This is a genomic window from Cellulomonas sp. T2.31MG-18, assembly GCF_964266755.1.
Taxonomy (GTDB): domain Bacteria; phylum Actinomycetota; class Actinomycetes; order Actinomycetales; family Cellulomonadaceae; genus Cellulomonas.
This window is the reverse complement of the sequence record NZ_CAXWGW010000003.1, coordinates 56,412-114,082: the sequence shown is the minus strand read 5'-3', so window position 1 is coordinate 114,082 and position 57,671 is coordinate 56,412. Positions and strand designations below refer to the sequence as shown.

Genomic DNA, 57,671 nt, shown 5'->3' with positions numbered 1-57,671 from the left:
GCGGCACCCGCTACCGCGTCGCCGTCGGCCACCGCGACGGCGTGCAGCCGAACGCCCTGGTCGGGGCCCTGACGAACGAGGGCGGGCTGACCGGCAAGGACCTCGGCAAGATCGACATCTTCGGGTCGTTCTCGCTCGTGGACATCCCGGCCGGCCTCACCCCCGAGGTGGTGGAGCGGCTGAGCCGGACGCGGGTGGCCGGACGGCCGCTGCGCATCCGGCTGGACAGCGGACCGCGCGACAGCGGACCGCGGGCCCCGCACGGTCCGAGCCGTCCCGCCGGGCACGTGCACGCCGCCCGGCACTGACGGCGCGGGCGTCACCGTCGGACGACGGACGGCGCCCGGAGCACCACGACGAGGGCCCCGCGGCTGCTGCCGGCGGGGCCCTCGTCGTACCAGCCTGGCTGAGCCGCAGGAGCCTGCCGAGGCCCTCGGCCGCGTGCGTCAGGCCCGGACCAGGGCCGACTCGAGCGCCGCGGCGACCAGGGCGTCCACGTCCGCGGGGTCGGTGTCGAAGGCGCACATCAGGCGCACCTCCCCCGTCTCCGCCGCCCAGTCGTAGAAGTGGTACGTCTGCCGCAGGTCGGCCGCCATCGCCGCGGGCATGCGGACGAACACCGCGTTGCTCTGCGTCGGCTGCGTCGGCTCGATGCCCGGGACCTGCTCCAGGCCGACGCGCAGCCGGGCCGCCATCGCGTTGGCGTGCCGCGCCGAGCGCAGCCAGAGGTCGCCCTCGTACAGCGCGAGCAGCTGCGCGGAGACGAAGCGCATCTTCGAGGCGAGCTGCAGGTCGATCTTGCGCAGGTAGTCGATGCCCTCGACCGCCGACCTGTCGAGCACCACGATCGCCTCGCCGAGCACGGCACCGTTCTTGGTCCCGCCGAGGGAGACCACGTCCACGCCGACGTCGGTGGTCAGCGCACGCAGCGGCACGTCGAGGAACGCCGCGGCGTTCGACAGGCGGGAGCCGTCGAGGTGCACGCGAAGGCCCTGGCTGTGGGCGTGGTCGGTGATCGCGCGGATCTCCGCGGGCGTGTAGACGGTGCCGAGCTCCGTGGACTGGGTGATGGACACCACCCCGGGCTGGGCGCGGTGCGCCTCGCCCCGGCCGCCGAGCTGGGTGGCGACGAGCTCGGGGGCCAGCTTGCCGTCAGGGGTCTCGACCGGCAGCAGCTTCAGGCCGGCCACGCGCTCCGGGGCGGCGTTCTCGTCGGTGTTGACGTGCGCCGTCGCGGTGCAGATCACCGCGCCCCAGCGCGGCAGCATCGACTGGAGCGAGATCACGTTGGCACCGGTGCCGTTGAGCACCGGGTACACGTCGACGTCGGCCCCCAGCTGCTCCGACAGCACAGCACCCAGCCGTGCGGTGTACGGGTCGGCCCCGTACGCGGGGACGTGCCCGCCTGCGGCCTCGGCGATGGCAGCGAGCACCTCGGGGTGCGCGCCGGCGTAGTTGTCCGAGCCGAAGTCGTGGTGGGACGGGTCGTGGAGTGCAGTCACGACCACCAGTCTCGCGCACGCGTGCGACACGTCCGTGCGGCGAGGTCCGGCGGTGCGGGGTCGGCAGGTAGCCCGAGCGGGCGCGCACGACCTGCGTGATGATCGGGCCGAACGCCCGTCCATCCCGTCCGAGGAGGCCGCCCGTGACAGCGCCGGGGACGCCCGAACCGCAGACGCCGCAGCAGGCCGGCCGGCAGCAGCCGTCCGGCGGCGCGGGCCGGGACGACCCGCACGACGCCACCCGGCACGAGACCGAGGCGGAGCGCATGGACCGCAACTGGGACGAGCTGATGCAGGAGCTGCGCGTCACCCAGACCGGTGCGCAGATCCTGGTCGGCTTCCTGCTGACGGTGCCGTTCCAGCAGCGGTTCGCCCAGCTGGACCACTACCAGCGCAGCGTCTACCTGGTGCTGGTCGCGCTCGCGGTGCTGGCGACCGTGCTGATCGTCACGCCGGTCAGTCTGCACCGGCTGCTGTTCCGGCGGCGGATGAAGCGGGAGCTGGTCAAGGCGGCCAGCGTGTTCGCGCTCGCCGGGCTGTGCGTGCTCGCCGCCGTGCTGACGGGGGTGCCGCTGCTGCTGTTCGACATCGTCGTCTCACGGCCTGCGGGGTGGGTCGCCGCCGCCGTGGTGGCGGTGCTGCTGGCCGCCTGCTGGTGGACCGTCCCACGGCTGATGGGACGCGGCGCGCCACCGCCGCAGCCACCGCGCTGAGGGACGGGCTCAGCGCCCGGCGTCCGCCGCGGCCGCCCGGCAGGAGCTGCAGGTCCCGGTCAGCTCGATGACGTGGTCCACGTCGGTGAAGCCGTGCGCCGCACCGACCTGCTCGGCCCAGCTCTCCGCTGCCGGCCCGTCGATCTCCACGGTCCGGCCGCAGCTGCGGCAGACGAGGTGGTGGTGGTGGCTGCGCTCGGCGCAACGGCGGTAGACCGACTCCCCCTCGGCGGTGCGCATGGTGTCGACCTCGCCGGAGTCCGCGAGCGCCTGCACCGTGCGGTAGACGGTGGCGAGGCCGACCCCGGAGCCGCGGTGGCGCAGCAGGTCGTGCAGCTGCTGGGCGCTGCGGAACTCCTCGACGTCGTGCAGCAGGTCGAGGATCTCGGTCCGCTGCTTGGTGTGCCGTTGCGGCTCGGCCATCGGCGCGCTCCTGTTGAGAGTGATTCCCAGCAGTCTAGCGGGGTCGGTGCACCAGCTGGTCGACCGGCAGGGTGGTGATCACCCGGTCGGGGCCGATGCCGTGCTGCACGGCCCGTTCGCAGCCCGCGATCAGCCAGTCGAGCTGACCGGGCGCGTGCGAGTCGGTGTCGATGGTGAACACGCAGCCGGCGTCGACGGCGATCTGCAGCAGCTCGTGCGGCGGGTCGAGGCGGTCCGGACGGCAGTTGATCTCGACCGCGACGCCGTGCTCGGCGCACGCGTCGAACACGGCGTGGGCGTCGAACTCGCTCGGTGGCCGCGGGCGTCCGCCCGTCAGGCGGCGGCCGGTGCAGTGGCCCAGCACGTCGGTGTGGGGGTCCGCGACGGCCGCCAGCATCCGGCGCGTCATCGCGGCACGGTCCATCCGCAGCTTGGAGTGCACCGAGGCCACGACGACGTCCAGCCGCTGCAGCAGCGCCGGCTCCTGGTCCAGGGTGCCGTCCTCGAGGATGTCGACCTCGATGCCGGTGAGGACGCTGAACTGTGCGACGGCGCCGTTCAGCGCCTCGATCTCCTCGAGCTGGGCCGTCAACCTCGCCGGGGACAGGCCGTTGGCCACCGTGAGGCGCGGTGAGTGGTCCGTGATGGCGAGGTACTCGTGCCCGAGCGACGTCGCCGCCAGCACCATCTCCTGGATGGACGTGGTGCCGTCGCTGGCGTGCGAGTGGGCGTGCAGGTCACCCCGCAGCGCAGCGCGGAGCTCGGCGGCCGGGCCCACGGGTGCGGGGCTGGAGGCCAGCTCGGCCTCGAGCCGGTCGAGGTACTCGACGCGGGCACCACGCAGCACCTGGGTGACCACCTCCGCCGTCCGGGCCCCGACGCCGGGGAGGTCGTCGAGCGAGCCCGCGGCGGCGAGGGCCAGCACCTGGTCCGGCGGGGTGCGCTCGACGCTCCCGGCGGCGGCGCGGAACGCCTCCGAGCGGTAGGCGCTGGCCTGGTCGCGTTCGAGCAGGAAGGCGATGCGTCGCAGCGCTGCGACGGCCTCGTCGCGCCCTTGCTGCGCCGTACGTCCGGTCACGAGGCCTTGCGGCGGGTGCGGCGGGCCGGCGGCTTGTCCTCAGCCTTCGCGTCCGTCTTCTCGTCCTTCTCGTCGGTGGCCTTCGTGGTGCGCGTCCGTCGCGCCGCGGATGCGGGCGCCGAGCCCTCGCGCGCCTTCTCGACGCTGCGCTGCAGCGCGGCGAGCAGGTCGACCACCTCGCCGCCCTCGGTGCCCTCGGCAGCCGGCGGGGCGGGCGGGACGCGCGTCTCGCCGCTGGCGATCTTCTCCTCGATCAGGTCGTGCAGGGCGGCGCCGTACCGGTCGTGGTACTGCGACGGGTCGAAGTCGGCCGCCAGGGAGTCGACGAGCGTGGAGGCCATCGCGAGCTCCTGCGGCTTGACCTGGACGTCGGTCTCCAGGATCGGGAAGTCCGCCTCGCGCACCTCGTCGGGCCACAGCAGCGTCTGCATGCAGATGACGTCGCCGCGCACCCGCAGCACCGCCATCGACTCGCGCTGCCGCAGCGCCACCGTCACGACGGCCATGCGGTCGGCCTGCTCCAGCGCGCCGCGCAGCAGCGCGTAGGGCTTGACGGCCGTCTTCTCCGGCTCGAGGTAGTACGTCTTGCCGAGCAGGATCGGGTCCACCTGCTCCGCGGGGACGAACTCCAGCACCTCGATCTCGCGCGAGGTGGTCAGCGGCAGGGCGGCGAAGTCCTCGTCCTCGAGCACCACCAGCTTGCCGTCGTCGGTCTCGTAGCCCTTGGCGATGTCCGACCACTCGACGGTCTCCCCGTCGACGCTGCAGACCTTCTTGTACCGGATGCGGCCGCCGTCCTCCCGGTGCACCTGGTGCAGCGCCACCTCGTGCTCGCCGGTGGCCGCGTACAGCCGAACGGGCACGTTGACAAGGCCGAAGGCCACCGCGCCCTTCCAGATCGCTCGCACGTCGCCGCCTCGCCCTCGTCTCGCCGACAGCCCCGTGACCCCGGGCAGGGACGAGCGGCCGCGTGGCGCGGGGCCCGTTCCTGCAGGATGCCACGGACAGGCAAGGTTCGCCTCACCCCGCTGCCTCGGCCAGCGCACCGACGCCGGCGGGGAGCCGGTCACCCTCGGCGCCCGCCAGCCAGTCGAGCAGGCCGCACACCGCATCGGTGCAGCCGCCGCAACCCGTGGTGGCGCGCGTGGCGCGCGCGACGTCCGCCGGGGTGCGAGCCCCGTCGCCCCAGGCACGGACCAGCTCACCCTTGGTGACGCCGTTGCAGCGGCAGACGGTGGCGCGGTCGGGCATCAGGGTGACGGACGGCTCCGGCTCCGGACCGGCCCCCCGCACCGGTCGCAGCAGCAGGTGCGCCGGGTCCGCGGGGACGGGGGTGCGACGGGTGTACGCGGCGGTCAGGTCCGCCGCGACGGGCCCGGCGCCGACGCACGTGGCGCCGACCACCGCTCCCCCGGCGACCACGACCTCGACGTGCCGGCCGGTGCTCGGGTCGCTGAGGCGGACGGAGCGGTGCTTGCCGGCCGTGGTCGCGGCGCCCGTCAGGCCCATGGTGACCACCTCGAGCCCGTGCGCCTTGAGACGGACGACGTCGGTCGCCGCGCCCGCGTCGACCGTCCGGGGCCGTGGCACCGCTGCAGTCCCCCGTGCCAGCACCTCCGCGAGGCGCCGCGCCTGCTCCCACCCCTGTGCGACCAGACCGGACGAGCCCTCCGCCGGCTGCGCGCAGTCGCCGACCGCGTACACGTGCGGGTCCGACGTGGCGCCGTCGCCGTCGACGACGATGCCGCGCCCGACGGCGAGCCCTGCAGCCGCCGCGAGGCCGACCTCCGGCACGGTGCCGGTGGCGAGCACGAGCAGGTCGGCGGGGAGCTCGTCGCCGTCGGGGAACCGAAGACCACGCACCCGGCCGCCCCGCACGAGCACCGCGGCGGGGGGCCGGCCCGTGCGGACGGCGATCCCCAGCCGGCGCAGCCCGTGCTCGAGCGCCTCGGAGGCGGCCGCATCGAGCTGCCGGTCCATCAGGTGCGGTCCCGCATGCACCACAGCCGCGTCCATGCCGCGCTCGGTCAGCGCGCACGCGACCTCGAGGCCGAGCACTCCCCCGCCCAGGACGACGGCCCGCGCAGAGGTGGTGACGGCATCGGCGACGCTGCGCGCGTCCGCGAGGGTGCGCAGCGGGTGCACGCCGAGCGGGGACGGCTGCAGCCCGGCCAGCTCCGGGACCCGGGCACGTGCGCCGGTGGCCAGCACCATGGCGTCGTACGGCAGCACGGCGCCGTCGTCGCAGGTCACCGTCCGTGCAGCACGGTCGATCGCGACCGCGGCGACCCCGCGGCGCACGGCGACGCCTCCATCGGCTGCGGGCAGGGCGAGGGACTCCTCGTCCACCCGCCCGGCGACCAGCTCGCCGAGCAGCACCCTGTTGTACGGCTGGTGCGGCTCGGCACCGAGCACGGTCACGTCGGCGTCCGGGCACCGACGGACGAGCTCCTCGACCAGCCGGGACCCGACCATGCCGTAGCCCACGACGACCACCCGCATCAGCGGGCCCCTGCCGGCACGGCGACGACGGCCGCGACGCCGTCGCGGACGGGCGCGGGGCGCACGTCGACGGCGCAGACCTTGAACTCCGGCATGCCCGAGACCGGGTCGGTCGCGTCGACCGTCAGCCGGTTGGCGCTGCCCTGCCCGGACCAGTGGAACGGCACGAACACCACCTCCGGGCGGGTGCGTGGGGTGACGTGGGCGGTCAGCAGGGCGGTGCCCCGTGCCGAGCTCACCTCGACGAGGTCGCCGTCGTCGACACCGATCCGGTGCGCCAGCAGCGGGTGCAGCTCCACGTACGGCTCCGGCTGAGCGGCCTCCAGCGCGGGGACCCGGTGCGTCTGGGCGCCCGACTGGTAGTGCTGCAGCACCCGACCGGTCACGAGGTAGACCGGTGCGTCGGCGCGCAGGTCGTCGGCCGGACCGTGGTGGTCCACCGCGACCATGCGAGCGCGACCGTCCGCCGTGGGGAACCCGTCGGAGAACAACCGCGGGGTACCGGGGTGCGCCGGCGTCCCCTGCGGACCGGCCGGGCAGGGCCAGTGCAGCGCGTCGGCGTCGGCGTCCAGGCGGGCGTGGCTGAGGCCGCTGTAGTCGGCGACGCCCCCGGCGCTGGCCCGCGCGAGCTCGTCGAACACCTGGGCCGGGTCGGTCGGGAAGCCGTCGGGCACGCCGAGGCGGGCCGCCAGCTGGTGCAGCACCTCGAGCTCGGAGCGCACCCCGTCCGGCGCCTCGAGGGCGCGCCGGCGACGCAGCACCCGGCCCTCCAGCGACGTCGTGGTGCCCTCCTCCTCCGCCCACTGGGTCACGGGCAGCACCACGTCGGCCAGCAGCGCCGTCTCCGAGGGCACGACGTCGCACACGACCAGCAGGTCCAGCGCCTGCAGCCGCTCGCGCACACGGTCCGCGTCCGGTGCGCTGACCAGCAGGTTGCTGCCGTGCACCAACAGCACGCGCGGACCGCCGGGGCGCCCGCACCGGCGCAGCAGCTCGACCGCCGGCACCCCGGGCCCGGGCAGCTCGTCGGCGTCGACACCCCAGACCGCCGCGACGTGCGCACGTGCCGCGGGGTCGTCGATCCGTCGGTAGCCGGGCAGCTGGTCCGCCTTCTGACCGTGCTCGCGACCACCCTGGCCGTTGCCCTGACCGGTGACGGCGCCGTAGCCGCTGCTCGGACGACCGGGCAGGCCGAGCGCGAGCGCGAGGTTGATCGCCGCGGTCACGGTCGCGGTGCCCTGCGTGCTCTGCTCCACACCCCGTCCGGTGAGGACGACGAGGCCACGTCCCCCGTGCACCGGTGCGGCCGCGGCGAGCAGCCGTGCGGTCCGCCGCAGGTCGACCGCTGGCACGCCGCACACCTGCTCCGCCCGTTCCGGCCACCACAGCGCCACGCTGCGGCGCACCTCGTCCGCCCCCGTCACCCGCTGCTCCAGGTAGCCGGCGTCCACCAGCCCCTCGGCCCACAGCACGTGCAGCAGCGCGAGCAGCACCACGAGGTCGGTCCCCGGTACCGGTTGCAGGTGCACGCCCTGCCCGCCGTCGGTCAACGCCGCCGTGGCGGTGTGCCGCGGGTCCACCACGACGAGGCCGCCGGCGGCCCGGGCCGCCGCCAGGTGCGCCGTGGCGGGCGGCATCGTCTCGGCCAGGTTGCTGCCGAGCAGCAGCACCGCCTGCGCCTCGCCGACGTCGCTCAGCGGGAAGGGGAGCCCCCGGTCGACGCCGAGGGCACGGTTGGCGCCCGCAGCCGCGCTCGCCATGCAGAACCGGCCGTTGTAGTCGATATACGGGGTGCGCAGCACCACGCGGGCGAACTTGCCCAGCAGGTAGGCCTTCTCGTTGGTCAGCCCTCCCCCGCCGAACACCGCGACGGCGTCCCGGCCGTGCGCGTCCTGCAGGGCGCGCACACGGTCGGCGACGTGGTCGAGCGCCTGGTCCCACGTCACCGGGTGCTGCTTCCCGTCCGCGCCTCGCAGCAGCGGCGAGGTGAGCCGGTCCGGTGCCCGGAGCACCTCGGCACTGGTCCAGCCCTTCTGGCACAGGCCGCCACGGCTGGTCGGGAACGGGCGGCCGGCGACCGTGACCGGTGGTGCCGTGACGTCGGTCGCGGGGGTCAGCGTCATGGCGCACTGCAGCGCGCAGTACGGGCAGTGCGTGTCGACCGACGATCCGCGCACGGCTGTCGGCAGGGTGGCGGTCGCCGGGGTGGCCGTCGCGTCGCTGGCGGTCGACGTGGGCGGGCTGCCGCTCACTCAGATCACGGCCGAGCTCAGTGCGGCGCCCCGGCGGCGGTAGACCGCCCAGGTGGTGACGCCGAGCAGCGCGTACACCGCCACGAACGTCCACAGCGCCGGCTCGAGGCTGCCGGCGAGCGTGTGCGACAGGGCGAAGCCGCGCGGGATCAGGAAGCCGCCGAACGCGCCGACCGCCCCGGCGATGCCGATGCAGCCCGCTGCGGCCTTGCGGGCGACGGCCGTCTCGTCCGGCGTGGTCGCGCCGAACCGGAACACGGCCGGGATCATCCGGTACGTCGCGCCGTTCCCGGCGCCGCTGGCGACGAACAGCACCAGGAAGGAGCCGAGGAAGAGCGCGAAGTCCGTGGTGCGCAGCGCGACGACGGCCGTGGTCGTGGCGACCGCCATCACGGCGAACGAGCCGATCGTGGTGCGCGCACCGCCCCAGCGGTCCGCGAGCATCCCGCCCCACGGCCGCGCCACCGAGCCGACCAGGGCCCCGAGGAACGCGACGTTGGCGGTGACGTGCGGGAACGAGGACTGCAGCAGCGTCGGGAACACGCCGGCGTACCCGATGAACGACCCGAACGTGCCGATGTACAGCGCCGAGATGATCCACGTGTGCCGGTTGCGCACGGCCGCCCCGACCGTCCGCGGCGCGCCCTTGGCCGACGTCAGGTTGTCCATCGACCGCCAGGCCGCGAACGCCGCGAGCAGCACCAGGGGGACGAACATCAGGCCCGCTCGTTCCAGGCGCAGGCCGGCACCGGTGACGACCACCAGCGGGACGGCGAGCTGGACCGCCGCCGTGCCCAGGTTGCCGCCGGCAGCGTTGAGGCCGAGCGCCCTGCCCTTCTCCGCCTCCGGGTAGAAGAAGGAGATGTTGGACATCGAGGAGGCGAAGTTCCCACCGCCGAGACCGGCGAGCGCCGCGACCAGCAGCAGCGTGCCGAAGGAGGTGCCGGGCCGCTGCACGACGAACGCCAGCGCGGTGGCCGGCAGCAGGAGCAGGAGCGCGGAGACCACGGTCCAGTTGCGGCCGCCGAACAGGGGCACCGCGAAGGTGTACGGGATCCGCAGCGTGGCGCCGACCAGGCTCGGCAGCGCGATCAGCCAGAACTGCTGGTCGACCGTCAGGTGGAAGCCGGCAGCCGCCAGCTGCGGCACCACGATGCTCCACGAGGCCCACACGGAGAAGCCGAGGAACTCGGCGAAGATCGACGGGACCAGGTTGCGCCGGGCGATGCGCCGGCCGGTCGACCGCCAGAACTCCGGGTCCTCCGGATCCCACCGGTCGATCCAGCGACCGCGGGACGTCGGGGCCGCGTCCCGCGTCGGGACCTCGGTGGCGGTCAGGTGGTCGGGTGCTGCGAGGGTCTCGGGCGTCGTCATGTCGTCTCCTGCGTCGTCGGGGCCCGCTCGGTGCCGTGGACGCTAGGAACGCCGTGTTTCCGGCGCGGTGGCCGGGCTGTTACCTCCGCGGAAAGAAGAACGCACGGTCGCGTCGGCGCCGCCGTGAGAACTCGCGCCACCGGTCGGAGGCGTGCCGGCAGCGTCCGGCGGAGGTGCGGCCTGCCTCACAGCGGGCGCCGGGGCGGTGTGCGCGAAAGGTTCCACACGCGAAACGAGGTCGGCACGCCCGGCGAAACATGCCGTTCGTACGGTCGCAGCCCACAGCGGCCCCGCCCGGGCCGCCCGGAGACGGACCGAGGTGCACATGTCCCGCATCCCCAGCCAGCTCGTCGTGGTCGGTGGCGGCATGGTCGCCCAGCGCCTCGTCGAGGCGGTGCGTGCCCGTGACGAGGACCGCACCTGGCAGGTCACCGTGCTCGCCGAGGAGCCGCGAGCGCCGTACGACCGGGTGGCGCTGACGTCCTACTTCTCCGGACGCGACCCGGAGAGCCTCGCCCTCGGCGCACCGCAGCTGTGGGCCGACCCGCTGGTGACGCTGCTGCGCGGCACCACCGTGACGGAGGTCGACCGGGACGCCCGCACGGTGCGGACCGACGACGGCCGCGCGCTGCGCTACGACCACCTGGTGCTGGCGACCGGGTCACGGGCCGCCGTGCCGGCGATCCCCGGTGCGGACCTGCCCGGTGTGTTCGTCTACCGCACGCTCGACGACGTGGCCGCCCTGCGTGGCTGGGTCGAGCAGGAGGCCGCCCGGCGCGGGCGACCCGTACGGGGGGCCGTCATCGGCGGCGGCCTGCTGGGCCTGGAGGCTGCCGGCGCGCTGCAGGCGCTGGGGGCGCGGACCACCGTCGTCCAGTTCGGGACGCACCTGATGTCCGCGCAGATCGACCTGGGCGGCGGGCAGGTCCTGCGCCGGTTGATCGAGGCGCTCGGCGTGGAGGTGCGGGTGGACACCGCGACCTCCCGCATCCGGCCCGACGAGCGGGGCAACGCCGGCCGCCTGGAGTTCGCCGACGGCGGTCGGCTCGACGTGGACGTGGTCGTGCTGGCCACCGGCGTGACGCCGCGGGACGAGCTGGGACGCGCAGCCGGCCTTCCCGTCGGGGCCCGCGGGGGCGTGGTGGTCGATCAGGCGTGCCGCACGCAGGACCCGCACGTCTCGGCCGTCGGCGAGGTCGCGTGCATCGACGGCGCCTGCATCGGCCTGGTCGCCCCCGGGTACGCGATGGCCGAGGTGGTGGTCGACCGGCTGCTGGGCGGGTCGGCCGTGTTCCCCGGAGCCGACACGGCGACCAAGCTCAAGCTGTCCGGCGTGGACGTCGCGAGCTTCGGTGACGCGTTCGCCAGGACGCCCGGGGCGCTGGAGGTGGTGCACTCCGACCCCGCGACCGGCGTCTACAAGAAGCTCGTCGTGTCCGACGACGCGCGCACCCTCCTCGGCGGCGTGCTGGTGGGCGACGCGTCCGCCTACGCGAGCCTGCGCCCGATGGTCGGCCGCCCGCTCGGCGCCGACGCCTCCGCGTACCTGCTGCCCGCGGGCGGTTCGGCGCCCGTCGGCGGCGACCTGCCGGACGACGCCACGGTCTGCTCGTGCAACAACGTGTCCGCCGGCACGGTGCGCGCCGCGGTCACCGAGCACGGCTGCACGGACGTCGCCGGGGTCAAGGCCTGCACCCGCGCCGGCACCAGCTGCGGGTCGTGCGTGCCGCTGGTCAAGCGGCTGGTCGGCGAGCAGCTGACCAAGGCCGGCGTCGCCGTGAGCAACGGCCTGTGCGAGCACATGGCGCTGTCCCGCGCACAGCTGTTCGACGCGGTGCGCGTGACCGGCCTGCGCACGTTCAGCGAGATCATGCAGCGGCACGGCACTGCCGTCGCCGGGCGCGGCTGCGACATCTGCAAGCCGGTGGTCGCCTCGATCCTCGCGTCGCTGGACGACGGCCACGTGCTGGACGACGAGCGGGCCGCCCTGCAGGACACCAACGACCACGTGATGGCCAACCTGCAGAAGGACGGCTCGTACTCGGTGGTGCCGCGGATCCCGGGCGGCGAGGTCACCCCCGAGGGCCTGCTGGTGATCGGGCAGGTGGCCAAGGACTACGGGCTGTACACCAAGATCACCGGCGGGCAGCGGATCGACCTGTTCGGCGCCCGGCTCGAGCAGCTGCCGCAGATCTGGCGGCGGCTGGTCGACGCGGGCTTCGAGTCCGGGCACGCCTACGGCAAGTCGGTGCGCACGGTGAAGTCGTGCGTCGGGTCCACGTGGTGCCGCTACGGCGTGCAGGACGCCGTCTCCCTCGCGGTGCTGCTCGAGCTGCGGTACCGCGGGCTGCGCTCGCCGCACAAGCTCAAGCTCGGCGTCTCCGGCTGCGCCCGCGAGTGCGCCGAGGCCCGCGCGAAGGACGTCGGCGTCGTGGCCACCGATCGCGGCTGGAACCTCTACGTGGGCGGCAACGGCGGGTTCACGCCCCGGCACGCCCGGCTGCTGGCCGAGGACCTGGACACCGACACCCTGGTGCGCACCGTGGACCGGTTCCTCATGTACTACATCCGCACCGCCGACCGCCTGCAGCGCACGGCGCCGTGGATCGACGAGGTCGACGGCGGGCTGGACGGTGTGCGGTCGGTGGTGCTCGAGGACAGCCTGGGCATCGCGGCCGACCTGGACGAGGCGATGGCGCGGCACGTCGAGGTCTACGAGGACGAGTGGAGGGCGACGCTCGACGACCCGGAGAAGCTGCGTCGGTTCGCCTCGTTCGTCAACGCGCCGACGACGGCCGACCCCTCGCTGGCGTACGTCGCCGAGCGCGGCCAGCCGCGCCCCGCGACACCCGACGAACGGGCGGATCCCGCCGTGCTGATCGCCGGCACCACGCTTGCGGTGCGGTCATGAGCCGCCCCCAGCCCGGCTGGACGGTGGTGTGCCAGCTGACCGACCTGGTGCCCGAGCGCGGTGCCGCGGCCCTCGTCGAGGGGCAGCAGGTGGCCCTGTTCCGGGTGGGCGACCGCGAGGTGCTGGCGGTGCAGCAGCTGGACCCGTACAGCGGTGCGCACGTGATGTCCCGCGGCATCGTCGGCTCGCGGGCCGGAGCCGTCACCGTCGCCTCGCCGATGTACAAGCAGGTGTTCGACCTGCGCACCGGCGCGTGCCTCGACCCGGTGGGCAAGGAACCGCAGCACCTGCGCACCTGGCCGGTGCGGGTGGAGGGCGACGTGGTGCTTGTCGGCACGGCCGGCGCGCTGGTGGACGCCCTCGTCGCGCCCCTCGCCACGCCCGCCACCCTCGACGCGACGGAGGCGCCGTGACCACCCTGCTCGGCATCGACCTGACCGACCGTCCCGTGCTGGTGGTCGGCGGCGGCCCGGTGGCCGCACGCCGCCTCGCGCACCTGCGGGACGAGGGCGCGCGCATCACCGTGGTGGCACCGGCGGTGTGCGAGGACCTCGTCGCGCTCCTGGACGACGTCCGCTGGGAGGCGCGGGAGGTCCGCGAGCACGACCTCGACGGGATGTGGCTGGTGCACACAGCGACAGGTAGCCCGCTCGCCGACGCCGAGGTCGCCGGTTGGGCGGCAGCGCGCCGCATCTGGTGCGTGAACGCCGGCGACGCGGGCCGCGGCTCGGCGCGCACCCCCACGCTGACCGCCAGCGGTGACGTGCTGGTCGGAGTGGTTTCGACCGGGTCCCCCGACCCGGGTCGGACGGCCGCGGTGCGCGACGCCGTCGCCGCCCACCTGCGCACGGGCGCGGCAGACCTGCGGCGGCGCCGACGGCCGACCGGCACGGGGCGGGTGGTGCTCGTCGGTGGCGGACCTGGTGCGGTGGACCTGCTGACCCTGCGCGGCCGGCAGGCGCTCGCCGAGGCGGACGTGGTGGTCGCGGACCGGCTCGGACCCACGCCGGTGCTGGACGAGCTCGCCCCGGACGTCGAGGTGATCGACGTCGGCAAGACCCCCGGTCATCACGCCGTGCCGCAGCACGAGATCAACCGGATCCTGGTCGAGCAGGCGCAGCGCGGCCGGACGGTGGTGCGGCTCAAGGGTGGCGACCCGTTCGTGTTCGGCCGCGGCGGCGAGGAGGTGCTGGCGTGCCGCCAGGCCGGCGTGCCGGTCGAGGTGGTGCCGGGCGTCAGCAGCGCCCTGGCGACACCGGCCGCGGCGGGCATCCCGGTGACCCACCGCGGGACGACGGCGGCCTTCCACGTGGTGAACGGCCACGCGGGTCTCGACGAGGCTGCGCTGACCGTGCTGCGCGAGCGCTCGGCCACCCTGGTGGTGCTGATGGGCGTGTCGGTGCTGGCCGAGCTGGTCGCGACGGCCCTGGCCGCCGGCGTCGACCCCGGCACGCCGGTGGCGATCGTCGAGGAGGGCACCACGGCGCGGCAGCGGGTGACGCGGGACCGGCTCGACGCGATCGCCGGGCGGGCGCAGGCCGTCGGGGTGCGCGCGCCGGCCGTCATCGTCGTGGGCGCCGTCGCCGCACCCGGTCTGCTCGACGCCGGAGGTGCGCGCCACGCGGCCGTTCGCCGCGAACCCGGCTCCGACGAGACACTGGGCGCGTGACCGACCACCTCGACCCGACCCTGGCCGGGTGCACGATGCTGGTCACCGCCGACCGGCGGGCGGGTGAGCTGGGCGGCGCCTTGCAGCGCCGCGGGGCGACCGTCCGCTACGCCCCGGCGCTGAGCATGGTGCCCAACGACAGCGACGCGCTGCTCGTCGCCGCGACGCGTGAGCTGCTCGCGGCACCCCCGGACATCGCCGTGGTGACCACCGGCATCGGCTTCCGCGCCTGGGTCGAGGCCGCGGACGCGATCGGTCTGGCCGAGCCGCTGCTGGCGACGCTGCGCCGTGCCCGCCTCGTCGCGCGCGGGCCCAAGGCGCGCGGCGCGATCCAGGCCGCCGGCCTCCAGGCGGACTGGGTGGCGGAGTCGGAGACCTCGGCGGAGATCGCCGAGGTGCTGCTCGACGAGGGCGTCGCGGGGCTGCGGGTGGCGGTGCAGCACCACGGCTCCGGTGCCGACGGTCTGGACGAGGCGTTCACCGCCGCCGGTGCCCACGTGCAGAGCCTGGTCGTCTACCGCTGGGGCCCCCCGCCCGACCCGGCAGCGCTCGACGCCTCCGTCCGCGCCGCGGCTGCCGGGGAGCTCGACACGGTGGTGTTCACCTCCGCACCCGGGTGCGCGGCGTGGCTCGCCGCCGCCGACGCCGCCGGGGTGGACGCCGCGCTGCGCGGTCAGTTCGAGGCCGGAGCCCTGGTGGCCGCCGCCGTCGGCCCGATCACCGCGCGGCCGCTGCTCGACCGCGGTGTCGAGCCGCTGATCCCCTCCCGCGGGCGGCTCGGCGCGCTGGTGCGCACGATCGTGGACCACTACGGCGGCGTGCAGACGCTCGAGACGGCGGCCGGTCGCCTGCAGATGCGGCGGCGGGCGGCCGTGCTGGACGGCCGCGTCCTGCCCCTGTCCCCGACCGGCATCGAGCTGCTGCGGCTGCTCGCCGACGCCGGCGGCGACGTCGTCACACCGGCGCAGGTGCTCCAGTCGCTGCCCGGCGAGTCCACCGACGTGCACGCCGCGGAGGTGGCGATCGCCCGGCTGCGGCAGGCCGCCGGCAGCCGCGAGCTGGTGCGCACGGTGGTGAAGCGCGGCTACCGCCTCGCCGTGGTCGACGGGCAGGAGGACAGGTGACGGCCATCGCCGGCTCCGCCACACCGGCCGGCCCGGTCCTGGTCGGCTGCTCCCACGGCACCGACAGCGTCGCGGGACGGGCAGCGATCCGGTCGATCCTCGACGGAGTCCGTGCAGCCCGCCCCGGGCTCGACGTCCGCGAGGCGTTCGTCGACGTGCAGCAGCCCGAGGTGGCCGACGTCGTCGCCGCAGCGACGACCGCCGGTGGCGCGGCCGTGGTGGTCCCGCTGCTGATGTCGACCGGCTTCCACGCGCGGGTGGACATCGCCGCGGCGGTGGAGGGCCGGCGTGCGGCCGCCTCGCGCACCCTGGGGCCGGACGACCGCCTGGTGCAGATCCTCCTCGACCGCCTCCGCCAGGCAGGGGCCGGTGCCGGGGACGCGGTCGTGCTGGCCGCGGCCGGGTCCTCCGACCCCCTGGCGGCTGCCATGGTCGAGCAGACGGTCGAGGCGCTGCGCCGCGCCTGGCAGGACGGCCCGGTGACGGTCGGGTACGGCTCCGCCTCGCTGCCCCGGGTCGCCGACGCCGTCGAGCAGGCGCGCCGCGAGGGCGCGGCCCGCGTCGTGGCGGCCTCCTACCTGCTCGCCCCCGGCTTCTTCCACGACCGGGTGTCGGCCGCGGGTGCGGACGTCGTGACGGCCCCGCTCGCCCCGGACCCGCGTCTCGTCGAGATCGTGCTCGACCGGTACGCCGAGGCGAGCGCCCTGCTCCCTGACGGCTGAGGCCCCCGCACCGCCGTCACCAGGTACGTCGCACGCGCGGCGGGCAGGATGGACCCGTGCTGCAGCCCATGCTCGCCAGCCCGGCGCCGGGCCTCGCCGAGCTGCCGCGCGGCCCGCACTGGGCCTACGAGATCAAGTGGGACGGCGTCCGGGCGCTCGCCGACACCACCGGGGGCCGGCTGCGGCTGTGGAGCCGCAACGGCAACGACGTCACGGCCGCGTACCCGGAGCTCGGAGGCCTCGCGGTGCTGCCCGACGCGGTGGTCGACGGCGAGATCGTCGCCATGGCGGGCGGTGTGCCCTCGTTCGCCGCGCTCGCCGCGCGGATGCACGTGCGGGACACGGCACGAGCGGCTGCGCTGGCCCGGTCGCAACCCGTGACGTTCGTGGTGTTCGACGTGCTGACGTGGCAGGGCCGCGACGTCACCGGTCTGACGTACGACGAGCGCCGGGCCCTGCTGGACCTGCTGCCCCCCGTCGACCAGGTGCAGCCCTCGCCCGTCTACCCCGACGGCGACACGCTCTGGCAGGTGACCCGTGACCACGGCCTCGAAGGGGTCGTCGCCAAGCTCCGGACGTCCACGTACCAGCCGGGCCGGCGCTCCCGGGACTGGGTGAAGCTGCCGCACCGGCGCAACCGCACGGCCCTCGTCGGCGGGTGGCGCGAGGAGTCGGCCGGCACCGGCAGGCTCGGAGCGGTGCTGCTCGGGGCGCGCGACGACGACGGCGCGCTGCGGTACCTCGGACGGGCGGGCAGCGGGCTCGCCGGTCCGCTGGCGACGGCGGTGCGGGGTGCGCTGGCCGAGCACGCTCGCGCGACCTCGCCGTTCGACGACCCCGTGCCGGCGACGGACGCGCGCGGCACCCACTGGTGCGAACCGCTGGTGGTGGTCGACACCCTGTACCTGTCCCGCACCCCCGGCGGCCGGCTGCGCCAGCCCGTGGTCCGCGGGGTGCGCACCGACACCGGTCCGGACCCGTGGGAGCAGGAGTGAACGGCCAGGTGCTGGACGTGGACGGCACGCCGGTGCGCGTCACCCACCTGGACAAGGTGCTCTACCCCGCCACCGGGACCACGAAGGCGGCGGTGATCGACTACGTGGTGCAGGTGGCGCCCGCCCTGCTCGCACAGCTGCGCGACCGCCCGGTCACCCGGATGCGGTGGCCGGAAGGCACCGGTGCGGAGCGGTTCGTCGAGAAGAACGTGCCGCGCGGCGCGCCCGAGTGGCTGCGGCACCGCGTGCTGCCGGCGTCCCCGGGCGAGGTCGACGAGGGCACCCGGCTGGACCTGCCCTTCCTCGACGGGCTGCCCGGCCTGGTCTGGGCCGCCAACGGCGGTGCGCTGGAGCTGCACACCCCGCAGTGGCGGGTCGGGCCGCGGGGCGGTGTCCGACCGCCGGACCGCCTCGTCGTCGACCTCGACCCCGGACCACCGGCGGGGCTCGACGAGTGCGCGGCGGTGGCGCACCTGGTCGCCGAGCGGCTCGCGGCCGACGGGCTGACCGGCACCGTCCCGGTGACCTCCGGCAGCAAGGGCATGCAGCTGTACGCACCTCTGCCCGGTCGCCGGCCCGCGACGCAGGTGCGGGCGTACGCACGCGACCTCGCCAGCGCGGTGGCGGCCGAGCACCCGAACCTCGTGGTCGCCGTGATGCGCCGGTCGCTGCGACCCGGCAAGGTGCTGATCGACTGGTCCCAGAACCACCCGGCCAAGACGACGATCACGCCGTACTCGCTGCGCGGCCGCGAGGCGCCCACCGTCGCGGCGCCGCGCTGGTGAGACGAGATCGGGCCCGGTCTGACGCAGCTGCCGATGGACGAGGTGGTCCGCCGCCTGCGGGACGACGGCGACCCGTTCGCCTGACCGCTCCTCCGATGGCGACGTCCCGCGCCCTGCGGCAGGGTCGAGAGGGGCGGACGGGCAGTCCGTCACACCACGCTCGAGGAGGCCGGACATGGCACGCAAGCAGCTCCCGCACTACACGGTGCCCACGCTGACGCCGGAGGACGGCGCGACCGTCGCCGCGATCCTGCAGGACCGCCTGAACTCCCTGACGGACCTGCACCTGACGCTCAAGCACATCCACTGGAACGTCGTCGGCCCGCACTTCATCTCCGTGCACCTGATGCTCGACCCGCAGGTCGACGCCGTGCGCGCCCAGGCCGACGAGGTGGCCGAGCGGATCGCCACGCTGGGCGTCTCCCCCGTCGGCACGCCGGGGGCGCTGGTCGCGAGCCGCAGCTGGGACGACTACTCCCTGGGACGCGCCGGCGCGATCGAGCACCTCGGCGCCCTCGACCGGGTGTACGAGGGCGTGATCAGCGGCCACCGCAAGGCTGCCGCCGACACGGAGGAGCTCGACACCGTCACCAACGACCTGCTGGTGGGGCACCTGCACGACCTGGAGCTGTTCCAGTGGTTCGTACGGGCCCACCTCGAGTCCGCCGGCGGCGAGCTGAGCACCGAGGGCACCAGCACCGAGCAGGCCTCGGCCGGCGCCGCCGAGCAGGGCGCGAAGAAGGCCGCATCGCGGTGAGCGCCCACCGTCCCGCCCGCGGGGCACCGGCCCCCGAGCGGGACGGCGCCCCCCGGGCCGGCACGGACGACGGCCTGCGGACCGCTCGGCCCGAGGCCCGGGCGGGCAGCCAGCACCCGCTGGCCGGCGCGCACCGGCCCCACGTCGCCGCGAGGCTCGAGGACGCGCTCGACCGACGGCTGGCGCGGCTGCTGCGGTACCGCGGCTGGACGGTCCGGATCGAGCCGTACCCCGGTTACGGCGCGCCCGGGTGGCTGCGGATCATGGCCCGCACGCTCCTGGCGGCACCGGTGGTCCCCGACGCGGACCTGCCGGGTACCGGTGCCGTGCAGGCCGGCGCGGGTGCCGGTGCGGTCCCGGTGACGCGCCAGCCGGCGGTGCGGGGCTGGCGGTCGTACCTCAGCGTGCCGGTGGCCGGTGCGGCGATCGAGGTGGTGGTCGGCGACCAGGTCCACCGGCTGCAGACCGATCGCGGCGGCTACGTGGACCAGGTGGTGGCGTGCGACCTGCCGGCCGGCTGGCACGAGGTGACGTTGCGCACCCAGGACGGCGTCACGGCGGTCGCTCCGGTCCAGGTGGTCGACCCCTCGGCACGGCTCGGGCTGGTCAGCGACGTCGACGACACCGTGATGGTCACGCACCTGCCCCGTCCGCTCGTCGCCGCGTGGAACGTCCTGGTGCGCGACGAGAACGCCCGCGAGGCCGTGCCGGGCATGGCGGAGCTCTACCGGCGGCTGGTCGCGACGGAGCCCGGCGCACCCGTGGTGTACCTGTCCACCGGCGCCTGGAACGCTGCGCCGGCGATCGGCCGCTTCCTGCACCGGCACCGCTACCCGGCGGGCACCATGCTGCTCACCGACTGGGGACCGACCAACACCGGCTGGTTCCGCTCCGGACCGGCGCACAAGGTCGCCCAGCTGCGCCGGCTGTTCCGCGAGTTCCCCGACGTGCGCTGGGTGCTGGTCGGCGACGACGGCCAGCGTGACCCGCAGGTGTACGCGGGCGCGGCCGGCCGCCTGCCGGCCCACGTGCGCGCGATCGCCCTGCGCGAGCTGACCCCCGCCGAGCACCTGCTGGCCAGTGGCGAACCGACGGCGCCGCCCGGCGGCCGTCGCGCTCAGCGGGACGCCCAGCACGAGGGTGTGCCGGTGGTCCGGGGCGCGGACGGCCACGCGCTCGCGCAGCGGCTCGAGGCCGTCGGGGTGCTGCCGCGCCAGCGCCAGCGCCCGGGAGCGGCGGCCGCCGACCAGGCCGCCGACCGCGCCGCCGAGCAGGAGGGTCGACGCTGACCGCGCCGCCGCCTCCGCGGCCCGACCTACAGCAGCTCGGGGTACCTACAGCAGCTCGGGGTCGTCCCACTCCTCGCCGGCGGCGAGGTCCTCGTCGTCCGGCTCCAGCTCGGCCGACTGCAGCGAACGCGGCGCCCGACCCGGTTCCCCACCGGTCAACGCGTCGGCGGCTGCGAGCTGGGCCTCGTCGGGCACCCGGTCCGCGATGCGCTCCGCCGACGGGTCGGAGGTCAGGTCGTGGTCGCGGCCGCTCATGTCCCCGTTGTACCGGTCCGCGGCACGGTGCGCACCTCTGCGCCGCGCGCTCGCCGTTACTGTTCTTCGGTGACGACGACGGATGTCGGGCGCCGTGCGGGCACGGCGGACCCGGAGCCGCCCACCGAGGCGGTCAGCGCGGTGATGCGCCGGGCCAAGGTGCAGGCCGCCACCGAGCACACGACTGTCGGCCTGGTGCAGACCGCCTCCGACGGCACGGTCACCATCGCGTGCGCGTGCGGCATGACCCTGACCAACGGCCCGACCTGGTCGCTCGACGAGCACATCCGCCTGCACCGCGCCGAGGCGCGGTTCATCGCGCTCGCGGCGGCCGCGCCGGCCGGCATCCCGCGGCTGGTTCGCTGGCCCCTGAGCACCGAGGAGAACCCGTGAGCGAGCAGCCCGCACCGCTGGTCGACCCCACCGTGCCGCCCAGCGGCACCGGCTGCGCGGAGTGCGACGCGACGGGCGGCTGGTGGCTCAAGCTCCGCCGGTGCGCGGCGTGCGGGCACGTCGGCTGCTGCGACAGCTCCCCCGGCCAGCACGCCACGGCGCACTGGCAGGCGACGGGGCACCGGTACATGCGCTCGTTCGAGCCCGGGGAGAGCTGGTGGTGGGACTACGCCGCCGAGAGCTACGCCGAGGGCCCCGAGCTCGCCCCGCCGGCGCACCGGCCGGTCGAGCAGGACTCCCCCGGACCGGCCGGCCGCGTGCCGGAGAACTGGCACCAGCTGCTGCACTGAGCGGGAGCTGACGACTGACCGCCGGGCCGGTACCCCGCCGGGCGACGGTCGTCAGCGGCGAGCGCGCCGGCCGGTGAACTCGTCCATCGAACCGGTGACGCCGAGCAGGTCCATCAGGGCGTCGAACGCCCTCGTCGGCAGCAGGCGCAGCGCCGGCACCACCGCCACCACGGCCGGCAGGGCGAGGCGGCCACGGCCTGACTCCACGGCGTCGAGGATCCGCCCGGCGACGTCCGCCTCGCGCAGGATCGGCAGCAGCCAGGGCACGCGCGTGCGCGCCCCGGCGAACATGCCCGTGTCGACGTAGAACGGGCACACCACGAGGGTGGTCACCGCCGACCCCGCCCGGCGCAGCTCGAACCGGAGCGACTCGTCGAAGCCGACCGCGGCGTGCTTGCTCGCCGCGTAGTCCGCCTGCCGCGGCACACCGACCAGCCCGGCGGCGCTCGCCACGGTGACCAGCCGACCCATGTCACGCTCGAGCATCCCGGGCAGGAACGCGCCCGTCACCCAGTAGGGCGCCAGGGTGTTCACCTCGAACGTCCGGCGCACCTGGGCCTCGGTCAGCTCGAGGAACGGTCTGCCCGACACCACACCGGCATCGTTGACCAGCACGTCGACGCCGCCCATCGCGGCCGTCACCTCCGCCGCCGCGGCGTGCACGGCGGCGCGGTCCGTCACGTCGACCTGCCAGGCGTGCGCCACGGCGCCCCGACCGCGCACGTCGGCCGCCGCACGCTCGGCCGCCGCACCGTCCAGGTCCCACACCGCCACGTCGGCACCCCGTTGCGCGGCGCCCAGCACCAGCCGTCGCCCGATGCCGCTGGCTCCGCCGGTGACCAGCACGCGCCGTCCCGCGAGCGGGAACCCTGCGCCCATGGACGTCCCCTTCCGACCGGGCGCGGCCTCGTCGCCTGCGCTCCCGGCGCCATCGTGGCCGGACCGGAGCGCGGCCACCACCCGTGGGACCGCACGGATGCGCGTCGGTGCGCCGGCACGTCACCCGATGGCGGCGCGTCGCGATCGCAGACGGTCGGACACCCCCGCCAGCGCCTAGCATCCGAGGGTGGTCACCATGCGGCTCGGCTCAGGCGCTGCGGCGCGTACCGGCATCCTGCGCACCGGTCTGCTCACGTTGACCGCGCTCGGCGTCCTCGCCGTCGCGGCGTGCGCCGGACCCACGCCCGGCTCGGGCAGCGGCGGCACGACGACGACGGCCGCGGCGGCTGCCGCCACGTCCCCGTCGCCCACCGCCACCGCGAGCTCGTCGCCGGAGCCGTCCGCGACGGAGACCGAGACCGGGGCGCCGTTCCCGACCTCGGTGGACACCGTCACGGCCGACCCGTCGAAGGACGCGGCCCTGACCGTGACCGACGTCCGGACGGCGACGCACGACGGCTACGACCGGGTCGTGTTCGAGCTCGGCGGCACCGGGGCGCCGGGGTGGCGCGTCGGGTACGTGGACAAGGCGGTCGACGACCCCAGCGGGCAGCCGGTGCAGGTGCAGGGAGCGGGCGTGCTGCAGGTGATCATCAGCGGCACCGGGTACCCGACCGACACCGGCCAGAAGGAGTGGACCGGCAGCCCGCTGCACCCGGGCCTGCCGGTGGTGCAGGAGGTCCAGCTGCGCGGGGTGTTCGAGGGGCAGACGCAGGCGTTCGTCGGCGTCGCCCGGGCCGGCGCCCCGTTCCGCGTGTTCGCCCTGACCGCACCGGCGCGGCTGGTCGTGGACGTGCAGCGCTGAGCTGGCGCACCGTGCGGTCGCGATGATGGTGCTGGCCCTCGCGGGTGCCGCGGGCGCCGCGGTCCTGTCCGGCACCGGTCAGGTGCTGCAGGCCGTCGCCGCACGGCGGCTGCCCGCCGGTGCGCACCTGGACCTGCGGCTCGTCGGTCGCCTGCTCCGGGCGCCGACCTACCTGATGGCGCTGCTGCTGACGGCGGGAGGCTTCCTGCTCGCCGTCGTCGCTCTGCAGCGGCTGCCACTCTTCGTCGTGCAGTCCGTCCGGGCCGCGAACCTGGTGGTGGCCGCCCTCCTCGCGATCCCCGTGCTCGGTATGCGGCTGCGAGCGCCGGAGTGGAGCGGCATCGGCCTGGTGTCCACGGGGCTGGTGCTGCTCGCGACGTCGGTCGGGGCGCAGCCGGCCGTCGCGGCCGGCTCGACCGTCGGCCTGGCCGCCGTCGGCGTCGCGGTGGCGCTGGTCGCCACCGGGTGGCTCGTGAGCGTGGTCCGGCCGTCGCGCGGCACCGGTCTGGTGCTCGCCGCGCTGGCCGGTTGCGGGTTCGCCCTGCTGGCGGTCGGCGCCCGGCTCGCCGGACCGGTCACCGGCCCGGCGGTGCTCACGCTCCCGCTGGTGTGGGCGGCGATGACTGCCGGGGTGTGCGGCCTGGCGCTGCAGGTGCTCGCTCTTGGTCGGGCGGGTGTGGTGCCTGTGACGGCGGTGAGCGTCACCACCGAGACGTGCGTGTCCGCCGTGCTCGGCGTCGTGCTGGCCGGGGACCACGCCCTTCGCGGACATGCGCCGACGGCCGCCGCCGCGTTCGTGCTCGTGCTGGTCGGCTCCACGCTGGTGGCGCGCGCCCGTGTGCCGGAGCCCGTGCGGGTCGGCACGGAGGACCCACTGGTCCCCGACCGCCCCTAGGGGCAGGGCTCCGGACGGGTGTGACGCTCCTCGCCCCGGTCCACCAGGCCGCTGTCGGCCCGGCCTGGCACGCTGACCCCATGGTCATCTGGCCCGGACACCCTTATCCCCTCGGCGCGACGTACGACGGCGCCGGCACCAACTTCGCCCTGTTCTCCGAGGTGGCGGAGCGCGTCGAGCTGTGCCTGATCGACCCCGACGGCACCGAGCGACGGGTGGACCTGCCGGAGGTGGACGCCTTCGTCTGGCACGGCTACGTACCCGCGGTGGCGCCCGGCCAGCGCTACGGCTACCGGGTGCACGGCCCGTACGACCCCGCGCACGGGCACCGTTGCGACCCCTCGAAGCTGCTGCTCGACCCCTACGCCAAGGCGGTGGACGGCCAGATCGACGGGCACGAGTCGCTGTACTCGTACCGCTTCTCGGACCCGTCGCAGCGCAACGTGCTGGACTCGGCGCCGCACACCATGACCGGCATCGTCGTGAACCCGTTCTTCGACTGGGGCCACGACCGGCCGCCGCAGCACGAGTACCACGAGTCGGTGATCTACGAGGCCCACGTCAAGGGGCTCACCGAGCGCCACCCGGCGGTCCCGGAGGAGCTGCGCGGGACGTACTCCGCACTGGGCCACCCGGCCGTCATCGAGCACCTGTCGTCGCTCGGCGTGACGGCGGTGGAGCTGATGCCCGTGCACCAGTTCGTCCAGGACCCGGCCCTCGTCGAGCGCGGCCTGTCCAACTACTGGGGCTACAACACCATCGGGTTCTTCGCGCCCCACAACGGCTACTCCGCCTTCGCGCGCTCGGGGCAGCAGGTGCAGGAGTTCAAGGGGATGGTCAAGGCCATGCACGACGCCAACATCGAGGTGCTGCTTGACGTCGTCTACAACCACACCGCCGAGGGCAACCACCTGGGGCCGACGCTCAGCTTCCGCGGCATCGACAACGCCAACTACTACCGGCTGGTCGACGACGACCAGGAGCACTACTTCGACACCACCGGCACGGGCAACTCGCTGCTGATGCGCTCCCCGCACGTGCTGCAGCTGATCATGGACTCGCTGCGCTACTGGGTGCAGGAGATGCACGTCGACGGCTTCCGCTTCGACCTCGCCGCCACCCTGGCCCGCCAGTTCCACGAGGTGGACCGGCTGTCCGCCTTCTTCGACATCGTCCAGCAGGACCCGGTGGTGTCCCAGGTCAAGCTGATCGCCGAGCCGTGGGACCTCGGTGACGGGGGCTACCAGGTGGGCGGCTTCCCCCCGCTGTGGACCGAGTGGAACGGGAAGTACCGGGACACGGTGCGGGACTTCTGGCGCGGGGAGCCGTCGACCCTCGGCGAGTTCGCGAGCCGGCTGTCCGGCTCGTCGGACCTGTACGAGCACACCGGCCGTCGGCCGCTCGCGAGCATCAACTTCGTCACGGCGCACGACGGCTTCACGCTGACGGACCTGGTCTCGTACAACGAGAAGCACAACGAGGCCAACGGCGAGGACAACAGGGACGGGGAGAGCTTCAACCGGTCGTGGAACTGCGGTGCGGAGGGCCCGACGGACGACCCGAGCATCCGGGTGCTGCGGAACCGCCAGCGGCGCAACTTCCTCGCGACGCTGCTGCTGTCCCAGGGCGTGCCGATGATCGCGCACGGCGACGAGCTCGGTCGCACCCAGCAGGGCAACAACAACGTGTACTGCCAGGACGACGAGCTCGCGTGGGTCGACTGGGACCTCGACGAGGAGCGGGAGGAGCTGCTCGAGTTCGCCCGCCGCGTGATCGAGGTGCGCCGCGACCACCCGGTGTTCCGCCGGCGCCGGTTCTTCGCCGGCCGCCCCGACCACGGCGGTGAGTCCGACCTGCGGGACATCGCCTGGTTCACGCCGGCGGGCCAGCACATGGAGGACTCGGCCTGGAACAACGACCAGGCGCGCTCGGTCATGGTGTTCCTCAACGGTGAGGCGATCGCCGAGCCCGACCGTCGCGGCGAGTCGATCGTCGACGACAGCTTCCTCATGCTGTTCAACGGACACTTCGAGAAGACCACCTTCACGCTGCCGAAGCGCGACTACGGCGAGCGCTGGACGGCGGTCCTGGACACGGACTCGCAGGTACCGCCCGGCAAGGTGCTGCGCCCGCGCGCACGCCTGACCCTGGAGCAGCGGTCGCTGGTGCTGCTCACCCGTCCGCCGACGACGTCCTCGCCCGTCGCGTCCGGCTCGGGGGCCGCCGAGTCCGCGTCCCGCGAGGCCTCGCGCGTGACGCGGCCGCGGGCGTCCGCGACCCACCGGCAGGGCTCGTGAGCGAGCGTGCGACACCGGCCCGTCGGCTGGTCTCACCCGGCCACCCGGTGCCGGTGTCGACCTACCGCCTGCAGCTCGGACCGGACCTGACGTTCGACGACGTCGCCGCCCACGTGCCGTACTACGCCGGCCTGGGCGTGAGCCATCTGTACCTGTCTCCCGTGCTGCGGGCGGCGCCCGGGTCCACCCACGGCTACGACGTGGTGGCGCACGACGAGGTCTCCCCCGTGCTGGGAGGCCTCGCCGGCCTGCGCCGGCTCGCCGGGGCGGCCCACGACGCCGGGCTCGGCCTGGTGCTCGACATCGTGCCGAACCACATGGCGGTGCCCACCCCGGTCTGGCACAACCGGCCCCTGTGGTCGGTGCTGGCCGAGGGGCCGGACAGCCCCTACGCCTCCTGGTTCGACGTCGACTGGTCGGGGGGCGAGGGCGCGCTGCTGATCCCCGTGCTGGGCGACCGGATCGGGACGGTGCTGGCGCGTGGTGAGCTGACGCTCGAGCAGGAGGACGTGCTGGGCGACGGCGCTCGGGCGGTGCTGCGCTACCACGAGCACGTGTTCCCGGTGCGCACGGGCACGGAGTCGCTCCCGCTCGCGGAGCTGCTGGAGCGGCAGCACTACCGGCTGGCCTACTGGCGGGTCGCGGACGAGGAGCTGAACTACCGACGCTTCTTCGACGTCGACACGCTGGTCGCCGTCCGGGTCGAGGACCCGGCCGTCTTCGACGCGACGCACGCGCTCGTGCTGCAGCTGCTGCGCGAGGGCACGATCGACGGGCTGCGGATCGACCACCCCGACGGTCTGGCGGACCCGGCCGGCTACCTGGAGCGGCTGCGCGAGGCGACCGACGGTGCCTGGGTGGTGGTCGAGAAGATCCTGGCGGGCGACGAGCAGGTGCCCGGCGACTGGTGGACGGCCGGCACCACGGGGTACGACGCGCTGTGGCGCGTGCAGCAGACCTTCGTCGACCCCGGCGGTGCCGCGCTGCTGGGATCCGTGATGCACCGGCTCGCCGGCGACACGTCGGACGCGTTCCCGGGGATCGTCGCGCAGGCGAAGTCCGAGGTGGTCGAGGGCACGCTGTACGCGGAGGTGCACCGGCTCACCGAGCTGGCGGCGGGCATCTGCCACGACGACGTCCGGCTGCGAGACCACACCTGGCGCGCGCTGCACGAGTGCCTCGTCGGGCTCCTCGTCGAGCTGGACCGGTACCGCGCGTACGTGGTCCCCGGGACGGCACCGCACCCGGAGGCCGTCGAGGCGCTGCAGTCCGCGGCGGCACGGGCGCGCCGCAGGCTGAGCGAGGAGCGCGCCGAGACGATGGACGTGGTCGTCGACCTGCTGCTCGGCCGCGAGGCGGGCAGCGCCGGACGCACCCGCGACCCGCGCCGCGACGAGCTGGTGGTGCGGTTCCAGCAGACGTGCGGGGCGGTCCAGGCGAAGGGCGTCGAGGACACGGCGTACTACCGCTGGACGCAGCTGACGGCGCTCTGCGAGGTCGGCGGCGAACCGGAGCGCTTCGCCCTGACCCCCACCGACCTGGCCGCGTGGGCGTCACGCGCCCAGGTGGTGGCGCCGCTGGCGATGACGACGCTGTCCACGCACGACACCAAGCGCGGCGAGGACACCCGGGCCCGCCTCGGCGTGCTGTCCGAGCTGCCGCACGAGTGGTCCGCCCTCGTCGACGCCCTGCACCGCACGAGCGCACCGTTCCGCAGCGCCCTGGTCGACGGCCGGGCGGAGAACCTCCTGTGGCAGACGCTCGCCGGCACCTGGACCGCCCCGGGGCCGATCGAGGCGGACCGGTTGGTGGGCTACCTGGTCAAGGCGGTGCGCGAGGCGAAGTCGCACACGTCGTGGGCGAGCCCCGACGACGCGTACGAGCAGGCCGTCGTGTCGCTCGCGCGCCACGCCCTCGAGGACCCCGCCGTCGTCGAGCTCTTCACCGGGTGGGAGCTGCGCACCCGTCCGGCGGTTCGGGCGGCGACGCTCGGGACCAAGCTGGTGCAGCTGACGCTCCCGGGCGTCGCCGACGTGTACCAGGGCACGGAGGTGCCGGCGGTGACGCTCGTCGACCCGGACAACCGGCGGCCGGTGGACACCGACGACCTGGCCGCGCGGCTCGACCGGCTCGACAACGGCGCGGTCCCCCGCACGCTCACGGACGAGAAGCTCCTGGTGACGTCCCGTGCGCTGCGGGTCCGGCGCGACGTCACCGAGGCGTTCACCGGCCCGGAGGCAGGCTTCGTGCCGCTCGCGCACTCGTCGGGCCACAGCCTGACGTACGCGCGCACGGTCGCCGGCGAGGCCCGGGTGGTCGTGGTCGCCACGCGGCTCGGCGCCGCGGTCGAGCGGCTGGACGGGTGGGCCGACCACACGGTGGCCCTGCCGGAGGGGACGTGGCACGACGTGCTGACGGACCGCGAGGTGCCGGGCGGTGTGCAGCCCGTCGGCCCGCTCCTGGACCGGCTGCCGGTGGCGCTGCTCGTCGCGGGGGCCGTGTGATCCCGCGCGTCTGGGCGCCGAACCCGACCGTCGTGGAGCTGGTCGGCGCCGACGGTGGGCAGATCGGTGCGTTGCACCGCTCGGCGGACGGGTGGTGGACGGGCGAGGTCGACCTGCCGGACGGGACGGACTACGGCTACCGGCTCGACGGCGGTCCCGCCCGGCCGGATCCCCGCTCGGCGTGGCAGCCGCACGGGGTGCACGGGCTGTCCCGGGTGTTCGACGCCGACCGCCACCCGTGGCACGACACGGGCTGGTCCGGCGTCGACGCACGTGGAGCCGTCACGTACGAGCTGCACGTCGGGACGTTCACCCCCGAGGGCACCCTGGCGGCGGCGGCCTCCCGCCTGGAGCACCTGGTGGACCTGGGCGTCGACCTGGTCGAGCTCATGCCTCTCGCGGCGTTCGACGGTCAGCACGGCTGGGGGTACGACGGCGTCGCCCCGTACGCGGTGCACGAGGCCTACGGCGGTCCCGCAGCGCTGCAGGCGTTCGTCGACGCCGCCCATGGCGCCGGGGTGGGCGTGTGCCTGGACGTCGTCCACAACCACCTCGGTCCCTCCGGGAACTACCTGTCGCAGTTCGCCCCGTACTTCACGGACCGGCACAGCACCCCGTGGGGCGACGCGATCAACCTCGACGGTCCGGGATCGCCGCACGTCCGCCGCTGGATCTGCGACAACGCCCTCCGGTGGTTCACGGACTTCCACGTCGACGCCCTCCGGCTCGACGCCGTCCACGCCCTGCAGGACGGCTCGCCGGCGCACGTCCTGGCCCAGCTGTCCACCGAGGTGGCCCGCCTCGCGGACCGCCTCGGCCGACCCCTGTCGCTGGTCGCGGAGTCGGACCTGGACGACGTGGTGACCGTCGAGCCCGTCACCTCCGGCGGTTGGGGGCTCACCGGGCAGTGGGACGACGACGTGCACCACGCCGTCCACGCCCTGGTCACCGGCGAGCGGCAGGGCTACTACGTCGACTTCGGCACGCCGGCCGAGCTCGAGTCGGTGCTCACCGGGGCGTTCCGGCACACGGGCGGGTGGTCGACGTTCCGGCAGCGACGCTGGGGCCGTCCGGTGCCGGACGACGTGGACGGCCGCCGCTTCGTCGTCGCCGCCAGCACGCACGACCAGGTGGGCAACCGCGCCCTGGGCGACCGCCCGTCGGCGCACCTGGACGGCGGTGGTCTGGCCGCGGAGGCCGCACTCATCCTGCTGTCGCCCTTCAGCCCGATGCTGTTCATGGGCGAGGAGTGGGGCGCGAGCACCCCGTTCCAGTACTTCACGGACTACGCCGACGCCGAGCTGGGGGCCGCCGTTCGCGACGGCCGGCGGGCGGAGTTCGCCGGGCACGGGGACGTGGACGTCTACGGCGGCCCGGTCGAGGTGCCCGACCCGCAGGACCCCCGGACGTTCCTGGTCAGCAAGCTCGACTGGTCGGAGCCCGGCCGGCCCGACCACGCCCGGCTGCTCGACTGGTACCGCCAGCTGATCGCCCTGCGCCGTGCCGTCCCGGACCTGCGCAGCGGTGACCGGTCCGCGACCAGCCTCGCGTTCCTCCCGGCGTCGGACCCCCGCGGCGCGTACCACGGGTGGCTCGTCGTGGGCCGGGGTGCCGCCCGTGTGGTGGTCAACCTGGCCGAGCGAGCCCTCGACGTACCGGTCGCGGCGCCGCGGGAGCCCGTCTCGGTCCGCGCCGCCTGGGCGCCGGGCACGCAGGTCGGCACCGTCGAGGGCGGGATCCTCCCCGTCCGCGTCCCGGCACGGAGCGTCGTCGTCCTCGCCTGAGCCCCGCGGTCGGCCGCCGTCGGGCCACCGCGCGCGTCGGCGGCCGACGATCGCGCGTCGGTCAGGCGATGGCGGCGCCGTCCGCAGCCAGTGCGCCGAGCCGGGACAGAGCTCGGTAGTACTTCTTGCGGTAGCCGCCGTGCAGCATCTCGGCCGAGAACAGCCCCTGCTCGCCGGAGCCGCCGAGCAGCACGGGCACGTCCCTGTCGTAGAGCCGGTCCACCAGGACGACGAGCCGCAGTGCGACGTCCTGCCGGAGCACCGGCCGCACACCGGTGAGGCCGACGAGGGCGACGCCGTCCAGCAGGGCGCCGTACCGGCTGGGGTGCACGTGGGCGAGGTGCTCCAGCAGGTCGCCGAAGTCGTCGAGCGTCGCGTCGTCCCGGCCGGCGAGCGCCGCACGGACGGCCTCGTCGGGCAGCCCCGTGCGGTCGGTGACGGGGCGCCGGTGCCGGTAGTCCTCACCGTCGATCCGCAGCACCTCGAACCGCTCGGCGAGCGCCTGGATCTCCCGCAGGAAGTCCTCGGCGGCGAACCGGCCCTCACCGAGCGACTCCGGCAGCGTGTTCGACGTCGCCGCCAGTGCCACCCCACGGTCGGCGAGCTCGCGCAGCAGCCGTGACATCAGGACGGTGTCACCGGGGTCGTCCAGCTCGAACTCGTCGATGCACACCAACCGGTGCGCCGCGAGCGCCTCGACGGTGGCCCGGAAGCCCAGCGCGCCGACCAGGTTGGTGTACTCGACGAAGGTGCCGTACGCCGTGCCCTCGCGGCCCACCGCATGGGCGAGGGCGGCGAGCAGGTGCGTCTTGCCCACGCCGAAGCCGCCGTCGAGGTAGAGGGCCGGTGGCCGCCCACGCCTCCGTCGGCGCAGCCAGCCGCCGGAATGCTCCGAACCGACCACCGCGGCGGCCGCCTGGCGCAGCCGGTCGAGCGCCGCCGCCTGGGAGGGGTGCGCCGGGTCGGGCCGATAGGTGTCGAACGTCTCGGCCGCGAAGTGCCGTGGTGGCACCAGCTCCGCGAGCAGCCGCTGCGGCGACGGTGCCGGGCTGCGTCCGACCAGGCTCCCCGCGCGCACGGTGGAGTCGGTCACGGTCGCCCACCCTACGTCCGCCTCGGCGGCACGCCGCGCCGGGCGACGGACCGCCTGCACGCCGGACCACCTAGGCTCGTCGCGTGACCGACACGATCGTCGTCCTCATCGAGGACACCCTGTCCCCCGCGGACGTCGACAAGCTGATCGCGCTGCACACCGACGAGGTGCTGCAGTACCGGGTGCTGGTGCCGGCGGACACGCAGCGGCCGCTCCTGCCGTGGATCGTGGACTCCCTGAGTCTCGGCGAGCTGCGCGAGGCGTGGGACCGCGCGGTCGGCAAGGAGCCGACGGAGCCGCAGGCCAAGGCGACGGCGACCGAGCAGCTGGCAGGCACGCTGGCCGCGTTCGAGGCCGCCGGTCGGAGCGCGGTCGGGTCGGTGGTCCAGGACGACCCGATCCCCGCGCTGCGGGCCGCCGTGGCGGAGGGCGGCGTTCGGGAGGTCGCGGTGGTCACCGACCCGCACCTGCTCGAGGACACGTTCCACCGCGACTGGGCGTCGCGCGCACGCGAGGAGCTGAAGCTGCCCGTGCTGCACCTCTACCGAGGCACCAGCGAGCTCGGCTGAGCCCACCGGGTCGACCGGTCGAGCCGCCCACGTGCGGCCGCGCCGCTCCCGGGACGCCCCGGGCCCCGGGAGGCCGCCCGTAGGATGACCGCGCACCGGACCGCCGCGGCCGGGCGTGCAGGAACGGAGAACCCGCCGGGATGACGGACGCAGCCGGGACGACGTACGGGAACGCCGACTTCCTCCCCATCATCCTGGGGACCAGCGTCAACGCCTACAACCAGGCCCGGTCGCTGCACGAGGCGTTCGGCATCCGCTCGTTGGCCCTCGGCCGTGCGGCGCTCCGCGAGACGGCGCACTCGTCGATCATCGACGTGCGGGCGTACCGCGACTTCAGCTCGCCGGAGTTCGTCGTCGCGACGCTGAAGAAGCTGGCCGCCGAGTTCCCCGGCCGCAAGCGGCTGCTGCTGGCGAACATCGAGTTCTACACGAACATCCTCATCGAGCACCGGGCCGAGCTCGAGGACGACTTCATCGTGCCGCTGGTGCACAAGCCGCTCGCGGACCGGCTGATGGACAAGACGGACTTCTACCGCACGTGCGCCGAGCTGGGCGTGCCGCACCCGGAGACCGTGGTCGTGCGTCAGGACCAGGCCGGCGACACCGCGCTCGGTGCGGACCTGCCCTTCCCGTACCCGGTGATCCTCAAGCCGTCCGACACCGACACCTACCCGCGCCTGCGGTTCGAGGGCAAGCAGAAGGTGTACCTGGTGCAGCACGCGGCCGAGCTGCGGGTGCTGGTGGACCGGATCTTCTCCGCCGGTTACGTCGGTGACCTGCTGGTCCAGGAGTACATCGCGGGCGACGAGTCCGTGATGCGGGTGGCCAACACGTACTCCGACCGGCACGGGGTGATGCGCTTCGCGTCCCTGGGCCAGGTGGTGCTGACCGAGTACGACCCGACGATGGTCGGCAACAACAACGCGATCGTCAGCATGGCGGACGCGGAGCTGACCGAGTCGCTGCGCCGGCTGCTCGACAGCGTCGGGTACGTCGGCTCGGCCAACTTCGACCTGATGCACGACCGCCGGACCGGTACCAGCAAGGTGCTGGAGATCAACCTGCGGCAGGGCGCCACCAGCTACTACACGATGGCTGCGGGCGGGAACCTCACCCGCTGCTTCGTCGACGACCTGGTGTACGAGCAGGACCTCCCCGAGGTGATCACCACGGACGAGCGGCTGTGGATCAACGTCCCGTACCCGGTGGTGCTCGCCTACACCCCGGCGTCCCTGCGCGGACAGGTCCGCGCGGCCGCCCGCCGGGGCGTGACCCACACGCTGCGGTACGCGCCGGACCGGAGCGTGGCCCGGCAGGTCGACCTGCTGCGGATCGACCTGCGCCACACGCTGGACAACGTCCGCTACGCGCGCAACCGCCTCAACCGATAGCCGCGAGCACCACGCCGGCGATGCGCCGGGCGTCCGGGACGTCGACCCCGGTCGGCAGGTTCACGACGCGCGCGATCAGGTCCTCCGTCGTGGCGAGCGAGCCGTCACCCGGCGCATAGCCGTAGACGGCGGGGTCCTCCACACCGGGGAACAGCGCGGGCCGGTACCAGCGGCCGGCGTAGAAGCCCGCATCGGAGACGGCGTTGAAGAGGCGCTCGGCGGCAGCCGCGTCGGAGGCGAAGAACGGGAACCGCACCAGGGGGCGGCCGTCACCGATGCCTGCAGGGACCTGCACGACGCCGGCCAGTGCGCGGACGTACTCGCGCACCGCCGCGGCGCGGCGCGCCTCCACGTCCTCCAGCGACGGCAGCACGGCGCGCATCTGCGCCGCGACCCACGGCGACGGTCCGCTCGCCCGTGCCGACAGGCCGCCACGGCGCTCGACCGGTGCGACCGGCGGGTCGAACGCTCCCGCGGCCGTCAGCGCGTCGCGGAACGGACCGGAGACACCCTTCGGGAGGCGGTTCAGCACCCGGAGCTCGTTGACGTACAGGCGGGCGGCGAGGTCCTGCCGGCGCCCGGGCACCGGCAGCGCGACGAGGTCGCGGACCAGCCGCTCCCGCAACGCGCCGTCCCCCAGGCGGGGGTCGACCCAGACGGCACCCCCGAAGCGCGTCGGCAGCATCTTCTCCGCGCCGAAGGAGTGGATCGACACGTCCGCCACCGGTTCGCCCTGCTCGTCCCGGGCCAGGGTCCCGACGCAGTGGGCGCTGTCCTCGACCAGCAGCGCGCCCGCGTCGTGCGCCTGCCCGCGCAGCCGGACCGCCGCGGCGTCGTCCACGATGCCGAAGGTGTTCTGCAGCACGACGGCACGCGTCGCGGCGCCGAGCAGCACCCGCGCCGGGTCGATCGCGATGGAGTCGGGCGAGACCTCGGCGTACACCGGACGCAGCCCGGCGACCAGCACCGGGTCGACCGCGGTGCAGCAGGTGAACACCTGCGTGACCACGTCACCGGCGCCGCGCAGGTCCGCCAGGGCGCGGAAGACGACCTCCATGCCGTACCGCGCCTTGTGCACCAGGAACCAGTCGGCCGGGTCCGTACCGGTGCGTGCGGCGAGCATCGCCACCACGGCGTCGTTGGTCGCTGACATGGCGCTCCGATGGCTCGGGGGGTGTGGCACCGCAGGGCCGGGTGGCGCGGGTGCGTGCCCAGCGGGGCGACGCTCAGCCTATCGACCGCCGTGTCGCCGGCCGGTGCGGCCGGCGTCGCTCGAGAGGCCTCCGAGAGCCGCGTCGAGCCCCGTCGATAGGATGCCCGTCGTGCCCACCACCCCTTCGCCGCTCGTCGTCACGCCCGTCCACGACCGGGCGGCGTGGGACGCGCTGGTCCGTGAGCTCGGTGGTCACCCGCTGCAGCTGTGGGGCTGGGGCGAGGTCAAGGCCACGGGTCCGTGGCGTGCGCACCGGCTCCACGTCACCGCGGCCGACCGCACCGTGGGCGTCGCCCAGGTGCTCGTGCGTCGGCTGCCCTTCCCCTTCCGGGCGCTCTCCTACGTGCCCCGCGGGCCGGCCGTCGCGCCCACCGACCCCACCGCGGCCGTCGGCTACGGCGTCGGCGACGAGGCGATGCGGTCCGCCGTGGCGCAGGCCGTCGTCTCGTGGTGCCGCGCCAACGTCGGCGGGGTGGGCGTGTCCTTCGAGCCGGACTGGCCCGAGGGCACCTCGCTGCCCGTGACCGGCGCCGTCCGCGGCGACCAGCCGATCCTGCTGCCGAGCACGATCGTCCTCGACCTGACCCGGAGCGCGGACGAGCTCATGGCGGCGATGAGCCGCACCACCCGTGCGGACGTGCGCAGCGGCGGCCGGGAGGTGGAGATCCGCCGGGTGACCGACGAGGCGGAGGTCCGCGCGGTGCTCGAGGTGTACCGCGAGACCGCGCAGCACGCCGGCTTCGCGCTGCACGGCCCGGAGTACTACCTGTCCATCCACCGCGAGCTCGGTGACGCCTCGGTGGTGGTCGCGGCGTTCCACGAGGGCAGGCCCTGCTCGTTCGTCTGGGACGTGATGTCCGGTGCCACCGCGTTCGAGCTCTACGGCGGTGTGAACGACGCCGGCCGCAAGGCGCGCGCGAACGCCCCGGTCAAGTGGTTCGCGGTCCGGCTGGCACAGGACGCCGGTCTGCTGCGCTACGACGTGAACGGCCTGCTGAACGACGGCGTCTCGACCTTCAAGCGCTCGTTCGCCAAGCACGAGGACCAGCTCGTCGGCACCGTGGACGTGCCGTTCTCACCCCTGTACCGGCTGTGGGTGCAGGCGGTCCCGCTGGCGAAGCGCGTGCTCCGGACGCTGCGGCGGCACTGACCTCGCCGGACGGCCACGGGGCCGGCCGCGCCACCCACGGGCGATGCGGCCGGCCCTGTGCCGCGCTCGTCAGGCGGGCTGCTCCGAGCGGTCCTCCGACCAGCCGGTGTGGAAGTAGCCGTCCTTGTCGACCCGCTGGTAGGTGTGCGCACCGAAGAAGTCCCGCTGCGCCTGGATCAGCGCCGCCGGCAGGCGCTCGGCGCGCACCCCGTCGTAGTACGCCAGCGACGACGCGAACGCCGGCGTCGAGACGCCGTGCAGCGCCGCGGCCGCCACGACGCGCCGCCAGGCGGCGAGCCCGTCACCGATCACGCCGGCGAAGTACGGGTCGGCGATCAGCAGCGGCAGGTCGGCGTCCCGCTCGTAGGCCTCGGTGATGCGTCCGAGGAAGCGGGCGCGGATGATGCAGCCGCCACGCCAGATGCGGGCCATCGCACCGCGGTCGACGTCCCAGCCGTACAGCGCCGAGGCGGCGGCGATCTGGTCGAACCCCTGCGAGTAGGCGACGACCTTGGAGGCGTAGAGCGCGGCGCGCACGTCGTCGATGAACGCCTCGGCGTCGTCGACGGCCCACGGCTCGACGGCGGCCGGCAGCACCCCGCGGGCCGCGTCGCGCTGCGCCACCCCGCCGGAGAGGGCCCGCGCGAAGGTCGCCTCGGCGATCCCGGTGATCGGCACCCCGAGGTCGAGGGCGTTCTGCACCGTCCAGCGGCCGGTGCCCTTCTGCTCCGCCCGGTCGGCCACGACGTCGACGAACGCCGCGCCCGTCTCGGCGTCCACGTGGTGCAGCACGTCCGCGGTGATCTCGATCAGGTACGACTCGAGGTCCCCGGTGTTCCAGGTGGCGAAGACGTCGCCGATCGCCGCCGCCGATGCGCCGAGCCCCTGCCGCAGCAGGTCGTACGCCTCCGCGATCAGCTGCATGTCGGCGTACTCGATGCCGTTGTGCACCATCTTGACGAAGTGGCCGGCGCCGCCCGGGCCGACGTGGGTGCAGCACGGCTCGCCGTCCACGTGCGCCGAGATCGCCTCGAGCATCGGGCCGAGGGTGGCGTAGGCCTCCGCGGTGCCGCCGGGCATGATCGACGGCCCGTTCAGCGCCCCCTCCTCGCCCCCCGAGACGCCGGTGCCGACGAAGTGCAGCCCCTTCTCGCGCAGCGCCGCCTCGCGCCGCACCGTGTCGGGGAAGTGCGCGTTGCCGGCGTCCACCACGATGTCGCCCGGCTCGAGCAGCGGCACCAGCTCGTCGATCACCGCATCGGTCGGCGCACCCGCCTTGACCATGACGATCACGGTGCGCGGCCGGACCAGGTTGCCGACGAACTCCTCCATCGACGACGACGGCACGAAGGTCCCCTCGTCCCCGTGCTCGGCGACAAGCGAGTCGGTGCGCGCCTGCGACCGGTTGTGCAGCGCCACGGTGTAGCCGTGCCGGGCGAGGTTCCGCGCGAGGTTCCGGCCCATCACGGCCAGACCCGTCACACCGATCTGCGCGGTGGGGGTCGCTGTCGAGGTGCTGCTGACGGACATACGAGCGCTCCTTGAGGTCGCGATGGGCCTCGGTCAGCCTAGTGCGGGCCCCTGAGCAGCCCCGCGGCGTGCCGGGGGCTGGACGGGACCTCAGGTGCGTACGCTGCCGACGTGGCTGCCCCGGACGACGTGCCCGCGGTGTTCGTCCGCGCGCTGCGCTCGCTGCGGGGGGTTCCCGTCCGCCCCGAGGTGGTGCTCGACGAGGTGCCCGGCCCCGCCCGGATCGCCCCGTACACCGCCGCGCTGACGGCGGAGGTGCGCTCGGCCCGCCGGTCCGTCGCGGCCGACGAGCTCGCCTCGGGCCGGTTCGTCGTGCTGCACGACCCCGAGGGCCAGGAGGCCTGGGAGGGCCAGTTCCGGCTGGTCACGCTGGTCCGCGCCGGGCTGGACCACGAGCTCGGCGCCGACCCCCTGCTCGCGGAGGTGGCGTGGTCCTGGTTCCTCGACTCCCTCGCGGACGCAGGCGTCCCGCCCCATGCCGCCGGTGGCACCGTCACGCGCGTGCTGTCGCAGAGCTTCGGCTCGCTCGGCCCTCGTGAGGAGAGCAGCGACCTGGAGATCCGTGCCTCCTGGACGGCGACGGACGAGGACCTGCGCCCGCACCTCCTGGCGTGGACCCGGTTGCTCTGCACGGCCGCCGGCCTCGAACCGCTGCCCGACGGCGTGGTGTCGTTGAGCCCGCGCCGGTGACGTAGACGCGCTCGGGCTCAAGCCGTCACGGCCGGGTGCCGATGCCCCGGTGTGAGCATCCAGCCGCTGCGCCGAGACCCGCGGCTGCCGGCCGTGCCCCGGCCCGGGGTCATCCCGGCACCCAAGCGCGCCTCGTCCTGCGTCGTGGTGGACGAGCTGGGCGGGGCCGCTGCAGGCGCCCTCGAGGCGCTGCGCGGGCGCGACCTCGGGACGGTCGTCGTCCTCGCGCGACGGGCTGAGCCAGCGGAGGTCAGCTCGCTGCTCAGCCAGGGAGCCCGCGGTGCCGTCGTGGCGACGGGGCGCCCGCAGGAGAGCCGGACGGCACCAGCGGCCGCGCCCGACCTGTCCGTGCGCGAGATCGGCGTGCTGCGGCACGTGGCGCAGGGTTGTTCCAACCGGGAGGTCGGCGACCTGCTCGGGCTGTCCGCGCTGACCGTGAAGAGCCACCTGGCCCGGATCTCCCGCAAGCTGGGCACCGGGGACCGCGCGCAGCTCGTCGCGATCGCCCTGCGCGGCGGGCTCCTCGACTGACCGCAGGTCGCTCAGGCGTGCTCAGTTGGGCATCGCACCGGAGCGGCACGCGGGTCCGGTGCGCGGAGCCGGGGCCGGACTCGCCTACGGTGGCCTCGTGACGGACGAGCGCGACGAGCTGGACGTCGTCGGCGGTCCCGCTGCCGACGACGAGGGCCCTGCCGCCGTCGAGGTCGTCCCCCTCACCGAGCCCGCCGACGGCATACCCCCCGTGGTGGACACCGCCGAGGCGCTGGCCGAGGTCGTCGAGGCCTTCGGCAACGGCACGGGCCCGGTGGCCGTCGATGCCGAGCGCGCGTCGGGCTACCGCTACGGGCAGCGCACCTACCTCGTCCAGCTCCGACGGGAAGGCGCCGGCACGGCCCTGATCGACCCCGTCGCGCTGCCGGACCTCTCGGCGTTGTCCGAGGCGCTCGTCGGCGTCGAGTGGGTGCTGCACGCGGCGTCCCAGGACCTCCCCGGGCTCGCCGAGCAGGGCCTGCGCGCCTCGCGGGTGTTCGACACCGAGCTGGCGGCGCGGCTGCTCGGCATGGAGCGGGTCGGTCTCGCCGCGGTGGTCGCAGAGACGCTCGGCCTGGGCCTCGCGAAGGAGCACTCGGCGGTGGACTGGTCCACCCGACCGCTCCCGCTGGAGTGGCTCCGCTACGCCGCCCTCGACGTCGAGCTGCTGGTGCCGGTGCGGGAGATCCTCGCCGAGCGGCTGGCTGCGGCCGGCAAGGCGGAGTGGGCCGCGCAGGAGTTCGAGGCGGAGCGCACGGCCGCGCCACCGGCACCTCGCGTGGAGCCCTGGCGCCGCGTGTCCGGCCTGCACGCCGTGCGTGACGCACGCCGGCTCGCCGTGGTGCGTGAGCTGTGGGAGACCCGGGACGCGAACGCCCGGCAGCGGGACATCTCGCCGGGACGGGTGCTGCCCGACCACGCGATCGTCGCGGCCGCCCAGGCGCTGCCGCGGACCGTCCCCCAGCTCGTCGCGCTCCCGCAGTTCGCCGGTAAGGGGACCCGGCGCCGCGCGGCCCTCTGGCAGTCGGCGATCGACCGAGCGCTCGCGCTGCCCGAGCGCGAGCTGCCGAGCGTGCGCGGGCCACGGTCGGACGCACCGCCACCCCCACGTGCCTGGGCCGACCGCGACCCCGACGCCGCCGCGAGGCTGGCGGCCGCGCGCGCGGTGGTCGCCACGACCTCGCAGGCCTGGAACGTGCCGGCGGAGAACCTGCTGCAGCCGGACCTGCTGCGGCGGCTGTGCTGGTCACCGCCCGTGCCGGCGGATCTGGAGGCGGTGCGGGCTGCGCTGGTCGCGGGTGGTGCACGCCCGTGGCAGGTGGACCTGATGGCCCCCCTGCTGACGCCGACGATCGGTGTCACGGCCAGCTGACGGACGCGGTGTTACTCTTCGGTAGCCTTCTGCATCTGGGACGTAGGTCCTAGCCACAGAGGCATCCGGACACTGCCGTCCCAGGAGGCCCGATGCCGACCTCGCCCGCCCGCACCGTTCGTTCGGTCGCCTTCGTCGACGGTGTGCGCACACCGTTCGGCCGCGCCCGGCCGGACGGCCTCTACGCCGGCACCCGTGCCGACGACCTCGCCGTCCGCACCGTGCGGGAGCTGGTGCGCCGGCACCCGCAGCTCCCGCTGGACCGGATCGACGACGTGGCGATCGCTGCCGCGACGCAGAGCGGTGACCAGGGGCTCACCCTCGGCCGGACCGTCAGCCTGCTGGCCGGCCTGCCCCGCACGGTCCCCGGGTTCGCCGTGGACCGGATGTGCGCCGGTGCCATGACCGCGGTGACGGCGACCGCCTCGGCCATCGCGGTCGGCGCGCAGGACGTCGCGCTGGCCGGCGGCGTGGAGCACATGGGCCACCACCCCATGGGGTCCGGGGCCGAGCCGAACCCCCGCTTCGTCGTCGAGCGTCTGGTCGACGGCGAGGCGCTCAGCATGGGAGCGACGGCCGAGAACCTGCACGACCGGTTCCCCGCACTGACCCGCGCACGCGCCGACGCCTACGGCGTGGCGAGCCAGGCGCGGTACGCCGCTGCACTCGCCGCCGGGCAGATCGAGCCGGACCTGGTCCCGGTGGCCGTCTACGACCGCGAGCGCGGCTGGGGGCTGGCCACGGCGGACGAGCCACCTCGCCCAGGCACCACGCTGGAGGGCGTCGCCGACCTGCCCACCCCGTTCCGCCCCGGCGGCCGCGTCACCGCCGCGACGTCCGCACCTCTGACCGACGGCGCCGCCTCGTGCCTGCTGGTCGCCGAGGACGTCGCCACCGAGCTCGGTCTGCCCGTGCGGATGCGGATGGTCGGCTTCGGCTACGCGGGGGTGGACCCGGAGGTGATGGGTCTCGGTCCGGTGCCAGCCACGGAGCGTGCTCTGCAGCGCGCCGGTCTGACCATCGAGGACATCGGCCTGTTCGAGCTCAACGAGGCGTTCGCGGTGCAGGTCCTGTCGTTCCTCGACGCGTTCGGCATCGCCGACGACGACCCGCGGGTCAACCCCTACGGCGGTGCGATCGCCGTCGGCCACCCGCTGGCGTCCTCCGGCGTGCGGCTGATGATCCAGCTCGCCCGCCAGTTCGCCGAGCGGCCCGACGTCCGGTACGGCCTCACGGCGATGTGCGTCGGCCTCGGCCAGGGCGGCGCCGTGATCTGGGAGAACCCGAGCTACACCGGGAGCGCACGATGAGCACCGCACCTCGCCCCGAACGGGTCGCGCACGCTCGCGTGCGGGACGTGACCCTCCCCCGCCGCCTGGGCACGCTCGCCCTGGTCACGGTCGACAACGGGCTGGACCACTCCAAGCCGACCACGCTCGGTCCCGCCGGGGTCGCGGAGCTCACCGAGGCGCTCCGGACGCTGCAGGTCCGCGTGCGGCGCGGCGAGCTCACCGCCGTCGCGGTGACCGGCAAGCCGTGGGTCTTCGCCGCCGGCGCCGACCTCACGCAGGTGACGGCCGTCCGGACCCGGGAGCAGGCGCTGGCCCTGGGTCGCAACGGCCACGCGGCGTACGAGCTGCTGCACTCGATGGGCGTGCCGACCTTCGCCTTCGTCAACGGCGTCGCGCTGGGCGGCGGCCTCGAGCTGGCCCTGAGCTGCGCGTACCGCACGGTGTCGTCGGACGTGCGGGCGCTCGGGCTGCCGGAGACCGGGCTCGGGCTGGTGCCGGGCTGGGGCGGCGCGTACCTGGTGCCGCGCCTCGTCGGCATCGAGCGGGCGCTCGAGGTGGTGCTGACCCGCCCGGCGGCGAACAAGCCCTACGGCGCCGCGGAGGCGGCCCGCATCGGCCTGGTGGACGTCGTGCTGGATGCCGCCGACTTCCTCGAGCAGTCGGTGCGGTGGGCGGCCGACGTGCTCGACGGCACGGTCCGCGTCGAACGCCGCCCGCTGGACGACGAGGCCACGTGGACCCACGCCGTCGCACGTGCCCGCGAGGTGCTCGACGCGACGGTCGCCGGCTCCCGTCCGGCGCCGTACCGCGCCCTCGGGCTGCTCTCAGCAGCACGCGAGGCGGACCGCGCGGCGGCGTTCGCCGCGGAGGACGACGCCCTCGCCGACCTGGTGATGACCGACGAGATGCGTGCCAGCGTCTACGCGTTCGGTCTGGTCAGCGGAGCGAAGCGTCCGCAGCACGCGCCGGACGCGGCGCTGGCCCGGCCGGTCACCCGGGTCGGCGTGGTGGGCGCCGGACTGATGGCCGCCCAGATCGCCACGCTGTTCGCCCGCCGCCTGAAGGTGCCGGTGGTGATGCGGGACCTGGACGAGGAGCGGGTGGCCCACGGGCTGGCTGCGGTCCGCTCTTCCGTGGAGCGCATGGTCGGCTCCGGACGCCTGTCCGCCGACGCCGGTGCCCGGGTGGTCGGTTCCGTCACCGGCAGCACGGAGCTGTCCGCGCTCGCCGGGTGCGACCTGGTCATAGAGGCCGTCACGGAGCTGCTGCCGGTCAAGCAGCGGGTGTTCGCCGAGCTCGAGCAGGTGGTCGGCCCGGACACCGTCCTGGCGACCAACACCTCGGCGCTCTCGGTCACGGCGATGGCGTCCGGGCTCGCCCATCCCGAACGCGTCGTCGGCCTGCACTTCTTCAACCCCGTCGCCGCGATGCCCCTCGTCGAGGTGGTACGGGCCCAGGAGACCGACGACGCGGCGGTCGCCACCGGCCTCGACGTGGCCGCCCGCCTGGGCAAGACGGCCGTCCCGGTGCTGGACCGTCCGGGGTTCGTGGTGAACCGCCTGCTGGTCCTGCTGCTCGGCGTGGTGGTCGGCGCCATCGAGGACGGCACACCGGTCCAGGTCGCCGACCACGCGCTCGACCGGTTGGGCCTGCCGATGCCGCCGTTCGAGCTGTTCGACCTCGTCGGCCCGGCCGTCGGTCTGCACGTCCTGACGTCCCTGCGTGCCGACCTCGGCGAGCGCTTCCCACGCTCCCCCGGCCTGGAGCGGCTGGTCGCGGACGGCACGGCCGTGGTGCTGCCGCGCCCGGCACCGGGCCTGCCGCGCCGCGTCGACCCGGCGATCCAGGCGGTCTTCGACGCCGCACGCGAGCATCCCCGCCGGGACACGCCGCTGGACGGTCCCGGCCTGCTCGACGCGGTGCTGACGGCGCTCACCGTCGAGGTCGGCCACCTGCTCGACGAGCACGTCGTGCCCTCGGCCGACCAGGTGGACCTGTGCATGATCCTCGGCGCGGGCTGGCCGTCGCACCTGGGAGGCCTGACACCACTGCTGGACCGCACCGGCTACAGCGAACGAGTCCTGGGACACCGGCTGCTGCCGCCGGGCACGGCCGACGTGCCGCAGGACTGACCCGGCCGCCCTTCACCGGCCCGCGCGCCCCTCGGCGCGGGACGGTGCACGCCGGGAACGACGACGGGCCCGGTGCGGCGGGAATGATCCGCCGCACCGGGCCCGTCGGTGCGTCGCTACGACCTCACGCGGTCGTGTGGAACGTCCGGGACAGCACGTCGAGCTGCTGCTCCTTGGTGAGCTTGACGAAGTTCACCGCGTAGCCGGACACCCGCACCGTGAGGTTCGGGTACTTCTCCGGGTGCTCGATCGCGTCCTCGAGGGTCTCGCGGGAGAGCACGTTGATGTTGGCGTGGTACAGGCCCTCGCCCATGCCGGCGTCGAGGATGCCGACCAGGTTGCCGACCTGCTCGTCCTTGTCCCGGCCGAGGCCGGAGGGCGTGATCGTGTTGGTCAGCGAGATGCCGTCCAGCGCGTCGTTGTAGTCGAGCTTGCCCACCGAGAGCATGGACGCGACCATCCCGTGCGTGTCCATGCCGTTCTCCGGGTTGGCGCCCGGTGCGAACGGCGTGCCCTTCTGGTGGCCCGACGGGAACGACCCGGTCGCCTTGCCGTAGACCACGTTCGACGTGATGGTCAGCACCGACTGCGTCGGCACCGCGTCGCGGTACGTCGGCAGCTTGCGGATCTTGTCCATGACGGTCTTGACCACCAGCTGGGCCAGCTCGTCGGCACGGTCGTCGTCGTTGCCGTACACCGGGAACTCACCCTCGGTGACGTAGTCCACGACCAGGCCGGTCTCGTCGCGCACCGGCGTGACCTTCGCGTACTTGATGGCCGCCAGGCTGTCCGCCACGATCGACAGGCCGGCGATGCCGCAGCCGAGGGTGCGCACGATCTCGTCGTCGTGCAGCGCCATCTCGATCGACTCGTAGGCGTACTTGTCGTGGCTGTAGTGGATGATGTTCAGCGCCTCGACGTAGGTCGCGGTGACCCAGTCGAGCATCTGGTCGTACTTGGCCCAGACCTCGTCGAAGTCCAGCGGACCGTCGCCCTGCACGGCCTCGTAGCCCGGCACGATCAGCTTGCCGGACATCTCGTCCCGCCCGCCGTTGATCGCGTAGAGCAGCGACTTGGCCGCGTTGACGCGGGCACCGAAGAACTGCATCTGCTTGCCGATGGTCATCGGGGACACGCAGCACGCGATCGCGGCGTCGTCACCCCAGTGGCAGCGGATCTGCTCGTCGGACTCGTACTGGATGGCGGAGGTCTCGATCGAGATCGCGGCGCAGAAGTCCTTGTAGCCGTCGGGCAGCGCCGGGTCCCAGAAGATCGTGATGTTGGGCTCGGGGGCCGGGCCGAGGTTGCGCAGCGTCTGCAGCAGGCGGAACGAGGTCTTGGTGACCAGCGGGCGCCCGTCCTCGCCGAAGCCGCCGTCGGACCAGGTGGCCCAGTACGGGTCGCCCGAGAAGATCTGGTCGTAGTCGATGGTCCGCAGGAAGCGCACGATGCGGAGCTTGAGGACCAGCGCGTCGATGATCTCCTGCGCGCCCTCCTCCGTCAGGGTGCCGGCGGCGAGGTCACGGTCGGCGTAGACGTCGAAGAACTGCGAGAGCCGGCCGATGCTCATGGCGGCGCCGTCCTGGCTCTTCACCGAGGCGAGGTACCCGAAGTACGTCCACTGGACCGCCTCCTGGAACGTCTGCGCCGGGCGACCCAGGTCGAACCCGTACTGCTCACCGAGCCGCTTGAGCTTCTTCAGCGCCTTGACCTGCTCGGAGTGCTCCTCGCGGTACCGGGCCCAGTTCTCGGAGAACGGCTGGTCGGCGACCGAGTCCTTGTCCTTCAGCTTCGCGGCGATCAGCGCGTCGACGCCGTACAGCGCCACGCGGCGGTAGTCGCCGATGATCCGGCCGCGGCCGTAGGCGTCCGGCAGGCCGGTGACGATGTGCGAGCTGCGCGCGGCGCGGATGCGCGGGGTGTAGATGTCGAACACCGCGTCGTTGTGCGTCTTGCGGTACTGGGTGAAGATCCGCTTGATCTCGGGGTCGGGCTCGAGGCCCGCCTCCTTGATCGCGGTCTCGACCATGCGCCAGCCGCCGTTGGGCATCATCGCCCGCTTGAGCGGCACGTCGGTCTGCAGGCCGACGACCACGTCGTCGTCCTCGCTGATGTAGCCCGCGGGGAACGCGTCGATGTCCGCCGGCGTGTGGGTGTCGACGTCGTAGACGCGCTTCGCGCGCTCCACCGAGAGGAACTTCTTCTCCAGCGTGTCCCAGATGCCCAGCGTCTTCGCGGTGGGACCTGCCAGGAACGATGCGTCGCCGGTGTACGGCGCGTAGTTGCGCTGGATGAAGTCCCGGACGTCGATCGTGTCGGTCCAGGGCCCCGGCACGAAGCCGGTCCACTCAGCGGGTGTTGCGGTCGAGACCGGTGTCGCGGTAGTCGACATTGGACGCCTTCCTCCTTGGGGGGTCGTTGACCACCCTAGGAGCGAAGTCATGGGACGACTCGGGTCATAGGTCCTGGGATGAGTTGGGGCCCAGGCCAGGAGCCTGTGGCCTCGGTCACACCGCTGTGGCGCCGCTCACATCACCGTGAGGCCGCGGGCGCGGAACTGGTCGCGAACCCGCTCGACGAGCTCGGAGGACGGCGCCCGGACGCCGTCGAGCTCGTACCGCATGCCCAGCTCGGCCCACTTGTCGCGGCCCATCTGGTGGAACGGCAGCACCTCGACGCGCTGCACCGTGGACAGCGCCTGCACGTGGTCGGCGACCTTCTCGACGTTCTCCACCGCGTCCGTCAGGCCGGGCACCAGGACGAACCGGATCCACATCGGGGTGCCGTGCTCGGCAAGGCGTCGGCCGAACTCGAGGGTCGGTGCCAGCTCGCGGCCGGTGACGCGCTTGTACGTCTCCTCGTCGCCGGACTTGATGTCCAGCAGCACCAGGTCGAGGTCGTCGATCATCTCGTCGGTGCAGGCGCGACCCAGGTAGCCGGACGTGTCGATGGTGGTGTGGATGCCCATCGCCTTGGCGCCGCGCAGCAGCCGCCGCACGAACGCCGGCTGCATCAGCGGCTCGCCGCCGGAGATGGTCAGGCCGCCACCCGTCGCCGCGAACACGCGCCGGTACCGACCGATGCGCCGGAGCAGCTCGTCGGCCGTCACGCTCGTGCCGCGCCGCATCTCCCACGTGTCGGGGTTGTGGCAGTACAGGCACTGCAGCGGGCAGCCCGAGAGGAAGACGGTCATGCGGGTGCCCGGTCCGTCGACGGCGGTCACCAGCTCCCAGCTGTGCACGGAGCCGAGCTCGCCCGTACGCACCTGCGCCAGCCGCTCGGTGCGCTCGAGCTCCTCCGTCTCCAGGCCCGAGGTGCCGGCACCCTGCGCCCGCACGTTCGACCCGCCGACCAGCGGCAGCCCCAGCTCCACGACGGGCGCACCGGCCCGTTCGGCGACCAGCGTGCCGGTGCCACCGACGTTGGTGCCCACCTCGCCGCTCATACGGCACCGTGGAAGGTACGGGACAGCACGTCGAGCTGCTGCTCGCGCGTCAGTCGGACGAAGTTCACGGCGTACCCCGAGACTCGGACGGTCAGCTGCGGATAGCTCTCCGGGTGCTCCATCGCGTCGAGCAGCGTGGTCCGGTCGAGCACGTTGACGTTCATGTGGTAGCCCGTGGACAGCGTGTACGCGTCCAGCAGGCCGACCAGGTTGGCCACCTGCTCGGCGCGGGTGCGGCCCAGGCCGGACGGCAGCACGGAGCTGGTCAGCGAGATCCCGTCCTGCGCCTCGGAGTACGGCAGCTTGGCGACGGACAGCGCCGAGGCGAGCATGCCGTGCGTGTCCCGGCCGTTCATCGGGTTGGCACCGGGCGCGAACGGCTCGCCGTACCGACGACCGTCCGGGGTGGACCCGGTCGCCTTGCCGTAGACGACGTTCGACGTGATGGTCAGCACGGACTGCGTGTGCAGCGCGTTGCGGTACGTCGGCTGCTGGCGCAGCTTGGCCATGAACGTGCGCACCACCCAGGCGGCGATGTCGTCCACGCGGTCGTCGTCGTTGCCGAAGGTCGGGTACTCCCCCTCGATCGCGTACTCGGTGACCAGCCCGTCGGTGGTGCGCAGCGCGCGCACCGTCGTGTGCTTGATGGCGGACAACGAGTCGGCGACGACCGACAGGCCGGCGATGCCGCACGCGAGGGTGCGCAGCACCGTGCGGTCGTGCAGCGCCATCTCCAGGCGCTCGTACGCGTACTTGTCGTGCATGTAGTGCACGCAGTTCAGGGCGTCGACGTAGGTCTGGGCCACCCAGTCGAGCATCCGGTCGAGCTTGGCGACCACGTCGTCGTAGTCGAGCACCTCGCCCTCGACGGGCGCCGTCACCGGACCGACCTGCCGGCCCGTCATCTCGTCCCGGCCGCCGTTGATCGCGTACAGCAGAGCCTTGGCGAGGTTGACCCGCGCACCGAAGAACTGCATCTGCTTGCCGACCCGCATCGGGGACACGCAGCAGGAGATCGCCGCGTCGTCGCCCCACGAGGAGCGGATCAGCTCGTCCGACTCGTACTGGATCGCCGAGCTGTCGATCGACATCTCGGCGCAGAACCGCTTGAACCCCTCGGGCAGCCGCTCGCTCCACAGCACGGTCAGGTTCGGCTCCGGCGCCGGGCCGAGGTTGCGCAGCGTCTGCAGGTACCGGAACGACGTCCGGGTCACCAGAGTGCGCCCGTCCTCACCCATGCCGCCGATCGTCTCGGTCACCCACGTCGGGTCGCCGGAGAACAGCGCGTCGTACTCCGGTGTCCGCAGGAACCGCACGATGCGGAGCTTGATGACGAAGTCGTCGACCAGCTCCTGCGCCTGCTCCTCCGTCAGCACGCCCGCCTCGAGGTCGCGCTGCAGGTACACGTCGAGGAACGTCGAGGTGCGGCCCAACGACATCGCCGCGCCGTTCTGCTCCTTCACCGCGCCGAGGTAGGCGAGGTACAGCCACTGCACCGCCTCGTGCGCGGTGCGCGCCGGCCGGCTGATGTCCACGCCGTACGAGGCCGCCATCTGGGCCAGCTCGCCGAGGGCCCGCATCTGCTCCGCGAGCTCCTCTCGGTCGCGGATCACGTCCTCCGTCGACCGCTCCATGTCGAGGGACGCCTTCTCCAGCCGCTTGCCCTCGATCAGCGCGTCGACGCCGTACAGCGCGACCCGCCGGTAGTCGCCGATGATCCGGCCGCGACCGTAGCCGTCGGGCAGGCCGGTGATCAGGTGGCTGGAGCGCGCCGCCCGCACCGCGGGCGGATAGACGTCGAACACCCCGTCGTTGTGGGTCTTGCGGTACCTGGTGAACACGTCGACGATCTCGCGCGGAGCGACGTAGCCGTAGGTGGCGAGCGCCTGCTCCACCATCCGCCAGCCGCCGTTGGGCATGATCGCGCGCTTGAGCGGCGCGTCGGTCTGCAGGCCGACGATCAGCTCGCGCTCCTTGTCGATCCAGCCGGGCCGGTGCGAGGTGATCGTCGACGGCGTGGCGGCGTCGACGTCGTAGACGCCCTTCTCGCGCTCGACGGCGAACATGGGCGTCAGCTCGTCCCAGACCGCCAGGGTGCGCGGCGTCGGACCGGCGAGGAACGCACCGTCGCCCGTGTAGGGCGTGTAGTTGCGCTGGACGAAGTCCCGGACGTCGATGCGATCCGCCCAGGGTCCGGGGACGAACCCCTCCCAGGCGCGCGGCAGCGCGCTGTCGCGGCGGAGGGAGGCGGCGGTCAGAGGCATCCAGAGCTCCTGGTATCGGGTCTACGACGACGCTATGACCCAATTCATAGGATGTCTCGGGACGTTCGTCCCCAGGTCGAACCGGTGCAGATACCGGTCAGTCGGTCGCGCCGAGTGCGGTCAGCACGTCTGCGGCGACGTCGGCGGCACCGAGCCGCAGCTGGTCGACGAGCTGCTCGCGAGTCGCGTGCCCCAGGAACGCGCGCGGGATGCCGAACGACTGCACGGCCCCACGCAGCCCCTGCTCGACGCAGCGCTGAGCGAGCAGCGACCCGACGCCGCCCTCGACCAGGCCGTCCTCGAGCGTGACGACGTGCTCGTGCTCACCGACCAGCTTCACCAGCGTCGGCGGGACCGGCACCGGCCACAGCGGGTCGACCACCGTCACGGCCAGGCCGTGCGCCGCGAGCAGGTCGCCGACCGCCAGAGCGGTCGGCACCATCGCACCGACCCCGACGACCAGCACGCGCCGGGCCGCAGGGCGGTCCTTCACGGCGTGCCGGGCGAGCACGTCGACCCCGTCCAGGTGCTCGATCGCGGGCACGGGCTCGGGCAGCGCCCCCTTCGGGTAGCGCACGACCGTGGGAGCGTCGTCGACGTCGACGGCGGTGCGCAGCGCCGTGCGCAGCGTCGCCTCGTCGCGGGGCGCCGCCAGGCGCAGGCCGGGCACCAGGGACAGCAGGGACAGGTCCCACATGCCGTTGTGGCTCGCACCGTCGTCGCCGGTGATCCCGGCACGGTCGAGGACGAACGTCACACCGGCACGGTGCAGCGCCACGTCCATCAGAACCTGGTCGAAGGCGCGGTTGAGGAAGGTCGCGTACACCGCCACGACGGGGTGCAGCCCGGCGAAGGCCATCCCGGCGGCGGACGTCGCGGCGTGCTGCTCGGCGATGCCGACGTCGAACACGCGCTCGGGGAACTCGGCGGCGAAGGGCGCCAGCCCGACCGGCTGGAGCATCGCGGCCGTGACCGCGACGACGTCACGGCGCCGACGGCCGATCCGGACGATCTCGTCGGCGAACACGCTCGTCCACCCGAAGCGTGAGGGCGCCAGGGGCAGGCCGGTCTCCGGGTGGATCTGGCCCACCGCGTGGAACCGGTCGGCGACGTCCTGCTCGGCGGGGGTGTACCCGCGGCCCTTCTCCGTGATCACGTGCACGATCACCGGACCGCCGTAGGCGCGCGCCCGGCGCAGCGCCCGCTCGACCTCGCGCTCGTCGTGACCGTCGACGGGGCCGATGTACTTCAGGCCGAGGTCCTCGAACATGCCCTGCGGCGCGACGACGTCCTTCAGGCCCTTCTTCAGGCCGTGCAGCGCGTCGTAGGCCAGGCGTCCCGGCGGACCGGACCGGCGCAGCGTCGCCTTGCCCCAGCTCAGCACGCTCTCGTACCCCTGCGTGGTGCGGAGCGTGTCGAGGTGCCGCGCGAGGCCGCCGATGGTCGGGGCGTAGCTGCGCCCGTTGTCGTTCACGACGACGACGAGGCGGCGGTCCTCCCCCGCGGCGATGTTGTTCAGCGCCTCCCAGGCCATGCCCCCGGTCAGCGCCCCGTCACCGATCACCGCGACGACGTGCCGGTCCGGCTCACCCCGCAGCTCGTACGCCTTGGCGATGCCGTCGGCCCAGCTCAGCGCCGTCGACGCGTGCGAGTTCTCCACCACGTCGTGCTCGGACTCGCTGCGGCTGGGGTACCCCGACAGACCGCCACGGCGCCGCAGCTGCGTGAAGTCGGACCGACCGGTCAGCAGCTTGTGCACGTACGCCTGGTGGCCCGTGTCGAACACCAGGGTGTCGTGCGGGGAACGGAACACCCGGTGGAGCGCGATTGTCAGCTCGACGACGCCGAGGTTGGGGCCCAGGTGGCCGCCCGTCCGCGAGACGGACTCGACCAGGAAGTGCCGGATCTCGCCGGCGAGCTCGTCCACCTCGCGGGGCGAGAGCCGCCGGACGTCCGCGGGCGACGAGATGTGCTCCAGGAGCCCCACGCTGCCCTCCCTCCGGCCGCCGCTCGACCGCCGCACCGCACGAAGGCCGAAGGACACTGTATGGCCGCCGGCCCCGGACCGTCGCGCTCACCGGCACGGGGCCGCGGCGCGCGGGCGGTGAAGAGGCACTCGTCGACGGGTGGCCGCCCGGCGGACCTGGTCGCGACCCGAGGGCTGTCGTGCGACCCCCGGTAGGCTGTCTCGGAAAGGGGAACTCCCATGCGCTTCCTGCCCGGCCACACGGCCTCCGGCGACCTGACCTACGGCGACGTCTTCCTCGTACCGTCCCGGTCGGAGGTCGTCTCCCGGTTCGACGTCGACCTGACCACCGCTGACGGCACCGGGACGACCATCCCCGTCGTCGTCGCGAACATGACCGCCGTCGCGGGGCGACGGATGGCGGAGACCGTCGCCCGCCGTGGCGGCCTCGCGGTGCTGCCCCAGGACACCCCGACGGACGTGGTGGCCGAGGTGGTCGCCTCCGTCAAGTCCCGGCACCCCGTCGTCGAGACCGCCGTGGTGGTCAGCCCGCACGACACCGTGCAGACCGCGGTCACCTTGATCGGCAAGCGCTCGCACGGCGCGGCCGTGGTGGTGGACGAGGGCCGCCCGGTCGGGGTGGTCACCGAGGCCGACTGCCGCGACGTCGACCGGTTCACCCAGGTTGCTGAGGTGATGGCGCAGAACCCGACGACGCTCGACCTGCAGGTGCTGGAGCAGCGCGGGACGGCCGGTCTCGAGGACGCGTACGAGCGACTGCACGCCTCGCGCCGTCGGTTCGCGCCGGTGGTGCGCGACGGCATGCTGATCGGGGTGCTGACCCAGGTCGGGGCGCTGCGGTCGTCGATCTACACGCCCGCACTGGACGGGCGTGGCCGGCTTCGGGTCGGCGCGGCGGTGGGCATCAACGGCGACGTGCGGGCGAAGGCGGCGAGCCTGCTCGAGGCCGAGGTCGACGTGCTCGTCGTCGACACGGCGCACGGCCACCAGCGCAAGATGCTCGACGCGCTGGCAGCCGTCCGCTCGCTCGACCCGCAGGTGCCCGTGGTCGCCGGGAACGTCGTCACCGCCCAGGGCACGCGCGACCTCGTCGAGGCGGGCGCGGACATCGTCAAGGTCGGCGTGGGCCCCGGTGCGATGTGCACCACGCGCATGATGACCGCCGTCGGCCGGCCGCAGTTCTCGGCCGTGCTGGAGTGCGCGCAGGAGGCACGGCGGCTCGGACGCAGCGTCTGGGCCGACGGCGGCGTCCGCTACCCGCGCGACGTCGCCCTGGCGCTGTCCGCCGGTGCGTCGCAGGTGATGATCGGCTCCTGGTTCGCAGGCACGCACGAGTCGCCGGGCGACCTGCACACGGACCCCGACGGACGGCTGTACAAGGAGAGCTTCGGCATGGCGTCCGCCCGCGCGGTCGCCGCTCGCACGCGCGGCGGCTCGCCGTTCGAGCGTGCGCGCAAGGGGCTCTACGAGGAGGGCATCTCCTCCTCGCGGATGTACCTCGACCCGCGGCGCCCGGGCGTCGAGGACCTGATCGACTCGATCACGGCCGGGGTTCGCTCCGCCGCCACCTACGTCGGGGCGAGCACGCTCGAGGAGCTGCACGAGCGTGCCGTGGTGGGCCTGCAGTCGGCCGCCGGTTACGACGAGGGCCGCCCGCTGCCGGACGGCTGGTGAGCCGGTGCGCCCTGCGCTGATCCTGACGCACGCGCCGCACGAGGGTCCGGGGCTGATCGGCCCGGCCCTCGGCGCGCCCTACCGGGTGCGGACGGTGCTGGACGACCCGGCACCGCGGCTGCCCGACGTCGACGAGCTGTCCGGGCTGGTGGTCATGGGCGGACCAATGGACGCCGACGACGTCGCCGGCCATCCGGGTCTGGCGGCCGAGCGTGAGCTGATCGCCGCCGCGGTGGACGCCGGCGTCCCGGTGCTGGGTGTGTGCCTGGGCATGCAGCTGCTGGGCCTCGCCCTCGGCGCACCGCTCCGTCGGCGGGCCGGGTCCGAGCTCGGGTTCGGCCCCGTCGAGCTCGTGGCCGACGACCCGGTGCTGTCGGCGCTCGGCGCCGTCGGCACCGCGCCCACGGTGCTGCACTGGCACTCCGACGCCGTCGAGCTGCCGGACGGCGCCACCCTGCTGGCCCGGTCCGCGACGACGCCGGTGCAGGCCTTCCGGGCCGGTTCGGCGCTGGGCATCCAGTTCCACCTCGAGGTCGGGGCCGACCAGCTCGAGCTGTGGCTGGCGACCCCCGAGATGGTCGGCGAGCTCGACGAGGACGAGGTGGATGCCCTGCGCACGGCGGCGGCGGCCCACCTGCCCGCGCTGACGGTCGCCGGCAGCTCCGTGGTCACCGCGTTCGCCGACCAGGTGCGCAGCCGCGGGTGAGCACGGACGCCCGCGCCGAGCTGTCCGCGCTCGTCGCGGCGGGACCGCCGTGGCAGCTCGACGCGTCCCGGTCCGTGGTGGTTCCCGGTTCGCGGGCCGCCGCAGTCCTCGTGCTCTTCGGCGTGCTCGACGCGGTCCCGGCACGTTCGGCGGCCGGCGCACCGGTCTCCACCGACCTCGACGTGCTGCTGCAGCGCCGTGCGGCGACCCTCGGGCACCATCCCGGCCAGATCGCCTTCCCAGGCGGCCGGCTGGAGGCGGGCGAGACTCCGGAGCAGGCCGCGGTCCGCGAGGCGGTGGAGGAGACCGGTCTCGACCCGGCCGGTGTCGAGGTGCTCGGTTCCCTCCCGGCGTTGCCGCTGCCCGTCAGCCGCCACGTGGTCACGCCGGTCCCGGCGTGGTGGGCACGGCCGTCGCGGGTGGCGGCCGTCGACCACCGCGAGACGGTGGACGTGTTCCGCATCCCCGTCGCCGACCTGCTGGACCCGGCGAATCGCGGCACCGTGCGGCTGCGCCGTGCACCGGAGGTCAGCACGCCGGCCTTCGAGGTCGCCGGTGTCGTCGTCTGGGGCTTCACCGCCCTGGTGCTCTCCGGCATGTTCGACTCGCTCGGCTGGACGCGGCCCTGGGACGCCTCGCGTCGCATCGAGCTGCGCTGACCTGAGGCACGCCGGGCGTGCACGCGCCCGACGACGAGGCCGCCCCCACCTGGCCGGAACCGGACCAGGTGGGGCGGCCTCGTACTTCGGCGTCAGGCGACGCCGGCGACCTGCCGCAGCACGTACTGCAGGATCCCGCCGTTGCGGTAGTAGTCCGCCTCTCCGGGGGTGTCGATGCGGACGACGGCGTCGAGCTCGACGACGCTGCCGTCCTGCTTCGTCGCCCGCACGTGGACCGTCCGGGGCGTGCGGCCCTCGTTCAGCTCCGTGACGCCGGAGACGTCGAACGTCTCCGTGCCGTCCAGCCCCAGCGAGTCGGCCGACTCACCCTCCGGGAACTGCAGCGGTAGGACGCCCATCCCGATGAGGTTGGAGCGGTGGATGCGCTCGAAGCTCTCGGCGATCACCGCACGGACGCCGAGCAGCGCCGTGCCCTTGGCCGCCCAGTCGCGCGACGAGCCGGACCCGTACTCCTTGCCGCCCAGGACCACGAGCGGCACACCGGCCGCCTGGTACGCGGTCGACGCGTCGTAGATCGCCTGCTGCTCGCCGGTGAGGAAGTTGACCGTGTAGCCGCCCTCGACGCCCGGCACCAGCTGGTTGCGCAGCCGGATGTTGGCGAACGTGCCGCGGATCATCACCTCGTGGTTCCCGCGGCGCGAGCCGTAGGAGTTGAAGTCCTTGCGCTCGATCCCGTGCTCGGCCAGGTACCGGCCCGCGGGGCTGTCCGCCTTGATGGACCCGGCGGGGCTGATGTGGTCGGTGGTGACCGAGTCGCCCAGCTTCGCCAGCACGCGGGCGCCGCTGATGTCCTGGACGGGTGCCGGCGTGGCCGTCATCCCCTCGAAGTACGGGGGCTTGCGGACGTAGGTCGACTCCGCGTCCCAGGCGAACACGTCGCCCTCCGGCGTCGGCAGCGAGCGCCACCGGTCGTCGCCGGCGAACACGTCGGCGTAGTCGGCCGTGAACATCGCACGGTCGATCGAGGAGTCGATCGTCTCCTGGACCTCCTGCGGCGACGGCCAGATGTCCCGCAGGAACACCGGGTGCCCGTCCTCGGTGCGACCCAGCGGGTCGGACTCGAAGTCGAAGTCCATCGTCCCGGCCAGCGCGTACGCGATCACCAGCGGCGGGCTCGCCAGGTAGTTCATCTTGACGTCCGGGTTGATCCGGCCCTCGAAGTTGCGGTTCCCGGACAGCACCGACACGACGGCGAGGTCGTGCTCGTTCACCACGGCCGAGACCTGCTCGTCGAGCGGACCGGAGTTGCCGATGCAGGTGCCGCAGCCGTACCCGACCAGGTGGAAGCCGAGCTTCTCGAGGTACGGCCACAGGCCGGCCTTCTCGTAGTAGTCCGTGACCACCTGCGAGCCCGGCGCCATCGACGTCTTCACCCACGGCTTGGCGGTCAGCCCGCGCTCGACCGCCTTCTTCGCCAGGAGGCCGGCCGCCAGCATCACCGACGGGTTGGACGTGTTGGTGCACGACGTGATCGACGCGATCGCCACCGCGCCGTGGAACAGCTCGAACTGCTTGCCGTTGATGTCGGTGACCGGCACCGTGCGGAGCGCCTGACCCCCTATGGCCGGGGAGTCGGAGGCCGGGAACGACTCCTCCTCCGCCTGGTCGACCAGGTCACGTACCTCAGGTGCGTAGGTGGGCAGGTCACGCTCGAACGCGGACTTCGCCTGCCGGAGCTCGATCCGGTCCTGCGGTCGCTTGGGCCCGGCGATCGACGGCACCACCGTGGACAGGTCGAGCTCGAGGTACTCGGAGTAGAGCGCCTCCGTGCCCGGGTCGTGCCAGAGCCCCTGCTCGCGGGCGTAGGCCTCGACCAGCGCGACCTGCTGGTCGCTGCGGCCGGTCAGCCGCAGGTAGTCCAGCGTGACGTCGTCGATCGGGAAGATCGCCGCCGTCGAGCCGAACTCGGGGCTCATGTTGCCGATCGTCGCCCGGTTGGCCAGCGGCACGGCGGCGACCCCGGCCCCGTAGAACTCGACGAACTTTCCGACGACGCCGTGCGCCCGGAGCATCTGGGTGATCGTCAGCACCACGTCCGTCGCGGTGACGCCGGACGGGATGGAGCCGGTCAGCCTGAAGCCGACCACCCGCGGGATGAGCATCGAGACCGGCTGGCCGAGCATGGCCGCCTCGGCCTCGATGCCACCGACACCCCAGCCGAGCACGCCGAGGCCGTTGACCATCGTGGTGTGCGAGTCGGTGCCGACGCACGTGTCCGGGTAGGCCCGCAGCACCCCGTCGACCTCGCGCGTCATCACCACGCGGGCCAGGTACTCGATGTTGACCTGGTGCACGATGCCGGTGCCCGGCGGGACCACCTTGAAGTCGTCGAACGCCGTCTGCCCCCAGCGCAGGAACTGGTACCGCTCGTGGTTGCGCTGGTACTCCAGCTCGACGTTGCGCTCGAACGCGTCCCGACGGCCGGCGACGTCGATCTGCACCGAGTGGTCGATCACCAGCTCGGCCGGGGCCAGGGGGTTGATCCGGCTCGGGTCGCCACCGAGCTCGACGACGGCCTCGCGCATGGTGGCGAGGTCGACGACGCACGGCACCCCGGTGAAGTCCTGCATGATCACGCGCGCCGGCGTGAACTGGATCTCCGTGTCCGGCTGGGCGTCCGGGTCCCACGCGGCGAGCGCGCGCACGTGGTCGGCGGTGATGTTCGCGCCGTCCTCCGTGCGCAGCAGGTTCTCGGCGAGGACCTTCAGGCTGTAGGGCAGTCGCTCGACGCCCGGTACCGCTGCGAGCCGGAACACCTCGTACGAGGTGCCGCCCACCTCGATGGTGCCCCGGGATCCGAAGCTGTCGACACTCACGAGGTGCTCCTTCGCTGGACGGGTCGGTGCCGTGCGGCCTGGAGCCGGGCAGGACCGATTTATCTCGACGTCGAGATACCTTACCCTGCCCGACTCCCGACCGGCACCTCAGCCGGCGGGTGTGTCCCGGTGCTCGACCGCCTCGGCGGCCTTCCGCTCGGCCTCGACCAGACGCTCGTAGGTACGGGGGTCGTAGTCCGGCGTGCCCTGCTTGAACAGCTCCTCCGTCACCGCCCGCTTGGCCTCGGCCAGGCGCTGGGTGGCGACCTCCCTCTCCTCGCTCACTGCCGTGCTCCCTCCTCGGCGAGGTGACCGCCGTCACGACCACACTAGGCGCGCGCCGGTCGGCACGCACCGGCCCCGAGCGCCGTCTGCCGCGACGCACGAGGGCCGACGTGGGTGACTCGCGGACCCGGGCCGGTCAGCGCTCGAGAACCGCGACCGCCTCGAGGTGGTGCGTGTGCGGGAAGAGGTCGAACCCCTGGAGCCGCGTCAGCCGGTAGCCCGCCTCGCCGAGCAGCCCGATGTCGCGGGCGAGCGCGGCCGGGTCGCACGCCACGTAGACGACGCGGTCCGGGCGCAGCGCCGCCACGGCACCGACGACGGCACGTCCGGCACCGGTCCGGGGTGGGTCGAGCACGACGACGTCCGCGCGCATCGCGTCGTCGGCCCGGTTCAGCACCTGTGCCACGTCGCCGTGGTGCAGCGTGACGTTGTCCCGGTCGTGCAGCGTCCGACGGGCGTCGCGCACGGCGCGCTCGTCGCCCTCGACGCTCACCACGGACCCGGTCGGCCCGACCGCGTCCGCGAGGGGCACG

At 74.0% G+C, this 57,671-nt stretch carries 47 protein-coding genes and 1 pseudogene (2 of these 48 cut by a window edge); 29 read left to right on the top strand and 19 right to left on the bottom strand.

Features of this window, described 5'->3' with window-relative positions; all coding sequences use genetic code 11:
• Positions 1-308 carry the 3' portion of a DEAD/DEAH box helicase gene (locus ACFQTY_RS12660; protein WP_378100936.1) on the top strand. It extends 1,519 nt beyond the left edge of the window, so the window shows 308 of its 1,827 coding nt (coding positions 1,520-1,827); its start codon lies beyond the left edge, outside the window; the stop codon is at positions 306-308.
• A gap of 138 nt (positions 309-446) precedes the next feature.
• Here ACFQTY_RS12660 and ACFQTY_RS12655 read toward each other — a convergent pair whose 3' ends face one another.
• Entirely contained in the window at positions 447-1,502 is a 1,056-nt protein-coding gene (locus tag ACFQTY_RS12655; RefSeq protein WP_378100934.1) for a threonine aldolase family protein, read from the bottom strand.
• A gap of 143 nt (positions 1,503-1,645) precedes the next feature.
• On the opposite strand from ACFQTY_RS12655, the gene ACFQTY_RS12650 reads away from it, so the two are divergent.
• A complete protein-coding gene (locus tag ACFQTY_RS12650) occupies positions 1,646-2,215 on the top strand; it encodes a DUF6328 family protein (RefSeq protein ID WP_378100932.1) in 570 nt (189 codons plus the stop codon).
• A 9-nt stretch (positions 2,216-2,224) separates the two neighbouring features.
• Here the strand turns inward: ACFQTY_RS12650 and ACFQTY_RS12645 are convergent, their stop codons facing one another.
• The 6 genes from ACFQTY_RS12645 to ACFQTY_RS12620 form a co-directional block, all read right to left on the bottom strand.
• Entirely contained in the window at positions 2,225-2,638 is a 414-nt protein-coding gene (locus ACFQTY_RS12645; protein ID WP_337972841.1) for a Fur family transcriptional regulator, read from the bottom strand.
• A gap of 34 nt (positions 2,639-2,672) precedes the next feature.
• A complete protein-coding gene (locus tag ACFQTY_RS12640; RefSeq protein ID WP_378100929.1) occupies positions 2,673-3,716 on the bottom strand; it encodes a PHP domain-containing protein in 1,044 nt (347 codons plus the stop codon).
• Positions 3,713-4,624 carry a Ku protein gene (locus ACFQTY_RS12635; protein ID WP_378100927.1) on the bottom strand — a complete coding sequence of 304 codons (912 nt, stop codon included), beginning with the start codon at positions 4,622-4,624 and terminating at the stop codon, positions 3,713-3,715. Before ACFQTY_RS12635 ends, ACFQTY_RS12640 begins: the two co-directional genes overlap by 4 nt.
• A gap of 112 nt (positions 4,625-4,736) precedes the next feature.
• Entirely contained in the window at positions 4,737-6,218 is a 1,482-nt protein-coding gene (locus tag ACFQTY_RS12630; protein ID WP_378100925.1) for an FAD-dependent oxidoreductase, read from the bottom strand.
• The gene (locus ACFQTY_RS12625; protein ID WP_378101787.1) at positions 6,218-8,395 is read right to left on the bottom strand and encodes a molybdopterin oxidoreductase family protein; all 2,178 of its coding nucleotides are present in this window, start codon (positions 8,393-8,395) and stop codon (positions 6,218-6,220) included. Before ACFQTY_RS12625 ends, ACFQTY_RS12630 begins: the two co-directional genes overlap by 1 nt.
• Before the next feature lie 75 nt (positions 8,396-8,470).
• Complete coding sequence (locus tag ACFQTY_RS12620) at positions 8,471-9,844, bottom strand: MFS transporter (RefSeq protein ID WP_378100922.1); 1,374 nt, start codon at positions 9,842-9,844, stop codon at positions 8,471-8,473.
• Positions 9,845-10,169: 325 nt separating this feature from the next.
• On the opposite strand from ACFQTY_RS12620, the gene nirB reads away from it, so the two are divergent.
• The 9 genes from nirB to ACFQTY_RS12575 all read left to right on the top strand — a co-directional run bounded on the left by nirB (position 10,170) and on the right by ACFQTY_RS12575 (position 20,096).
• Positions 10,170-12,755 (top strand): nitrite reductase large subunit NirB, encoded by a 2,586-nt coding sequence (gene nirB / locus ACFQTY_RS12615; RefSeq protein WP_378100920.1) that lies wholly within the window; start codon positions 10,170-10,172, stop codon positions 12,753-12,755.
• Positions 12,752-13,168 carry a nitrite reductase small subunit NirD gene (gene nirD, locus ACFQTY_RS12610; RefSeq protein ID WP_378100918.1) on the top strand — a complete coding sequence of 139 codons (417 nt, stop codon included), beginning with the start codon at positions 12,752-12,754 and terminating at the stop codon, positions 13,166-13,168. The genes nirB and nirD overlap by 4 nt, the downstream gene beginning before the upstream one ends.
• Positions 13,165-14,424, top strand: coding sequence for a uroporphyrinogen-III C-methyltransferase (cobA, locus tag ACFQTY_RS12605; protein ID WP_378100916.1), 1,260 nt, complete (start codon positions 13,165-13,167; stop codon positions 14,422-14,424). Before nirD ends, cobA begins: the two co-directional genes overlap by 4 nt.
• Positions 14,421-15,548 carry a uroporphyrinogen-III synthase gene (locus ACFQTY_RS12600; protein ID WP_378100914.1) on the top strand — a complete coding sequence of 376 codons (1,128 nt, stop codon included), beginning with the start codon at positions 14,421-14,423 and terminating at the stop codon, positions 15,546-15,548. The genes cobA and ACFQTY_RS12600 overlap by 4 nt, the downstream gene beginning before the upstream one ends.
• Positions 15,545-16,270: a sirohydrochlorin chelatase gene (locus ACFQTY_RS12595; protein ID WP_378100912.1), complete on the top strand. Its 726-nt coding sequence runs from the start codon at positions 15,545-15,547 to the stop codon at positions 16,268-16,270. Before ACFQTY_RS12600 ends, ACFQTY_RS12595 begins: the two co-directional genes overlap by 4 nt.
• 56 nt (positions 16,271-16,326) lie before the next feature.
• Positions 16,327-17,265, top strand: coding sequence for a non-homologous end-joining DNA ligase (gene ligD, locus ACFQTY_RS12590; RefSeq protein ID WP_378100910.1), 939 nt, complete (start codon positions 16,327-16,329; stop codon positions 17,263-17,265).
• A complete protein-coding gene (gene ligD / locus ACFQTY_RS12585; RefSeq protein ID WP_378100907.1) occupies positions 17,250-18,050 on the top strand; it encodes a non-homologous end-joining DNA ligase in 801 nt (266 codons plus the stop codon). The genes ligD (ACFQTY_RS12590) and ligD (ACFQTY_RS12585) overlap by 16 nt, the downstream gene beginning before the upstream one ends.
• A gap of 175 nt (positions 18,051-18,225) precedes the next feature.
• The gene (locus tag ACFQTY_RS12580) at positions 18,226-18,807 is read left to right on the top strand and encodes a Dps family protein (protein ID WP_378100905.1); all 582 of its coding nucleotides are present in this window, start codon (positions 18,226-18,228) and stop codon (positions 18,805-18,807) included.
• Complete coding sequence (locus tag ACFQTY_RS12575; protein ID WP_378100903.1) at positions 18,804-20,096, top strand: App1 family protein; 1,293 nt, start codon at positions 18,804-18,806, stop codon at positions 20,094-20,096. Before ACFQTY_RS12580 ends, ACFQTY_RS12575 begins: the two co-directional genes overlap by 4 nt.
• A 45-nt stretch (positions 20,097-20,141) precedes the next feature.
• Here ACFQTY_RS12575 and ACFQTY_RS12570 read toward each other — a convergent pair whose 3' ends face one another.
• Positions 20,142-20,351 (bottom strand): hypothetical protein, encoded by a 210-nt coding sequence (locus ACFQTY_RS12570; protein WP_263730875.1) that lies wholly within the window; start codon positions 20,349-20,351, stop codon positions 20,142-20,144.
• A 69-nt stretch (positions 20,352-20,420) separates the two neighbouring features.
• Here ACFQTY_RS12570 and ACFQTY_RS12565 point away from each other — a divergent pair, with 69 nt between their 5' ends.
• On the top strand, positions 20,421-20,744 hold the full coding sequence (locus ACFQTY_RS12565) for a hypothetical protein (protein WP_378100901.1): 324 nt from the start codon (positions 20,421-20,423) through the stop codon (positions 20,742-20,744).
• A complete protein-coding gene (locus ACFQTY_RS12560) occupies positions 20,741-21,094 on the top strand; it encodes a UBP-type zinc finger domain-containing protein (protein WP_378100899.1) in 354 nt (117 codons plus the stop codon). The genes ACFQTY_RS12565 and ACFQTY_RS12560 overlap by 4 nt, the downstream gene beginning before the upstream one ends.
• A 51-nt stretch (positions 21,095-21,145) precedes the next feature.
• Here the strand turns inward: ACFQTY_RS12560 and ACFQTY_RS12555 are convergent, their stop codons facing one another.
• Positions 21,146-21,973, bottom strand: coding sequence for an SDR family oxidoreductase (locus ACFQTY_RS12555; RefSeq protein WP_378100897.1), 828 nt, complete (start codon positions 21,971-21,973; stop codon positions 21,146-21,148).
• A gap of 196 nt (positions 21,974-22,169) precedes the next feature.
• Here ACFQTY_RS12555 and ACFQTY_RS12550 point away from each other — a divergent pair, with 196 nt between their 5' ends.
• The 5 genes from ACFQTY_RS12550 (at position 22,170) to treZ (ending at position 30,318) form a co-directional block, all read left to right on the top strand.
• Positions 22,170-22,838: a hypothetical protein gene (locus ACFQTY_RS12550; RefSeq protein WP_378101784.1), complete on the top strand. Its 669-nt coding sequence runs from the start codon at positions 22,170-22,172 to the stop codon at positions 22,836-22,838.
• A gap of 22 nt (positions 22,839-22,860) precedes the next feature.
• Positions 22,861-23,733 (top strand): hypothetical protein, encoded by an 873-nt coding sequence (locus ACFQTY_RS12545; RefSeq protein WP_378100895.1) that lies wholly within the window; start codon positions 22,861-22,863, stop codon positions 23,731-23,733.
• A gap of 80 nt (positions 23,734-23,813) precedes the next feature.
• Positions 23,814-26,030 carry a glycogen debranching protein GlgX gene (gene glgX / locus ACFQTY_RS12540; RefSeq protein WP_378100893.1) on the top strand — a complete coding sequence of 739 codons (2,217 nt, stop codon included), beginning with the start codon at positions 23,814-23,816 and terminating at the stop codon, positions 26,028-26,030.
• Complete coding sequence (treY, locus tag ACFQTY_RS12535; protein WP_378100891.1) at positions 26,027-28,534, top strand: malto-oligosyltrehalose synthase; 2,508 nt, start codon at positions 26,027-26,029, stop codon at positions 28,532-28,534. The genes glgX and treY overlap by 4 nt, the downstream gene beginning before the upstream one ends.
• On the top strand, positions 28,531-30,318 hold the full coding sequence (gene treZ, locus ACFQTY_RS12530) for a malto-oligosyltrehalose trehalohydrolase (protein ID WP_378100889.1): 1,788 nt from the start codon (positions 28,531-28,533) through the stop codon (positions 30,316-30,318). Before treY ends, treZ begins: the two co-directional genes overlap by 4 nt.
• Positions 30,319-30,379: 61 nt before the next feature.
• On the opposite strand, the gene zapE is transcribed toward treZ, so the two are convergent.
• Positions 30,380-31,411: a cell division protein ZapE gene (zapE, locus tag ACFQTY_RS12525; RefSeq protein ID WP_378100887.1), complete on the bottom strand. Its 1,032-nt coding sequence runs from the start codon at positions 31,409-31,411 to the stop codon at positions 30,380-30,382.
• A gap of 83 nt (positions 31,412-31,494) precedes the next feature.
• On the opposite strand from zapE, the gene ACFQTY_RS12520 reads away from it, so the two are divergent.
• Together ACFQTY_RS12520 and ACFQTY_RS12515 are read left to right on the top strand one after the other, a co-directional pair.
• Positions 31,495-31,980, top strand: a complete 486-nt coding sequence (locus tag ACFQTY_RS12520) for a hypothetical protein (protein ID WP_378100885.1) — start codon at positions 31,495-31,497, stop codon at positions 31,978-31,980.
• 140 nt (positions 31,981-32,120) lie between these two features.
• Entirely contained in the window at positions 32,121-33,371 is a 1,251-nt protein-coding gene (locus ACFQTY_RS12515) for a hypothetical protein (RefSeq protein WP_378100883.1), read from the top strand.
• Here the strand turns inward: ACFQTY_RS12515 and ACFQTY_RS12510 are convergent.
• Entirely contained in the window at positions 33,361-34,524 is a 1,164-nt protein-coding gene (locus ACFQTY_RS12510) for a DegT/DnrJ/EryC1/StrS family aminotransferase (RefSeq protein ID WP_378100881.1), read from the bottom strand. The two genes, ACFQTY_RS12515 and ACFQTY_RS12510, sit on opposite strands and share 11 nt — an antisense overlap.
• 169 nt (positions 34,525-34,693) lie before the next feature.
• Here ACFQTY_RS12510 and ACFQTY_RS12505 point away from each other — a divergent pair, with 169 nt between their 5' ends.
• The gene (locus ACFQTY_RS12505) at positions 34,694-35,734 is read left to right on the top strand and encodes a lipid II:glycine glycyltransferase FemX (RefSeq protein ID WP_378100879.1); all 1,041 of its coding nucleotides are present in this window, start codon (positions 34,694-34,696) and stop codon (positions 35,732-35,734) included.
• A 69-nt stretch (positions 35,735-35,803) separates the two neighbouring features.
• Here ACFQTY_RS12505 and gndA read toward each other — a convergent pair whose 3' ends face one another.
• Positions 35,804-37,264 carry an NADP-dependent phosphogluconate dehydrogenase gene (gndA, locus tag ACFQTY_RS12500; RefSeq protein ID WP_378100877.1) on the bottom strand — a complete coding sequence of 487 codons (1,461 nt, stop codon included), beginning with the start codon at positions 37,262-37,264 and terminating at the stop codon, positions 35,804-35,806.
• A gap of 111 nt (positions 37,265-37,375) precedes the next feature.
• On the opposite strand from gndA, the gene ACFQTY_RS12495 reads away from it, so the two are divergent.
• From ACFQTY_RS12495 to ACFQTY_RS12475, 5 genes and pseudogenes are all read left to right on the top strand, one after another.
• Positions 37,376-37,954, top strand: a complete 579-nt coding sequence (locus ACFQTY_RS12495; RefSeq protein WP_291762909.1) for a DUF3000 domain-containing protein — start codon at positions 37,376-37,378, stop codon at positions 37,952-37,954.
• Between the two features lie 342 nt (positions 37,955-38,296).
• Positions 38,297-38,485: pseudogene (locus ACFQTY_RS12490) on the top strand (response regulator transcription factor); the annotation flags it as partial.
• 97 nt (positions 38,486-38,582) lie between these two features.
• Entirely contained in the window at positions 38,583-39,857 is a 1,275-nt protein-coding gene (locus ACFQTY_RS12485) for an HRDC domain-containing protein (protein ID WP_378100875.1), read from the top strand.
• A gap of 92 nt (positions 39,858-39,949) precedes the next feature.
• The gene (locus tag ACFQTY_RS12480; RefSeq protein WP_378100872.1) at positions 39,950-41,167 is read left to right on the top strand and encodes a thiolase family protein; all 1,218 of its coding nucleotides are present in this window, start codon (positions 39,950-39,952) and stop codon (positions 41,165-41,167) included.
• Entirely contained in the window at positions 41,164-43,281 is a 2,118-nt protein-coding gene (locus ACFQTY_RS12475) for a 3-hydroxyacyl-CoA dehydrogenase NAD-binding domain-containing protein (protein WP_378100870.1), read from the top strand. Before ACFQTY_RS12480 ends, ACFQTY_RS12475 begins: the two co-directional genes overlap by 4 nt.
• A gap of 124 nt (positions 43,282-43,405) precedes the next feature.
• On the opposite strand, the gene pflB (ACFQTY_RS12470) is transcribed toward ACFQTY_RS12475, so the two are convergent.
• The 4 genes from pflB (ACFQTY_RS12470) to dxs all read right to left on the bottom strand — a co-directional run bounded on the left by pflB (ACFQTY_RS12470) (position 43,406) and on the right by dxs (position 50,977).
• Positions 43,406-45,673 (bottom strand): formate C-acetyltransferase, encoded by a 2,268-nt coding sequence (gene pflB, locus ACFQTY_RS12470; RefSeq protein ID WP_378100868.1) that lies wholly within the window; start codon positions 45,671-45,673, stop codon positions 43,406-43,408.
• A gap of 135 nt (positions 45,674-45,808) precedes the next feature.
• Positions 45,809-46,726 carry a pyruvate formate-lyase-activating protein gene (gene pflA / locus ACFQTY_RS12465; protein ID WP_378100866.1) on the bottom strand — a complete coding sequence of 306 codons (918 nt, stop codon included), beginning with the start codon at positions 46,724-46,726 and terminating at the stop codon, positions 45,809-45,811.
• Positions 46,723-48,990, bottom strand: a complete 2,268-nt coding sequence (pflB, locus tag ACFQTY_RS12460; RefSeq protein ID WP_378100864.1) for a formate C-acetyltransferase — start codon at positions 48,988-48,990, stop codon at positions 46,723-46,725. Before pflB (ACFQTY_RS12460) ends, pflA begins: the two co-directional genes overlap by 4 nt.
• A gap of 97 nt (positions 48,991-49,087) precedes the next feature.
• Entirely contained in the window at positions 49,088-50,977 is a 1,890-nt protein-coding gene (gene dxs / locus ACFQTY_RS12455; protein WP_378100862.1) for a 1-deoxy-D-xylulose-5-phosphate synthase, read from the bottom strand.
• Between the two features lie 219 nt (positions 50,978-51,196).
• Between dxs and ACFQTY_RS12450 the strand changes: the two genes are divergently transcribed.
• The 3 genes from ACFQTY_RS12450 to ACFQTY_RS12440 are packed head-to-tail and all read left to right on the top strand — an operon-like array spanning position 51,197 to position 54,016.
• Positions 51,197-52,651 (top strand): GuaB1 family IMP dehydrogenase-related protein, encoded by a 1,455-nt coding sequence (locus ACFQTY_RS12450; protein WP_378100860.1) that lies wholly within the window; start codon positions 51,197-51,199, stop codon positions 52,649-52,651.
• A 4-nt stretch (positions 52,652-52,655) separates the two neighbouring features.
• The gene (locus ACFQTY_RS12445; RefSeq protein WP_378100858.1) at positions 52,656-53,357 is read left to right on the top strand and encodes a type 1 glutamine amidotransferase; all 702 of its coding nucleotides are present in this window, start codon (positions 52,656-52,658) and stop codon (positions 53,355-53,357) included.
• Positions 53,354-54,016 carry an NUDIX hydrolase gene (locus tag ACFQTY_RS12440; RefSeq protein WP_378100856.1) on the top strand — a complete coding sequence of 221 codons (663 nt, stop codon included), beginning with the start codon at positions 53,354-53,356 and terminating at the stop codon, positions 54,014-54,016. Before ACFQTY_RS12445 ends, ACFQTY_RS12440 begins: the two co-directional genes overlap by 4 nt.
• A 92-nt stretch (positions 54,017-54,108) precedes the next feature.
• On the opposite strand, the gene acnA is transcribed toward ACFQTY_RS12440, so the two are convergent.
• From acnA to ACFQTY_RS12425, 3 genes are all read right to left on the bottom strand, one after another.
• Entirely contained in the window at positions 54,109-56,853 is a 2,745-nt protein-coding gene (gene acnA / locus ACFQTY_RS12435; protein ID WP_378100853.1) for an aconitate hydratase AcnA, read from the bottom strand.
• 108 nt (positions 56,854-56,961) lie between these two features.
• Positions 56,962-57,138, bottom strand: coding sequence for a translation initiation factor 2 (locus tag ACFQTY_RS12430; protein WP_263730899.1), 177 nt, complete (start codon positions 57,136-57,138; stop codon positions 56,962-56,964).
• 136 nt (positions 57,139-57,274) lie between these two features.
• Positions 57,275-57,671: the 3' end of a class I SAM-dependent RNA methyltransferase gene (locus ACFQTY_RS12425; protein WP_378100851.1), read on the bottom strand. It continues 827 nt past the right edge of the window; only the last 397 of its 1,224 coding nucleotides appear in the window; the start codon falls outside the window, past its right edge; its stop codon occupies positions 57,275-57,277.

What these genes read in the sequence shown, in the direction of transcription:
- ACFQTY_RS12645 (WP_337972841.1), bottom strand. Translation starts at nt 2,638, where the DNA reads ATGGCCGAGCCGCAACGGCACACCAAGCAGCGGACCGAGATCCTCGAC.
- ACFQTY_RS12630 (WP_378100925.1), bottom strand. Translation starts at nt 6,218, where the DNA reads ATGCGGGTGGTCGTCGTGGGCTACGGCATGGTCGGGTCCCGGCTGGTC.
- ACFQTY_RS12620 (WP_378100922.1), bottom strand. Translation starts at nt 9,844, where the DNA reads ATGACGACGCCCGAGACCCTCGCAGCACCCGACCACCTGACCGCCACC.
- nirB (WP_378100920.1), top strand. Translation starts at nt 10,170, where the DNA reads ATGTCCCGCATCCCCAGCCAGCTCGTCGTGGTCGGTGGCGGCATGGTC.
- nirD (WP_378100918.1), top strand. Translation starts at nt 12,752, where the DNA reads ATGAGCCGCCCCCAGCCCGGCTGGACGGTGGTGTGCCAGCTGACCGAC.
- ACFQTY_RS12580 (WP_378100905.1), top strand. Translation starts at nt 18,226, where the DNA reads ATGGCACGCAAGCAGCTCCCGCACTACACGGTGCCCACGCTGACGCCG.
- ACFQTY_RS12570 (WP_263730875.1), bottom strand. Translation starts at nt 20,351, where the DNA reads ATGAGCGGCCGCGACCACGACCTGACCTCCGACCCGTCGGCGGAGCGC.
- ACFQTY_RS12555 (WP_378100897.1), bottom strand. Translation starts at nt 21,973, where the DNA reads ATGGGCGCAGGGTTCCCGCTCGCGGGACGGCGCGTGCTGGTCACCGGC.
- ACFQTY_RS12550 (WP_378101784.1), top strand. Translation starts at nt 22,170, where the DNA reads ATGCGGCTCGGCTCAGGCGCTGCGGCGCGTACCGGCATCCTGCGCACC.
- ACFQTY_RS12545 (WP_378100895.1), top strand. Translation starts at nt 22,861, where the DNA reads ATGATGGTGCTGGCCCTCGCGGGTGCCGCGGGCGCCGCGGTCCTGTCC.
- glgX (WP_378100893.1), top strand. Translation starts at nt 23,814, where the DNA reads ATGGTCATCTGGCCCGGACACCCTTATCCCCTCGGCGCGACGTACGAC.
- ACFQTY_RS12515 (WP_378100883.1), top strand. Translation starts at nt 32,121, where the DNA reads ATGACGGACGCAGCCGGGACGACGTACGGGAACGCCGACTTCCTCCCC.
- ACFQTY_RS12510 (WP_378100881.1), bottom strand. Translation starts at nt 34,524, where the DNA reads ATGTCAGCGACCAACGACGCCGTGGTGGCGATGCTCGCCGCACGCACC.
- gndA (WP_378100877.1), bottom strand. Translation starts at nt 37,264, where the DNA reads ATGTCCGTCAGCAGCACCTCGACAGCGACCCCCACCGCGCAGATCGGT.
- ACFQTY_RS12480 (WP_378100872.1), top strand. Translation starts at nt 39,950, where the DNA reads ATGCCGACCTCGCCCGCCCGCACCGTTCGTTCGGTCGCCTTCGTCGAC.
- ACFQTY_RS12475 (WP_378100870.1), top strand. Translation starts at nt 41,164, where the DNA reads ATGAGCACCGCACCTCGCCCCGAACGGGTCGCGCACGCTCGCGTGCGG.
- pflB (WP_378100868.1), bottom strand. Translation starts at nt 45,673, where the DNA reads ATGTCGACTACCGCGACACCGGTCTCGACCGCAACACCCGCTGAGTGG.
- pflA (WP_378100866.1), bottom strand. Translation starts at nt 46,726, where the DNA reads ATGAGCGGCGAGGTGGGCACCAACGTCGGTGGCACCGGCACGCTGGTC.
- pflB (WP_378100864.1), bottom strand. Translation starts at nt 48,990, where the DNA reads ATGCCTCTGACCGCCGCCTCCCTCCGCCGCGACAGCGCGCTGCCGCGC.
- ACFQTY_RS12450 (WP_378100860.1), top strand. Translation starts at nt 51,197, where the DNA reads ATGCGCTTCCTGCCCGGCCACACGGCCTCCGGCGACCTGACCTACGGC.